The organism is Reichenbachiella sp. (assembly GCF_039944555.1).
GTDB lineage: Bacteria > Bacteroidota > Bacteroidia > Cytophagales > Cyclobacteriaceae > Reichenbachiella.
The window spans coordinates 1038086-1095756 of sequence record NZ_JBDUYN010000007.1 but is presented as its reverse complement, the minus strand read 5'-3'; the positions used below and the strand labels follow the sequence as shown (position 1 = coordinate 1095756).

General features: G+C 40.7%; 56 protein-coding genes and 1 riboswitch (2 of these 57 running past the window's edge). Of the genes, 20 read left to right on the top strand and 36 right to left on the bottom strand.

The window, feature by feature from the left end:
* From ABJD64_RS13260 to ABJD64_RS13230, 7 genes are all read left to right on the top strand, one after another.
* On the top strand, positions 1 to 1107 hold the end of the coding sequence (locus ABJD64_RS13260) for a polysaccharide lyase 6 family protein (RefSeq protein WP_348179371.1). It extends 1182 nt beyond the left edge of the window; the window shows 1107 of its 2289 coding nt (coding positions 1183-2289); the start codon falls outside the window, past its left edge; its stop codon occupies positions 1105 to 1107.
* Positions 1104 to 3386 (top strand): heparinase II/III family protein, encoded by a 2283-nt coding sequence (locus tag ABJD64_RS13255; RefSeq protein WP_348179370.1) that lies wholly within the window; start codon positions 1104 to 1106, stop codon positions 3384 to 3386. Before ABJD64_RS13260 ends, ABJD64_RS13255 begins: the two co-directional genes overlap by 4 nt.
* A complete protein-coding gene (locus ABJD64_RS13250; RefSeq protein ID WP_348179369.1) occupies positions 3383 to 3757 on the top strand; it encodes a cupin domain-containing protein in 375 nt (124 codons plus the stop codon). Before ABJD64_RS13255 ends, ABJD64_RS13250 begins: the two co-directional genes overlap by 4 nt.
* 7 nt (positions 3758 to 3764) lie before the next feature.
* The gene (locus ABJD64_RS13245) at positions 3765 to 5033 is read left to right on the top strand and encodes an MFS transporter (RefSeq protein ID WP_348179368.1); all 1269 of its coding nucleotides are present in this window, start codon (positions 3765 to 3767) and stop codon (positions 5031 to 5033) included.
* 273 nt (positions 5034 to 5306) lie between these two features.
* Entirely contained in the window at positions 5307 to 6056 is a 750-nt protein-coding gene (locus tag ABJD64_RS13240) for an SDR family oxidoreductase (RefSeq protein ID WP_348179367.1), read from the top strand.
* Positions 6034 to 6990, top strand: a complete 957-nt coding sequence (locus ABJD64_RS13235; protein ID WP_348179366.1) for a polysaccharide lyase family 7 protein — start codon at positions 6034 to 6036, stop codon at positions 6988 to 6990. The genes ABJD64_RS13240 and ABJD64_RS13235 overlap by 23 nt, the downstream gene beginning before the upstream one ends.
* A gap of 81 nt (positions 6991 to 7071) precedes the next feature.
* Complete coding sequence (locus tag ABJD64_RS13230; protein WP_348179365.1) at positions 7072 to 8013, top strand: polysaccharide lyase family 7 protein; 942 nt, start codon at positions 7072 to 7074, stop codon at positions 8011 to 8013.
* Here the strand turns inward: ABJD64_RS13230 and ABJD64_RS13225 are convergent.
* The 5 genes from ABJD64_RS13225 to ABJD64_RS13205 form a co-directional block, all read right to left on the bottom strand.
* A complete protein-coding gene (locus ABJD64_RS13225; protein ID WP_348179364.1) occupies positions 8010 to 8915 on the bottom strand; it encodes a flavin reductase family protein in 906 nt (301 codons plus the stop codon). The genes ABJD64_RS13230 and ABJD64_RS13225 overlap by 4 nt on opposite strands.
* A gap of 164 nt (positions 8916 to 9079) precedes the next feature.
* Positions 9080 to 10330, bottom strand: a complete 1251-nt coding sequence (gene fahA / locus ABJD64_RS13220; protein WP_348179363.1) for a fumarylacetoacetase — start codon at positions 10328 to 10330, stop codon at positions 9080 to 9082.
* Positions 10331 to 10449: 119 nt separating this feature from the next.
* Positions 10450 to 11595 carry a 4-hydroxyphenylpyruvate dioxygenase gene (hppD, locus tag ABJD64_RS13215; RefSeq protein WP_348179362.1) on the bottom strand — a complete coding sequence of 382 codons (1146 nt, stop codon included), beginning with the start codon at positions 11593 to 11595 and terminating at the stop codon, positions 10450 to 10452.
* Between the two features lie 98 nt (positions 11596 to 11693).
* Positions 11694 to 12851, bottom strand: a complete 1158-nt coding sequence (locus ABJD64_RS13210) for a homogentisate 1,2-dioxygenase (RefSeq protein ID WP_348179361.1) — start codon at positions 12849 to 12851, stop codon at positions 11694 to 11696.
* Positions 12852 to 12908: 57 nt separating this feature from the next.
* Entirely contained in the window at positions 12909 to 14138 is a 1230-nt protein-coding gene (locus ABJD64_RS13205; protein WP_348179360.1) for a Glu/Leu/Phe/Val dehydrogenase dimerization domain-containing protein, read from the bottom strand.
* 280 nt (positions 14139 to 14418) lie between these two features.
* On the opposite strand from ABJD64_RS13205, the gene ABJD64_RS13200 reads away from it, so the two are divergent.
* Together ABJD64_RS13200 and ABJD64_RS13195 are read left to right on the top strand one after the other, a co-directional pair.
* Positions 14419 to 14886, top strand: a complete 468-nt coding sequence (locus ABJD64_RS13200; protein WP_348179359.1) for an Lrp/AsnC family transcriptional regulator — start codon at positions 14419 to 14421, stop codon at positions 14884 to 14886.
* Positions 14886 to 15566 (top strand): nitroreductase family protein, encoded by a 681-nt coding sequence (locus ABJD64_RS13195; protein ID WP_348179358.1) that lies wholly within the window; start codon positions 14886 to 14888, stop codon positions 15564 to 15566. The genes ABJD64_RS13200 and ABJD64_RS13195 overlap by 1 nt, the downstream gene beginning before the upstream one ends.
* Before the next feature lie 281 nt (positions 15567 to 15847).
* On the opposite strand, the gene rlmF is transcribed toward ABJD64_RS13195, so the two are convergent.
* Positions 15848 to 16825, bottom strand: coding sequence for a 23S rRNA (adenine(1618)-N(6))-methyltransferase RlmF (gene rlmF / locus ABJD64_RS13190; protein WP_348179357.1), 978 nt, complete (start codon positions 16823 to 16825; stop codon positions 15848 to 15850).
* A gap of 10 nt (positions 16826 to 16835) precedes the next feature.
* The gene (locus tag ABJD64_RS13185; protein ID WP_348179356.1) at positions 16836 to 18137 is read right to left on the bottom strand and encodes a DEAD/DEAH box helicase; all 1302 of its coding nucleotides are present in this window, start codon (positions 18135 to 18137) and stop codon (positions 16836 to 16838) included.
* A gap of 199 nt (positions 18138 to 18336) precedes the next feature.
* Here ABJD64_RS13185 and ABJD64_RS13180 point away from each other — a divergent pair, with 199 nt between their 5' ends.
* Together ABJD64_RS13180 and ABJD64_RS13175 are read left to right on the top strand one after the other, a co-directional pair.
* Positions 18337 to 20682 carry a DUF2339 domain-containing protein gene (locus ABJD64_RS13180; protein ID WP_348179355.1) on the top strand — a complete coding sequence of 782 codons (2346 nt, stop codon included), beginning with the start codon at positions 18337 to 18339 and terminating at the stop codon, positions 20680 to 20682.
* Positions 20669 to 21898 carry a hypothetical protein gene (locus ABJD64_RS13175; RefSeq protein ID WP_348179354.1) on the top strand — a complete coding sequence of 410 codons (1230 nt, stop codon included), beginning with the start codon at positions 20669 to 20671 and terminating at the stop codon, positions 21896 to 21898. The genes ABJD64_RS13180 and ABJD64_RS13175 overlap by 14 nt, the downstream gene beginning before the upstream one ends.
* Positions 21899 to 21926: 28 nt before the next feature.
* Here ABJD64_RS13175 and ABJD64_RS13170 read toward each other — a convergent pair whose 3' ends face one another.
* The 13 genes from ABJD64_RS13170 to ABJD64_RS13110 form a co-directional block, all read right to left on the bottom strand.
* Positions 21927 to 22382 (bottom strand): SRPBCC domain-containing protein, encoded by a 456-nt coding sequence (locus ABJD64_RS13170; RefSeq protein WP_348179353.1) that lies wholly within the window; start codon positions 22380 to 22382, stop codon positions 21927 to 21929.
* Positions 22351 to 22692, bottom strand: a complete 342-nt coding sequence (locus ABJD64_RS13165; protein WP_348179352.1) for a metalloregulator ArsR/SmtB family transcription factor — start codon at positions 22690 to 22692, stop codon at positions 22351 to 22353. The genes ABJD64_RS13170 and ABJD64_RS13165 overlap by 32 nt, the downstream gene beginning before the upstream one ends.
* Positions 22693 to 22701: 9 nt before the next feature.
* Complete coding sequence (locus tag ABJD64_RS13160; protein ID WP_348179351.1) at positions 22702 to 23010, bottom strand: hypothetical protein; 309 nt, start codon at positions 23008 to 23010, stop codon at positions 22702 to 22704.
* Positions 23011 to 23119: 109 nt separating this feature from the next.
* Entirely contained in the window at positions 23120 to 23737 is a 618-nt protein-coding gene (locus tag ABJD64_RS13155) for a CPBP family intramembrane glutamic endopeptidase (protein ID WP_348179350.1), read from the bottom strand.
* Positions 23738 to 23861: 124 nt separating this feature from the next.
* The gene (locus ABJD64_RS13150) at positions 23862 to 24407 is read right to left on the bottom strand and encodes a GNAT family N-acetyltransferase (protein WP_348179349.1); all 546 of its coding nucleotides are present in this window, start codon (positions 24405 to 24407) and stop codon (positions 23862 to 23864) included.
* A gap of 42 nt (positions 24408 to 24449) precedes the next feature.
* A complete protein-coding gene (locus ABJD64_RS13145) occupies positions 24450 to 25262 on the bottom strand; it encodes a PhzF family phenazine biosynthesis protein (RefSeq protein ID WP_348179348.1) in 813 nt (270 codons plus the stop codon).
* A gap of 37 nt (positions 25263 to 25299) precedes the next feature.
* Positions 25300 to 26244, bottom strand: coding sequence for a hypothetical protein (locus tag ABJD64_RS13140; protein WP_348179347.1), 945 nt, complete (start codon positions 26242 to 26244; stop codon positions 25300 to 25302).
* Between the two features lie 63 nt (positions 26245 to 26307).
* The gene (metF, locus tag ABJD64_RS13135; protein ID WP_348179346.1) at positions 26308 to 27264 is read right to left on the bottom strand and encodes a methylenetetrahydrofolate reductase [NAD(P)H]; all 957 of its coding nucleotides are present in this window, start codon (positions 27262 to 27264) and stop codon (positions 26308 to 26310) included.
* Positions 27265 to 27306: 42 nt separating this feature from the next.
* A complete protein-coding gene (locus ABJD64_RS13130; protein WP_348179345.1) occupies positions 27307 to 27693 on the bottom strand; it encodes a four helix bundle protein in 387 nt (128 codons plus the stop codon).
* Positions 27694 to 27742: 49 nt separating this feature from the next.
* Positions 27743 to 30463, bottom strand: a complete 2721-nt coding sequence (metH, locus tag ABJD64_RS13125) for a methionine synthase (protein WP_348179344.1) — start codon at positions 30461 to 30463, stop codon at positions 27743 to 27745.
* Between the two features lie 48 nt (positions 30464 to 30511).
* A complete protein-coding gene (locus ABJD64_RS13120; protein WP_348179343.1) occupies positions 30512 to 30949 on the bottom strand; it encodes a hypothetical protein in 438 nt (145 codons plus the stop codon).
* A gap of 36 nt (positions 30950 to 30985) precedes the next feature.
* Entirely contained in the window at positions 30986 to 31990 is a 1005-nt protein-coding gene (locus ABJD64_RS13115) for a homocysteine S-methyltransferase family protein (RefSeq protein ID WP_348179342.1), read from the bottom strand.
* 56 nt (positions 31991 to 32046) lie between these two features.
* Positions 32047 to 32169, bottom strand: a riboswitch (SAM riboswitch).
* Positions 32170 to 32284: 115 nt separating this feature from the next.
* A complete protein-coding gene (locus ABJD64_RS13110; RefSeq protein WP_348179341.1) occupies positions 32285 to 32974 on the bottom strand; it encodes an SIMPL domain-containing protein in 690 nt (229 codons plus the stop codon).
* A 197-nt stretch (positions 32975 to 33171) separates the two neighbouring features.
* Here ABJD64_RS13110 and ABJD64_RS13105 point away from each other — a divergent pair, with 197 nt between their 5' ends.
* On the top strand, positions 33172 to 34200 hold the full coding sequence (locus ABJD64_RS13105; protein WP_348179340.1) for a fatty acid desaturase: 1029 nt from the start codon (positions 33172 to 33174) through the stop codon (positions 34198 to 34200).
* A 108-nt stretch (positions 34201 to 34308) separates the two neighbouring features.
* Positions 34309 to 34746, top strand: coding sequence for a hypothetical protein (locus ABJD64_RS13100; RefSeq protein ID WP_348179339.1), 438 nt, complete (start codon positions 34309 to 34311; stop codon positions 34744 to 34746).
* On the opposite strand, the gene ABJD64_RS13095 is transcribed toward ABJD64_RS13100, so the two are convergent.
* The 6 genes from ABJD64_RS13095 to ABJD64_RS13070 are packed head-to-tail and all read right to left on the bottom strand — an operon-like array spanning position 34747 to position 38568.
* Positions 34747 to 35568, bottom strand: a complete 822-nt coding sequence (locus ABJD64_RS13095; protein WP_348179338.1) for an ABC transporter permease subunit — start codon at positions 35566 to 35568, stop codon at positions 34747 to 34749.
* Positions 35561 to 36457, bottom strand: a complete 897-nt coding sequence (locus ABJD64_RS13090) for an ABC transporter ATP-binding protein (protein ID WP_348179337.1) — start codon at positions 36455 to 36457, stop codon at positions 35561 to 35563. The genes ABJD64_RS13095 and ABJD64_RS13090 overlap by 8 nt, the downstream gene beginning before the upstream one ends.
* Before the next feature lie 14 nt (positions 36458 to 36471).
* Complete coding sequence (locus ABJD64_RS13085) at positions 36472 to 37059, bottom strand: hypothetical protein (protein ID WP_348179336.1); 588 nt, start codon at positions 37057 to 37059, stop codon at positions 36472 to 36474.
* Entirely contained in the window at positions 37049 to 37576 is a 528-nt protein-coding gene (locus tag ABJD64_RS13080) for a DUF4252 domain-containing protein (RefSeq protein WP_348179335.1), read from the bottom strand. Before ABJD64_RS13080 ends, ABJD64_RS13085 begins: the two co-directional genes overlap by 11 nt.
* A gap of 4 nt (positions 37577 to 37580) precedes the next feature.
* Complete coding sequence (locus tag ABJD64_RS13075; protein ID WP_348179334.1) at positions 37581 to 38069, bottom strand: hypothetical protein; 489 nt, start codon at positions 38067 to 38069, stop codon at positions 37581 to 37583.
* The gene (locus ABJD64_RS13070; RefSeq protein ID WP_348179333.1) at positions 38038 to 38568 is read right to left on the bottom strand and encodes an RNA polymerase sigma factor; all 531 of its coding nucleotides are present in this window, start codon (positions 38566 to 38568) and stop codon (positions 38038 to 38040) included. Before ABJD64_RS13070 ends, ABJD64_RS13075 begins: the two co-directional genes overlap by 32 nt.
* Before the next feature lie 123 nt (positions 38569 to 38691).
* On the opposite strand from ABJD64_RS13070, the gene ABJD64_RS13065 reads away from it, so the two are divergent.
* Complete coding sequence (locus ABJD64_RS13065) at positions 38692 to 39426, top strand: DsbA family protein (protein WP_348179332.1); 735 nt, start codon at positions 38692 to 38694, stop codon at positions 39424 to 39426.
* Between the two features lie 151 nt (positions 39427 to 39577).
* Positions 39578 to 40228 carry a peptide-methionine (S)-S-oxide reductase MsrA gene (msrA, locus tag ABJD64_RS13060; protein WP_348179331.1) on the top strand — a complete coding sequence of 217 codons (651 nt, stop codon included), beginning with the start codon at positions 39578 to 39580 and terminating at the stop codon, positions 40226 to 40228.
* Here the strand turns inward: msrA and ABJD64_RS13055 are convergent.
* Positions 40225 to 41139 carry an MBL fold metallo-hydrolase gene (locus tag ABJD64_RS13055; RefSeq protein ID WP_348179330.1) on the bottom strand — a complete coding sequence of 305 codons (915 nt, stop codon included), beginning with the start codon at positions 41137 to 41139 and terminating at the stop codon, positions 40225 to 40227. The two genes, msrA and ABJD64_RS13055, sit on opposite strands and share 4 nt — an antisense overlap.
* 198 nt (positions 41140 to 41337) lie before the next feature.
* Between ABJD64_RS13055 and ABJD64_RS13050 the strand changes: the two genes are divergently transcribed.
* The gene (locus ABJD64_RS13050; RefSeq protein ID WP_348179329.1) at positions 41338 to 42270 is read left to right on the top strand and encodes a histidine kinase dimerization/phospho-acceptor domain-containing protein; all 933 of its coding nucleotides are present in this window, start codon (positions 41338 to 41340) and stop codon (positions 42268 to 42270) included.
* A gap of 94 nt (positions 42271 to 42364) precedes the next feature.
* Here the strand turns inward: ABJD64_RS13050 and ABJD64_RS13045 are convergent, their stop codons facing one another.
* The 4 genes from ABJD64_RS13045 to sppA all read right to left on the bottom strand — a co-directional run bounded on the left by ABJD64_RS13045 (position 42365) and on the right by sppA (position 49082).
* Positions 42365 to 45400: a two-component regulator propeller domain-containing protein gene (locus ABJD64_RS13045; protein ID WP_348179328.1), complete on the bottom strand. Its 3036-nt coding sequence runs from the start codon at positions 45398 to 45400 to the stop codon at positions 42365 to 42367.
* A gap of 147 nt (positions 45401 to 45547) precedes the next feature.
* Positions 45548 to 46270, bottom strand: coding sequence for a DJ-1/PfpI family protein (locus ABJD64_RS13040; RefSeq protein ID WP_348179327.1), 723 nt, complete (start codon positions 46268 to 46270; stop codon positions 45548 to 45550).
* Positions 46267 to 47265, bottom strand: a complete 999-nt coding sequence (bioB, locus tag ABJD64_RS13035) for a biotin synthase BioB (protein WP_348179326.1) — start codon at positions 47263 to 47265, stop codon at positions 46267 to 46269. The genes ABJD64_RS13040 and bioB overlap by 4 nt, the downstream gene beginning before the upstream one ends.
* A 59-nt stretch (positions 47266 to 47324) precedes the next feature.
* The gene (gene sppA, locus ABJD64_RS13030) at positions 47325 to 49082 is read right to left on the bottom strand and encodes a signal peptide peptidase SppA (RefSeq protein ID WP_348179325.1); all 1758 of its coding nucleotides are present in this window, start codon (positions 49080 to 49082) and stop codon (positions 47325 to 47327) included.
* Positions 49083 to 49162: 80 nt separating this feature from the next.
* Between sppA and folK the strand changes: the two genes are divergently transcribed.
* The gene (gene folK / locus ABJD64_RS13025) at positions 49163 to 49645 is read left to right on the top strand and encodes a 2-amino-4-hydroxy-6-hydroxymethyldihydropteridine diphosphokinase (protein ID WP_348179324.1); all 483 of its coding nucleotides are present in this window, start codon (positions 49163 to 49165) and stop codon (positions 49643 to 49645) included.
* Between the two features lie 2 nt (positions 49646 to 49647).
* Entirely contained in the window at positions 49648 to 50397 is a 750-nt protein-coding gene (locus tag ABJD64_RS13020; RefSeq protein WP_348179323.1) for a sulfite exporter TauE/SafE family protein, read from the top strand.
* Here the strand turns inward: ABJD64_RS13020 and ABJD64_RS13015 are convergent.
* The 4 genes from ABJD64_RS13015 to ABJD64_RS13000 form a co-directional block, all read right to left on the bottom strand.
* A complete protein-coding gene (locus ABJD64_RS13015) occupies positions 50394 to 50942 on the bottom strand; it encodes a hypothetical protein (protein ID WP_348179322.1) in 549 nt (182 codons plus the stop codon). The two genes, ABJD64_RS13020 and ABJD64_RS13015, sit on opposite strands and share 4 nt — an antisense overlap.
* Before the next feature lie 62 nt (positions 50943 to 51004).
* Positions 51005 to 51568 (bottom strand): nucleotidyltransferase family protein, encoded by a 564-nt coding sequence (locus tag ABJD64_RS13010; RefSeq protein ID WP_348179321.1) that lies wholly within the window; start codon positions 51566 to 51568, stop codon positions 51005 to 51007.
* Between the two features lie 16 nt (positions 51569 to 51584).
* Positions 51585 to 52772 carry an XdhC/CoxI family protein gene (locus tag ABJD64_RS13005; RefSeq protein ID WP_348179320.1) on the bottom strand — a complete coding sequence of 396 codons (1188 nt, stop codon included), beginning with the start codon at positions 52770 to 52772 and terminating at the stop codon, positions 51585 to 51587.
* Between the two features lie 23 nt (positions 52773 to 52795).
* Positions 52796 to 53215 carry a cytochrome c gene (locus ABJD64_RS13000; RefSeq protein WP_348179319.1) on the bottom strand — a complete coding sequence of 140 codons (420 nt, stop codon included), beginning with the start codon at positions 53213 to 53215 and terminating at the stop codon, positions 52796 to 52798.
* A 148-nt stretch (positions 53216 to 53363) separates the two neighbouring features.
* Between ABJD64_RS13000 and ABJD64_RS12995 the strand changes: the two genes are divergently transcribed.
* Together ABJD64_RS12995 and ABJD64_RS12990 are read left to right on the top strand one after the other, a co-directional pair.
* Positions 53364 to 54464 carry an aminotransferase class V-fold PLP-dependent enzyme gene (locus ABJD64_RS12995; RefSeq protein WP_348179318.1) on the top strand — a complete coding sequence of 367 codons (1101 nt, stop codon included), beginning with the start codon at positions 53364 to 53366 and terminating at the stop codon, positions 54462 to 54464.
* A 65-nt stretch (positions 54465 to 54529) separates the two neighbouring features.
* Positions 54530 to 56983 carry a YfhO family protein gene (locus ABJD64_RS12990; protein ID WP_348179317.1) on the top strand — a complete coding sequence of 818 codons (2454 nt, stop codon included), beginning with the start codon at positions 54530 to 54532 and terminating at the stop codon, positions 56981 to 56983.
* On the opposite strand, the gene ABJD64_RS12985 is transcribed toward ABJD64_RS12990, so the two are convergent.
* A protein-coding gene (locus ABJD64_RS12985; protein WP_348179316.1) for a glycosyltransferase family 4 protein crosses the window boundary here: on the bottom strand, positions 56969 to 57671 show its 3' portion. Its footprint extends 500 nt past the window's final position; the window shows 703 of its 1203 coding nt (coding positions 501-1203); its start codon lies beyond the right edge, outside the window; it ends in the stop codon at positions 56969 to 56971. The two genes, ABJD64_RS12990 and ABJD64_RS12985, sit on opposite strands and share 15 nt — an antisense overlap.

Genomic DNA, 57671 nt, shown 5'->3' with positions numbered 1-57671 from the left:
TCGGGAATCTCTTTTAACGGTAATGTTTTAAGTGCAAACATCCAATCTCTCGGTAGTGGTTTCAGAGCGATCAATGCTGAATTGGTACAAAACGAAAAAGGAATCTACGGTCTTAAAGATGGATCAATCACTGCAGGCATTACAGAAGACTTCGCAGTTGTGTCGAAAGATACTACCGGTCCATCTTGGTACGAAAAACCTAAAAATGGGAAGACTTTTGGATACGGAAGAGCCATAGCCGTTGAGGCAGGATCTGACCTATTTGATGTTTTGAAAAATGCTGAAGCTGGCGATGTATATACACTGGCTGGTGGGGAATACTTGCTAGAAAAGAAAGTTCCGGTATCAGTGCCAATTACAGTGCAATCTACTGAAGGTGCCGTGATTAAGTTCGAAAAATCAAACCTATTCGTAATAGAAAATGGAGGCGCACTCCAATTAGAAGGATTGACCATAGACGGTGCAGAATGCCCCGATTATGCTGGCAATGCTGTAGTCTCTACCAGTAGATATTCAATGAACAGAAACTACAAGTTGTTCATCAACAACTGTGAATTCAGAGATCTCGATGTCAATCATTCTTTCAACATATTGAAAGTTTATAAAAACACATTCGCTGATAGCGTAATGATAACAAACTCTCAATTCACGGATGTGAGTGGTACTATTCTAGAGTTGAATCAGGAATCTGACGACATAGGAATCTACAATGCGGAGTTTGTCATCTTGAGAAACAACTCATTCAAAAATATAGGCAAAGAAGTGGTAAACCTGCACAGAGGAGGAAGCGATGAAAGTACGTTTGGCCCGCTACTCTTTGTCGATCACTGTTCTTTCGAGAAAGTAGGTTATGGTCCAAAGAATAAAGGTGGCAATTCATTCACATTGCATGGAGTACAAAAAACTGAAATCACCAATTCGGTATTTGACAACATTAAGACATTTGATATCTACCATACAGTAGGTGAGCCGATTACCAAAATATCAGACTGTAGCATGGATCGGTCTAAACTGATCATCAGTGATAAAACAGCAAAATTGTCGAACCTCAAATTGGCGCAAAGCGCTAGTGGCAGAGATGGCAAAAAACTTGGGTTTACGCTATGAAGATAAAGTTTTGTTATATCAGATTAGGTTTTAGTTTAGCTGTTGCTCTGATACTTCTTTCCTGTGTCGGGGAAGGAGCATCCGTAGAGCAACAGCGCCTAACTGATGTGCACCCAAGTTTAGTGTTGACAACGGCTGGAGTAGATCAAATCCAATCAAACTTAGGTAGTGTACCACTCTTTGATCAAACGCTTGCAGCTGTAATCAAAGGGGTAGATGCAGAAATAACAAATGGCATCGAAGTACCAGTCCCAAAGGACCTTGCAGGTGGATACACGCATGAAAGACACAAGACGAACTTCTTCATGATGCAAAAGGCTGGTGTGCTGTTTCAAATCACAGGTGAAGAGAAGTATGCAGTTTATGTTCGAGATATGCTTTTGAAGTACGCCGAAATGTGGCCTACAATTAGTCAACATCCGGCCGAACGGTCATATGCCCGTGGCAAAATCTTTTGGCAATGCTTGAATGATGCCAATTGGTTGGTGTATACCAGTCAGGGATATGATTGTATTTATGAATGGTTGGATGTGCCAACTAGAGAAAAGCTAAACAAAGAGTTGTTCAGACCCTATGCGGAGTATGTTTCTATCGGAAATCCGCAGTTTTTTAATCGAATCCATAACCATAGCACTTGGGGAAATGCGGCTGTTGGTATGATCGGACTGGTCATGGGAGATGAAGAGTTAGTCAAGTGGTCGTTATACGGCCTGGACATCAAAGTTCCGGGTGATATAGTCAAAGACAATGATGGCGGTGATATTCAGCTTGAAGGCCAAGAAGAAGCAGGGTTTCTCGCACAGATAGATCATTCTTTTTCTCCAGACGGTTACTATACTGAGGGGCCTTATTATCAACGCTATGCCATGTACCCATTCCTAATTTTCGCACAAGCTTTGGCTAATAAGAAACCGGAATTAGAAATACTTGATTATCGAGATGGGCTTTTGATTAAAGCGGTTTACGCACTCATTAATCAGACCAATTCACAAGGTGAATTCTTCCCAATTAATGACGCTCAAAAGGGAATGTCCCTGGCTTCTCGCGAACTTGTGAATGCTGTGAGTATGGCGTATCATTTTGGCGGAAATGACCCTGAATTGTTGTCTATTATAGAGACCCAAGGCCGAGTTCCACTGAACGATTCCGGAATGGCTGCGGCGAAAGGAATTGCAAACGGAAAAGCTGAAAAATACCGTTACAAGAGCTTGGAGTTGACCGATGGAGCAGCAGGAGATGAGGGTGCTATTGGAATCATACGAGCTGATGATTTGACTTTACTTATGAAATATGCCAAGCATGGTATGGGGCATGGCCATTTTGATCGCCTTGGTTTTTTGCTTTACGACGAAACAGGTGAAGTCATCCAAGATTATGGTTCTGCCCGCTGGGTGAACATTGAACACAAGGACGGTGGAGGATACTTAAAGGAAAATCACAGTTGGGCCAAGGAGACTGTGGCTCACAATACGCTAGTCGTGAATAAAGACTCTCATTTTGATGGGAATGTCAAACAAGCTGATAAGACTTCTGGCAGGCCCTATTATTTCTTAAACAGTGGTACCATTCAGATTGTAAGTGCCAGGGAGCCGAATGCCTATGATAACGTAGAAATGCAAAGAACAATGGCGGTTGTAGATATTGAAGAATTAGAGAAGCCATTGGTGATAGACTTGTTTTCGGTGCAGGCGCCGGAAGCAACAAGATATGATTTGCCACTTTATTACATGGGTGAATTCATGTCTTCCAATCAGAATTTTCAAACGAATAATGTTCTCACTCCTCTGGGAGAAAATGACGGCTATCAGCACTTATGGGCGGAAGCGCAAACAGATATCCAAGGTGATCTATATAGGATGACATGGTTCAATAAGAAGAACTTTTACACCATTACTTCTGTGGCAGAGTCTGGTGATCAGATTATTTTGACCCGAATTGGCGCCAACGATCCCAATTTTAATCTTCGCCGGGATCCAGGGCTTATTCATCGCAGAACCGGAGGTAATACACTTTTTGCCAGTCTTTATGAAATGCATGGAAGCTATGATTACTCGTCAGAACGCCCATTAAACTCATTCACTTCTATTACAGATTTGAAAGTCTTGCATCATTCTGCGGCATATGTTGTCATTCAATTTCAATTGAAAACCGGTCAGAACTACCAGTTCGGATTCTCACTATTGGATGATAGCGAAACAAGTAACCATGCAGTAAAATCCTCTGAAGGACAATGGCATTGGAAAGGAATTTACGATTTGAAAAAAATAAATAGACAGTGAAAAGAAGTAGCGAAAAATACATTTTGACTAAGCAGATCGATTGGGAGGAGCTTGGAGGTGGTGTTTCCCGAAAAATGCTGGGATATGACAACCAGATTATGATGGTGCTTGTAAAGTTTGAAAAAGCAGCGTTAGGGTCTCCTCACAGTCATTTTCATACACAGACCACTTATTGTGTTGAAGGAAAATTTGAATTTGAAATTGATGGCGAGAAGCAGATATTAAGCGCAGGAGATGGGGTTTATATCGAACCTAACCTTTTGCACAGTGCGGTATGCCTTGAGGAGGGGATGTTGATTGACACGTTCAGCCCGGTTAGAGAGGACTTTCTTAACGGTGATGGTGTGTCGTATTTTGGAGATAAAGACTAAATAAAAGATGATGAAGATTAATGGACTGAGATGGTGGATTGTTGGGTTAGTTTGTCTGGCTACTGTGATCAATTATATTGACCGATCGGCTCTGTCGATCATGTGGCCGGATATTTCGAAAGACTTAGGCATGACCAAGGCAGACTATGCCATTATACTAAATGTATTCTTGGTGGCATATGCTGTAGGGCAATCCTTGTCCGGTAAGATGTTCGACAAAATAGGAACAAGACTTGGGTTTGTAGTGTCCATTACCGTTTGGGGCTTGGCTACTGCCATTCATGCCTTTGCCAGAGGGGTAATGACCTTCAGCTTTTTCCGAGTGTTATTGGGATTAGGAGAAGCTGGCAACTGGCCAGGTGCCGTAAAAAGTAATGCTGAATGGTTTCCCGTAAAAGAGCGGGCATTCGCGCAAGGAATATTCAATTCAGGCGCAGCTCTGGGTTCCATCGTAGCCCCTCCATTAATCGCCATCGTTTGGGTGATGATCGGTTGGAAAATGACTTTCGTGCTTCTTGGTTTGTTAGGGCTGCTTTGGATTATACCCTGGTGGATCATGAACAAAAATGTACCTGCCAAGCATCCATGGATTACAGATGAGGAAAAAGAGCACATCCTATCTGGGTTGAATGAAACTAAAGAGGCAGACAATAAACCAGGCCTGAGCATGATAGAGATATTGTCTAAACGAGAATCTTGGGCGGTGTTAGCATCCAGGTTTTTCGTAGAACCGATCTGGTGGTTGTTCGTAGGTTGGATGCCCATCTACCTGGCGGATGTTTATGGCTTCAATGTAAAAGAAATTGGATTTTTTGCCTGGGTTCCCTACGTAGGTGCGGCCTTAGGAAGTTTGTCAGGAGGCTATTATTCTGGCCGACTATTAATTAATGGTGCTAGCGTGGACCAGGCCAGAAAGAAAACGATCATGATCGGATGTGTGATTATGTTCCTTGGCTTGGTGGCAACCATTATGGCAGGAGATACTGCTGTGAAATTTGTCGCCATTGTGGCCTTTGTGTTATACGGGTTCCAGTTTGTGATCAGCAATATTCAAACGATTCCTAGTGATTTATTCAGCGGCAAGTCCGTAGGGTCGCTAGCCGGATTGGGAGGTACGGTAGGTATTTTCTCTGTCATCATTATGAACTTCTTAGTTCCTGTGATCACCGAGCGTTATTCCTACACGCCAATATTTGTAATGATTGCCTTGTTTGTGCCCTTGTGCATACTGTCAATCTACTTTTTTGCTAAAGAAATAAAGCCTGTAGATCAATAATCTGCAGCTATTAAATAGTCAGAGGTCTGAGATGCAGACCAGAAGTGTTAACGGCGAAACGAATTTTGTCACCATGCCTAAAGTCGAGACTATGGCCAATGTGTCTTGAGTAATACAGCTGGTGAGGGGATAAGTTTTTTATCACAGTACCTATATAAATGTGGTGCTTGTAAGGAGACGCTCTACTTGTAAATACCCTAGAGACTCAGGGTTCAGTCGATAACTGAAAAAGAGGTCTAGTTTAATAAAAATGGAATTTTAAATTAGAAAATCATGATGAAAGATAAAGTAGCTGTTGTAACCGGAGGAGCTAGAGATATTGGAAAAGCTGTATCAAAAAAATTAGCTTCGGAAGGTGCCAAGGTTGTCATCAATTACTTCGACAATAAAGATCAGGCAGTTGAAACACTGACTGAGATTAAAGCCGAAGGAGGAGAAGCAATTCTTGTTCAGGGCGATATGACAAAACAAGCAGACATCGATAAGATGGTACATGAGGCTAGAGAAGCCTATGGTGATGAAATTCACTGTTTAGTAAATATTGCAGGTGGTTTGGTCGGTCGTAAGACGATCGAAGAAATGGATGAAGATTTTTTCAGTTTTGTAATAAACTTAAACTTGACTAGTACATTTTTGGTAACTAAGGCGGTGGTACCCTTCATGCCAGCAGGGTCTTCCATAGTCAATTTTGCTTCTCAAGCAGGAAGAGATGGAGGTGGACCAGGCGCGGTCGCATACTCAACTGCCAAAGGAGCAGTAATGACATTTACCAGAGGTTTGGCGAAGGAGCTTGGACCTAAGAATATTAGAGTAAACGCATTGTGTCCTGGTATGATTTCTACCACTTTTCACGATACGTTCACTAAAGATGAAGTTCGTAAAAACGTTGCAGCCGGCACACCTTTGAGAAGAGAAGGAGAAGCAAGTGAAGTAGCTAATCTGGTGGCCTGTTTGGCATCAGCAGAGACTTCGTTTGTCACAGGAACCAATATTGATATCAATGGAGGCCTGTTTTTCTCATAATACCATGCATGGTAAAACGAAGCAAAATCACTCAGGACAAATTGTCCTGGGTGTTGCTTGCTTGTTGTTTATCGGGCTTTTTGCATGGAGCAACGTAATGGCCCAATCAAACAGTGATCACAAGCTTCCAAACATTGATCTGTCGAATTGGAAAGTTACCCTGCCGGTAGGTCAAGGCAAGCCAATAGAAGTGGAACCACCAGAGATCTTGAGTTATGCTTCAAATGAAACATTGGAGCCTTTCATGTATAATGATTCTACTGATGGAAGCTTGGTGTTTTACACCTATCCTGGTGCTGTTACCGGCAATACGAAGTACTCGCGCACTGAACTGAGGGAGCAAATGACTCCGGGGAGTAATAAAGAAAACTGGACTTTCGAGCAAGGTGCAAGAATGAAAGGCACACTGTCTGTTTCAGAAATTTCTAAAACGCCTGAAGGTAAATTTGATCGTACAATCGTGATGCAAATTCACGGCCGGTTGACCAATGAACAAAAGGATCAGATTGGTCAAAAAGACAACAATGCACCACCTATTTTGAAGATATACTGGCATAAGGGATATGTAAGGGTCAAGACTAAAGAACTTAAGGATATCAATGGATTCGGTATGGAGCTTTTGCCTAAAGAGGCATGGAAAGATGATAAGGGTTATAATTTTCCTGAATATGTAGGGAACAAGCCTTTCACCCTGGAAATTATTGCTACGAAAGGTAGATTGGAAGTTATCCTCAATGAAAAATATTCCAAAGTTTATCAAAGCATTCACATGCGTAAATGGGGAGCTTTTGAAAATTATTTTAAGGCCGGTAATTACCTGCAAACGAAAAATCCTAATGGTTTTGCCAAGGTGAAGTATTATGCACTAGAGATATCGCACAGTGATGTAGTAGCACCGGCGAGGAGGAAAAAGAAAAAAAGAGTAGCTAAATAATAGACTCTAAAATTAATAAATAGGAGTTTTCGAGGTCCAGAAAAAAACAGAAACTATACAGAGATGAAAAGAATCGAGCGGATGAAATATATAATATATGCGGCATTTTTTATGGTCATGGCTATGGGGAATGGTTGTGGTGGAGATGACATGGAGGAAGATATAATGGAGGAACAGGTCGATGAGGATAAGGATGAAGAAACTGAAACTCCGGATGATGAAACGGATGAAAATAACGAAAGTGAACTCGTCGAAGGAGTAGACTACTTTCTACCGAATATTGATTTGAACAATTGGAAAGTGACGCTACCTATAGGGAATCCAACTGAAGTAAAACCTCCTGAAATTCTGAATTATGCTACGAATGAGACCCTGTTGCCCTTTATGTACAATGATTCTACGGATGGAAGTTTAGTGTTTTATACCTACCCAGGTGCCACTACGGCCAATACAAGTTATTCGCGTACGGAACTGCGTGAGCAAATGGTAGCTGGCAGCAATAGTACCAATTGGACATTTGCTCAGGGAGCTAACATGAAAGGTACCTTGGCCATGGAGGAAATAAGCAAAGAATCTGACGGTGATTATCATCGAACCATCATCATGCAAATTCATGGTCGCTTAACAAATGATCAACGTGACCTAATCGGCGAAGACGACAACAATGCGCCGCCCATTCTGAAGATTTATTGGAACAACGGTTATGTACGTGTCCATCTCAAATATCTAAAAGACTTGAATGCTACCGATACAGAAGCGCTCGAAACAGATGCCTGGGGCGACGTGGGTGGTGTCAACTTTGATGAAAAAGTAGATTTTAACAAGTTTACACTCGAAGTGAGAGTCTCAGACGGCAAAATGGAAATCACCCTTAATGGGGATCAAACCATGACTTACGATGATATTCATATGCAGCGCTGGGGGATTTTTGAAAACTACTTCAAAGCAGGAAACTACTTGACTACCCTGGATGAAGGCGCTTTTGCGAAGGTCAAATACTATGCCTTGGAGGTAACTCATTAATTTGATTCCAATGTATTAACCATCAGGACTTGCCAGGCTTCATTTGTTTGGTCAGAAAGTAAATACTTCTGAGCCAACAAGTGTAGCTCTCGGTCGAGGCCCTCTTCATCATCGCCAAAATTTTCTAGAATGGCACTTACCTCCGGTTCGTTGGCTATCGCGAGTACTTCCTCTTTTGTAGGTAGCTGCTCTACATTGGCTAGACGACCCAGGTTGTTGCCTGTGAGGACAGTGCTGTTTCTAACATGATCAGGCAATTGATCGAATCCTATACCCATGGTGGTCAGGGGTTTTGGAATCTCAAACATGGTTTCACGATTAGTTTTTGTGTACCAGTTTCCACCCATTCGGGCAACTAAATCAAGTTTTGTAGGATCAAGTTTGCTGTCCTCATTAAGCAGATGATCTTGGACATGAGCCAGGATCACTTCACAAATGATCAAGTTGCCTGCGCCACCCTGATCACCCATGGGTTTGACTTCCAGCACTTTGCACTCAAAAGCTACTGGAGATTCTTTTGCTCTTGGAGGCCTGATCTTTTCTGAGGCTACTTCAGTAAATCCCGCCTTGACAAACTCATTGACACCGTCTGCGTATTCCGTACTAGCGAGTGACATTTGCTCAACGATAGGGTAGTCTACAATATTGATGACCACCTCAGGTACTTTCAATACATTTTCCAATGTGTGCTTGGTGGTGTTGTCTCGGACTCTTCGCGCTGGTGAGAAAACCAGAATTGGCGGGTTGGCACTAAAAGCATTAAAGAAACTGAATGGACTCAGATTCACATTTCCCTTTTCGTCTATGGTACTGGCAAAGGCGATTGGTCTCGGAGCTACGGCTGTAAGGAGGACAGAGTGAAAATGAGCAGTTGATACAGATTTTGGATCTATAGAAGCCATTGGTCAATTCAAGGTTTAAAATTCAAGATTAAAAATAACGTTTTTTGTTAGGCTGAGGTACTCGAATCCGACATACCTTAATTATGCCAAATAAAAAATCCCGGAGATGAGGCCGGGATTATAACACTTTAAATGATCAATTATTACTTTTGGGTAATGTTGCTCTACTTTGTCGGCAATACTTTGGCTCGCACTTCGCCAAAGCCGATGCGCAGTCCATCCTTTTTTCCAAATCCTTTCATGACAACGGTATCACTGTCCTGGATGAATTTTCTTTCTGTACCATCAGGCATCTGCACCGGTTTGGTACCTTGCCATGCGATTTCCAGCATAGATCCATATTGATGTGGTTCGGGACCACTGATCGTACCTGAGGCCATCATATCACCGGCCTTTACGTTACAGCCGTTTACTGTATGGTGAGCCAGCTGCTGGACCATATTCCAATACATGTACTTGAAGTTGGACTCACTGACCTTTTTGCTTTCTCCCTGGGCTGTTTCGATGGATACTTCCAGTTCAATGTCATAATGATTGTCACCCTGGTATTCCAAATAAGGAAGAACCTTAGGGTCCTGAACCGGTCCGGAAGTCCTGAATGGCTCAAGTGCTTCCAGTGTGACGATCCACGGGGAAAGGTGAGAAGCAAAATTCTTAGCCAAAAATGGCCCTAGAGGCACATACTCCCACTTCTGAAGATCTCTTGCAGACCAGTCATTGAAGACGCAAAGTCCAAAAATATGATCGGAAGCGTTAGCCGTACTAATAGATTCACCGAGCTCAGTTCCCTTGCCTACTATAAATCCCATCTCCAGTTCGAAGTCTAACAATTTGCATGGTCCAAAGACTGGAGGGTCATTAGGGCTGGGCTTTTGCTGTCCTTTCGGTCTGTGAAAATCCGTACCTGAAATCACAATTGAAGAAGATCTCCCATGATAACCTACCGGTAGGTGCTTCCAGTTTGGCATCAGTGCATTGTCAGGGTCCCTAAACATGCAACCCACATTGAAGGCATGCTGTTCGCTTGAGTAGAAATCGGTATAGTCCCCAATTTGTACAGGTAAGCTCATTTCAATGGCCCTGACATCTTTCATGATCTTATTTCGATGTACGGTGTTTTCACGCAATCCATTTTTCGAGTTTTCCTCGAAAATGCTTTGGATTCTCTCCCTCACTTTGTTGGTGACAGGCTTACCTAAAGCAATAAAATCATTGAGATATTGTTTTTCAAAAACTCCATCAGGAAGAGACAGGCCTTTCAAATATCCTTTTTCTTGAAGAACGGCCAGATTGACCACATAGTCACCGATACGTGATGCAGCAAACCAACTGTTACCATTTTTTACCATCCCAAAGGGGATATTTTGAATAGGGAAGTCCGATTCTGCAGATACCGCAATCCAGGATTTGTTCATTTACTTATATGTTTAATTTTGGGTTAAAACAATGTTGGCCTCGAGGGCCTCAGTCTGATAGTTGCAAGTCTAAATATTTAATATTTTAAATCTTGAATCTTTAATTTCAAATTTTGAATTTAAAGTGTTCCTCTCACTTCTTGCTCTCTTTCGATCGCTTCGAATAAGGCCTTGAAATTTCCTTTTCCAAATGACTGAGCCCCTTTTCTCTGGATAATCTCAAAGAACATAGTCGGTCTTGGTTCTACAGGCTTAGTGAAAATCTGAAGCAAATAACCTTCGTCATCTCTGTCGATCAAAATACCCAATTCTTTAAGCGGTTCAAGATCTTCATCGATTTCACCCACTCTATCCAATACAGTTTCGTAGTAAGTAGCCGGAACCCTCAAAAACTCAACACCTCTTGCATGCATAGCCGTCACCGTCTCAATGATGTTGTCTGTGGCCACAGCAATATGCTGAACACCTGAAGTACCATAAAAATCAAGGTACTCTTCTACCTGCGACTTTTTCTTGCCCTCAGCTGGTTCATTGATCGGGAATTTGATTCTGCCGTTGCCGTTGCTCATTACTTTGCTCATCAGCGCGGTGTACTCAGTAGAAATGTCCTTGTCATCAAATGAGATCAGTTGAGTGAATCCCATTACTTTGGCATAAAACTCTACCCATTTGTTCATTTCGCCCCAGCCTACATTGCCCACCATGTGATCGACAAACTTCAATCCGATAGGTTCAGGATTGTAAGTAGTTTCCCACTTCTTGAATCCAGGCATGAATACACCGTTGTAGTTCTTTCTTTCTACAAAAAGGTGAACAGTTTCTCCATAGGTATGAATTCCTGAGATTTTCACTTCGCCGGTGTCATCCTTTCTGGTTTCTGGCTCCATGTAAGGTTTGGCACCTCTTTTCACGGTTTCGTTGAATGAGTACTCAGCGTCATCTACCCAAAGCGCTACTACTTTCACGCCATCGCCATGCTCATCGATGTGTTTCCCTACAGGTGTACCGGGTTTAAGAGGTGACGTCAGTACCAATCTGATTTTGTCCTGAACTACCACATAAGATTCGTAGTCCTGATTTCCGGTTTCGAGGCCAGAGAAGGCATGAGATTGAAAGCCAAAGGCAGTTTTGTAAAAGTGGGCTGCTTGCTTGGCGTTACTTACATAAAGTTCTAAGTGATCTGTTCCAAGTAATGGAAGGAAGTCCTCTGCATCCTCAAAGATTTTTTCTAACCCGAAGTTTGTATTTTCTAGTCCTGTTGCCATTGTATTGTTTTTTTATATTTTGTTCTACAACGATATTCTTCCTACACAAAAGGTTAATCGCTGCTCATGTGTTTTTAATTTGCCCCGGTCATGCCGGCTTAGTCTAACCAGCTTTTGTGGTAGTCTTTAATTAATATTTTCATTGCTTCTTCAGTAACCTGAAGCGGTTTGAAGGTATCCACCATCACCGCCAATTCTTCTGTAACCTTCTGCCCAATACTGCGCTCAGTAGCACCAGGATGCGGCCCATGAGGAATCCCTGCCGGATGTAAGGTGATATTGCCCTTCTCAATGTTATTTCTACTCATAAAATCGCCATCTACGTAGTATAGTACCTCGTCAGAATCAATATTGCTGTGGTTATAAGGAGCAGGTATTGATTCGGGATGGTAGTCGTATAGTCTCGGTACAAACGAGCAGATCACAAACGCATCTGTCTCAAAGGTCTGGTGAATAGGAGGGGGCAAGTGTACTCTTCCGGTAATGGGTTCAAAATCATGGATAGAGAAAGCATAAGGATAGTTGTATCCGTCCCAGCCAACAATGTCAAATGGATGACTGGCATAGATATACTCGTGCATCATGTCTTCCTTCTTCACCTTTATGGTGAAATCACCCATCTCATCGAAGGTTTCAAGCTCGCTCGGTCGTCTGAAATCACGCTCACAATACGGTGAATGCTCCAGCAACTGACCGAACCAATTTCTATATCTTTTGGGCGTATAGATCGGACGCTTCGATTCAACGATAAACAAACGATTGTCCTCTGTATCGAAGTGCATTTGATAGATCATGCCTCTTGGTACCAGCAGATAGTCGCCATAGCCAAAAGTGATATTCCCAAGCTGTGTTTTGAGTGTACCTGTGCCACGGTGGATAAAAATCAATTCATCACAGTCGGCATTTTTGTAGAAATATCCGGTCTGACTCTGTTTTGGGGCTGCGAGCACAATATGGCAGTCAGCATTGACCAGCACTGTTTTTCTACTATCTAAATAATCGTCCGCTGCCGGCACCTTAAAGCCTTCCATGGCAAGCGAAAGCATGTTTTTCTCTTCTGCTATTTTGGGAGCAACACTATAAGACTTTGTTACCTCTTTGACCATGGTCGGTCGATGAAGATGATACATCAGCGAAGACATGCCATCGAACCCGATGGTGCCAAACAACTGCTCGTAGTGTATGCTGCCATCTTCTTTTTTGAAGGTGGTATGTCGCTTGTGCGGAATCTTACCTAATTGATGATATTGAGGCATAGTGGTTTATTTATTGATTCAAAAATGAAGTCTCTTATAAATTTACGAACTCTGACTTTAGTTCACTAACTGGCCCAGTGAATTCTCAAAGGCCGTGTTGGTCAATAATACTTTTTCTTTATTCCTGTCATGAATGGCTTCAAGTGCACTGCCAATAATTTTTGAAGTATCACTGAATATGCCATCATCGGTCATATCTGCTTCTCCGGACATGAGATAGGCAAACACTCTGGCCATTCCACAATTGGCAATGAAGTCAGGGATTACAGACACATATTTGTCGGCGTGTTCGCTAATAGGACCGTAGAATATGGTCTCGTCTGCAAATGGTACATTGGCTCCGCAAGAAATCACTTCGAGTCCTGACTTGACCATTCTATCAAGTTGGTCTTGTGTAATCAACCGTGATGCTGCGGCCGGAATAAAGATCTCAGCATTTAAGTCCCATACTTTGGCGTTTATTTCCTCAAATGGAATGACATTTGGGCTGTTCAGTTGATTGCCGTTTCTGCTAACAAATAAGGAAGTAATTTCTTCGAAAGTAAAACCTTCTTCATTGATCAAACCACCTGCTCGATCGATGATACCGACTACTTTTACGCCCATCTGGGCCAAATAATAAGCAGCGGCTGCTCCGACATTTCCCCAGCCTTGAATGATGGCTTTCTTGCTGGAAATATTACCACTCCATAGATTGTAGTAGTGCCTGACAGCCTCTGAAACTCCGTAGCCAGTAATCATATCGGCTACTGTATATTTTTTCGCCAAACTTGGCGTGTATTTTTCGTCTTCGATAATTTTGATCACTCCCTGTCTTAACTGGCCTATGCGATTTACCTTTTGTGCTTCAGTAGGGTGAAAGTGACCTGTGAATACACCTTCTTGCGGATGCCAGATGCCATTGTCTTCAGTGATTGGGATTACCTCGTGAATTTCGTCTACGTTCAAATCTCCTCCGGTTCCGTAGTAGTATTTCAACAGTGGTTTAACGGCCGCGTACCACCTTTGCAGAACACCCTCTTTGCGTGGGTCTGCCGGATCGAAATTGATACCCGATTTGGCCCCGCCAATCGGAGGTCCGGAAATACTAAACTTAATTTCCATGGTTTTGGCTAACGACTCCACCTCATGCTTGTTGAGCCCCTTTCTCATTCGGGTGCCACCACCAGCAGCCCCGCCACGAAGCGAATTAATGACGACCCAGCCTTCGGCCTCCGTTTCTGCATCTTTCCATTCGAATACAACCTCGGGTCTTTTCGTTTCAAATTTGTTTAGTAGTTCCTTCATTAAAAGTTGATATTGATATATTCTTATATTTTCTATTATTGGGTATTATAATTCTGCTATTTATGGATCAATTAGGAATTAATCTAACTTTAATAGATACTATTTAAATTAAAATTATTTCAAGTAATTCTTGTACGAAGTTAGATTTTAGCTATCTTGGATGTCTGATTATTCTATATTTTAATCATAATTTAGAATAATACAATGATTGGATTGTGAAATATGGAATTATATCCTTTTGTTGAAAGATAAAGAATGAGCAAAATAATAATATTCTAAAATGACGCAGTTAGACGCAACAGACATAAAGATTTTGAATGTGCTGCAAGAGGAAGGCAGGATTACTAATAAGGCACTATCCGAAAAATTAGGATTATCCACCACACCAATTTTCGAACGCATGAAACGTCTTGAAAAAGACGGTGTAATTGATAAATATGTGGCTTTGCTAAACCACAAAAAGATAGATCGAAAACTCACTGTATTTGTTTCTATTTCTTTGAAGAACCACACGCGATCATACCTTGAAAAATTTATCGACGAGATGAATCAATACAAGGAGGTGCAAGAAGTCTATCATATCGCAGGTGATTTTGACTACATGCTAAAGATTGTTACCCGGGACATTGAGGCTTTTCAGACATTCATACTGGCCAAACTTTCAGTTAATTCAAACATTGCACATGTGAAAAGTCAATTCGTGCTTTCAAGAGATAAATTTACTACCGCTTACAAATTAGACCAATAATGAAAACTAAAGACATCAAAGGTTTCATCCACGAAGAATATCATCCCGACAACTATCCTGAAGCAGAAATGATTAAACGGAGCAAAGACCACTTCGAATGGATAGACAGAAGACGTACGGTACGTGAAATTTCGGACCGGCCTGTGCCCATCGAAGTCATCAATGATATTATCAAAGCAGCTTCTACAGCACCTTCAGGAGCACACAAGCAGCCCTGGACGTTTTGTGTCGTATCCAATCCTGAAATCAAAAGAAAAATCAGAGCGGCAGCAGAAGAAGAGGAGCGTGAGAGTTATGCCAATCGAATGAGTGACAGATGGCTGGATGACCTCAAGCCAATTGGGACGGATGATGTGAAGCCTTTTCTGGAAAATGCACCTTATTTGATTATCGTCTTCAAGCGAGTATTCGAAAGGGATGAAGACGGCAAGAAACACAACAACTACTATGTGAATGAATCTGTAGGTATTGCTTGTGGTTTTCTGATTTCGGCCATTCACAATGCAGGGCTTGTGACTCTGACACATACGCCTAGTCCTATGAATTTTCTACAAGAAATCCTGGAGCGACCGGACAACGAAAGAGCTTATTTGCTACTTCCTGTCGGTCATGCGGAGGATGAAGTTTATGTGCCTCAGTTGACCAGAAAATCATTGGAGGAGATTGCGGTTTATTACTAACTAAAATCTGTCTACTTATCTCAGGACGCTTCAGAAAAATGACTGACCCGTATGGGAAAACTATTTCCTCGCGTGGAAAAGTCATATACACGCGCGGAATAATCACTCACCCGCATGGAAAAATGACTCACCCGCACGGAAAAATGATTGACACGCATGGAAAAACCATTGACCCGCATGGAAAAGTCATACACACGCATAGAAAAATGCGTAAGTACCACTAAGCGAACAGTACCGGTGAGCGCATCATAGAAAATTGTGCTTGTGTTGATGAAGACTACTTATTTCCTCTCCTTCCACTTCTCATTCTTCCAAACTTTCTGTTGCTCTTTGGTCAGAAAAGTCCAGGCGACGATGCGGCTGGATTTGTTGCCTTGCCCCATAGGGATGGTCTGGACAGCTGTGGCCTCTGCCGCTTTGAGATTTTCGTATATGCCTTTCAGGTTGGATTGCTTGGATACCAGGGTAGAATACCAAAAACAGGAAGTCGGAAATTTGCTGCTCTGGCGTACCATTTCACGAATGAATTTTTTCTCACCGCCTTCGCACCAGAGCTCATTGCTTTGGCCACCGAAATTGAGAACAGCTTTGTCGGTCTTCTCCTTGCCAAGATTATTCACTTTTCGTAGCGATCCCTTTTGGGCCTCTTCTGCCGAGGCATGAAAGGGCGGATTGCAAATGGAGAGATCTACACGTTCCTCTTTGGTGATTACTCCGTAAATGATGTCCTTAGGTACTGGTTGTAGCCTAAACTCAATCTTGCCCTTGAGCGCCGGATTATTATCCACGATTTGTTGGGAGGAGGCAATAGAGTTTTCGTCTATATCAGACGCAATAAACGACCAACCGTACTCTTTTTGTCCGATGATGGGGTAGATGCAACTCGCACCGACTCCAATATCGAGACATGTGATTTTGTCTCCAGTAGGGATATTGCCGTAGTTGTTGCTGCAAAGCAAATCCGCCATGTGGTGGATGTAATCAGCACGGCCAGGAATAGGCGGACAGAGATAACCCTCAGGGATATCCCATCCTCCGATTTGATAATGATGCTTGAGGAGTGCCTTGTTAAGGGCTTTTACACTTGCAGGGTCAGCAAAGTCAATGGAGTCGTCTCCATGGAGATTGGGTCGGACATATTGGGTGAGTTCAGGTTCGCTGGCAGTGAGTGCCGTGAAATCATAGCGACCCACGTGTTTATTCCGTGGATGTAATCTCGGCACCGATTTCTTCTCCTTCTTTTTCTTTTTGCCTCCCATACTTGATTTCTTAGCCTTGTTGTTCTCTTAGATAGGTGGCCAATAGTTTTTCCAGCAACTCCTCTTTCGATAGATGATTTAACTGATTCTTAAATTCCTGCCTGGTTTCCGGGTCTAATTTATCACCTACAGGCTTGGATTTGGCAATTTTCCGTCCCCAGAGAATGGCTTTGTTGACCAGCTGATCTTTAGCACTTGGCAAAGCCAGGATTTTGAAAGTAAGATCGAGCTCCTTTTGAATCACCGCCAGTTTTTCTTTTTCTTCTGGAAAGATAAAGGTCAAACTCACTCCAGTCTGGCCAGCTCTGGAAGTTCTTCCGCTTCTATGAGTATAAGATTCTTTGGTGTCTGGCATGTGGTATTGAAACACCACACCTACATTGTCAACGTCCACGCCTCTTGAAGCTACATCGGTGGCAATCAGGGTATTGATACTCCCGGCGCGAAACTGGTCCATCACCTTGTTGCGAAGGCCTTGAGGCAGGTCGCCATGAATGGCGCCACTGCTAAATTTATTTGCAGAAAGCTGCTTGTAGAGCTTTTGCACCCCAGACTTGGTACGACAAAAGATGATGCTCTTCTCGTTGCTGTATTTTTTGAGATAGTGGAGGAGTACATCCAACTTGGATTCGGCTGGTAGCTCTATAAGCTGGTGTTTGATGCCTTTATTGGGTGTTTCTGCTTTGCCGACCATTACCTTGACTAGATCTTTGTTGAGATACTTTTTGATGATGCTATTCACCTCATCTGGCATAGTAGCTGAAAACAACCAGGAAGAGTAACTCCGATTAGCTGTAGCTAATATTTTGTCGATATCGCTCTGGAAACCTTTGAATAGCATTTCATCGGCTTCATCGAACACCACAAACTTTAAGGTCTCCAAATGAACCACTTTGCGCTGCACGAGGTCCATCAACCTCCCGGGTGTGGCTACTACCACATGCGTGCCATTACTCAAATCATGAATCTGGGTTTTGAGCGATACTCCGCCGTAAATAGATTCGGTTTTGAGTTCCGGTATGTACTTGGCAAGGAAAACCAATTCTTTACCCACTTGCTCACAGAGTTCTCGGGTAGGTACGAGTACCACTGCCTGTACGGTGCCAACAGTAGAGTCGATTCTGGATAACAGTGGAGCACCATATGCATAAGTTTTGCCTGTGCCTGTAGCAGATCTGCCAATAAAATCCCCGTCGTGAGACATCAATACGGGAATGGTTTTGACTTGTATTTCACTGGGTATTTCTATGTTTTTTTCTGCCAGAGCCTTTTTGATGTCCAGATTGATATTACTCGATGAGAAGTTGTCCATGATGCTAGTTGCTATTCGAGGCGCAAAGTTAGCGATATATATGCTGGGAGTGATAGGTATTTCATAAAGCTTTGTGAATCACTCTATAGCCAAATACGGAGAAAAAGTTAACTTGTCGAATTTAAATTTCAAATAGCGCTTTGAAGCCTTATTATAACTGTCTGGCTTTCATAGGCATTAAAGTGAAACCAACTATACAATGGAAGGATTTATCATACTGTTGCTAATTATACTCTTGATCATGATAGTCAAGTTGATGGACAAAGTCGATCGAATTGATACCAAAGTCAAACACATGCACGAGGAAATTATCGGTGATTCCAAAACGGTCAGAAAATCACAACCCGAAATTCATGCTCGTACTATCGAAAAACCCGATAAACCTGCTCCGCCACCAATAGTCGAGAAAAAAGAGGTTGAGGATAAAACACCAGAACTAATAAAACAGGTGGTTGCTCAGTCACAGGCACCTAAAATTACTCCGGTACCGCCTAAGAAGGTTAAATCTAATGCTCCGCCAAAGCCTTCCTTCATGGAGCGAAATCCTGATCTGGAGAAGTTTATTGGTGAAAACCTATTGAGTAAAGTAGGTATCGTGATTTTCGTTATTGGCATGGGATTTCTGGTGAAGCTCGGGATCGACAATGAGGTGATCAATGAAAGTATGCGCGTGGCGATTGGTGTACTAATCGGAGGCGGCATGATTGGATTGGCACATTACATGCGGACTTCGTTTGCGAAATTTAGTTCTATCCTGATTGGTGGTGCCTTGGCCGTTTTATACTTCACTATTGCCTTGGCCTTTCACGAATATGCTTTGATTCCTCAGACTGCTGCGTTTATTATTATGGTGGTTATCACCGCTTTTGGCGTGTTGTTGTCTATTGCCTATGATCGCAAGGAATTGGCCGTACTGGCCATTATTGGTGGGTTTGGGACACCTTTTTTCGTAAGTACCGGATCGGGAAATTATGCCGTTCTTTTGACATACATCCTTATTCTTGATATTGGCATGCTCACACTGGTATACTACAAGAAATGGAATATCATCAATTACCTGGCATATGGGTTTACTTATCTGCTTTTTCTTGGAGTTTTCTCTACGAAGTTCATTGACAATGAGGAGGCAACGAGATTGCCATTATTTCTATTCCTTACCGGATTTTACTTGATTTTCTTTTTGATGACCATCATTTACAATGTCAAAAACACGCAGAAATTCAAGTTTCCTGAAATTGGCATGCTACTGACTAATTCAGGTTTGTACTTCGGACTTGGGCTGTCGCTGGTACACGGGTACAAAGAAGGACTCTATAGTGGGCTATTTACGGCTTTGGTCGCTATTTTTAATTTCGCTTTTGCATTCGTACTCTACAGACGCAAAGACATCGACAAAAACCTGCTTTTCCTTTTGATAGGCCTGGTATTGACTTTTGTTAGTCTGATTGCGCCTATTCAGTTGGAAGGAAATTACATTACCCTATTCTGGGCGATTGAGGCTGTACTGTTGTTGTGGCTTTCGCAAAAATCTGGCATCAAATTGATGACCATGACTTCGGTGATTGTCACCATCCTGATGCTGATTAGCTTGTTGATGGATTGGCAGCAAAATTATTACCCAAGGTATGAATATGTGGTTCTCAACATCTTTTTGAACAAGGCCTTTGTTACTTCATTCGTGGCTATGGCATCACTCATCGGATCGTCCTTATTGCTAAAAGCAGATGAAGAAATTGATGAAGTAGGAATAAAATTCACCTGGAAACCTGTTTATGTCAGGGCGATTTTTGCGATTGTTTTCTATCTGGGATTTCTACTGGAATTGAACTATCAATTCATCAGATTGGAGTTCGAAGATACCCTGCGTATCATACTGCTAGGTATCTACAACTATACGTATGTCGCTCTGGTTTTGATGGTTCATCGAATTAAGCCTAGTGAGTGGCTGCGCAAAACTGGTTTTGGATTATCCGTATTGGTCGTGTTTTCCTATCTCACTATTTACCTTCATCAGGTGACTTTGTCGAGAAGCTATTACTTATTAGAGGAGGGCGTAAATACCGGGTACTACTGGCATTATGTTTTGCTGCTATTGTTCATCGTGATTCTGATTAATTTGTATCAGGGTATTCACAAAAAATATACGTTTACGTCAAAGGAGGGTACTACAGCACTCTGGATACTGGCATTTATTGGTGTTTTTGTAAGTTCTGCAGAGGTGAGCCATTTGTCTATGTTGTACCAATTTGGATCTGGTAAGGCTGATTATGAAGCTTATAACGCAGCCGTCCGTTCCGTATTTCCGGTGGTTTGGGCCTTATCGGCATTGGTGCTGATGATAGTAGGAATGAAACTTAGATTAAAGACCTTGCGACTAGCATCCTTAGTCTTGTTTTCCGTGACTATTGTCAAATTGTTTTTCTATGATCTGGCAGGAAATTCAACAGGGAAAATTATCTCGTTCATCTTGCTTGGAGTGATATTGCTGTTGATATCATTCCTTTATCAGAAATTAAAATTTATTATCGAAGATGATGCAAAATAAGATCAGTTGGTTGATTTGTCTGTTGTTTGGCTTCAACCTTCAAGCACAAGAGTTTACCTATGAGGCAAGCGTAACTCCCGTTTCTGAGCAGGGATTTTATAGTATCGTGTTGTCTCCGGAATTGTTGGGAAAATTGAAATCGGATCACTCAGATCTGCGGATTTATGATGACGATGGACAGGAGCAACCTTATTTGCTCAAGGTAGAACCGGCAGTATCCTCCACTTCCTTATTTAAGGAGTATGAGGTCATTGATAAGGTGTATAAAAAAGATGCGGTTTCTCATTTGATCTTTAGCAATCCTGATAAACTGGCAATCAATAACGTGAGTTTTTTGGTGAAGAACACAGACGTGCAAAAACGGGCCAGACTGAGCGGAAGTGACGACAAGGAAAATTGGTATGTCATCAAAAACAACTATCTGCTTCACTCCATGAAAAGCTCGGATGAAACAACCGAATTGAAAATGCTGAACTTTCCTTTGAGTGACTATGCCTTTTTTAAACTGGAAATAGATGACAATTGGAAATTGCCAATCAATATCTTGAAAGTGGGCTACTATGACACTCAAAAAATTAAGGGTTTGATATCCACTTTTGAATGCCCAATTACTGAGCAAAAGGATAGCTTGAAAACTTCGTATCTAAAGTTGGAATTGCCTGAGTTGATGTTTGCAAAAAAACTGCGATTTGAAGTAAGTGGAGCTGATTACTATTCCAGATACACTACAGTGATGGTGAGAAAGGAGAGAGTGAATAAGAAAAAGAAGACCAAAGCATACTTTGAAACAATAGCCTCATTTGACCTCAACTCTAATAGCAATAATGAGGTTAATCTTGGGAAGATATCCACCAAAGAGCTTTACGTCAATATTGAGAATCGAGATAATCGGCCACTCAGAGTTGATCGAGTTGAGGCTTCCTATCTTAACCGGTACCTTGTGGTGAACTTGAAACCGCAGGTCGACTATGTTTTAAAATTTGGAGATCTAAAATTAAAACAACCTGACTACGATATTGTCAACTTTTCGAATCAAATACCGGAAGATACTCCCAGACTGAAACACGATCAAATTATTAGCCTACAGCCTGAGTTGATTGAAACAAAGGAAAAGGGGCTTTTGGATAGCGCTTATTTGATCTGGTTTGTAATTGGTGCAGTGGGAGTGGTTTTAGCCTTTGTATCTGTGAAAATGGTAAAGGAGATCGGGAAGTAAAGTAAGTGATTGTAGTTTATGCGCATGGCTAAATTTGGACGAGCTGTCCCAAAGTTTCCAACATATGTTGCCAGGCAGCAATTCTGGTCGCCATGTCCTGAGGCATAGATTCAAATTCCTGTGTGAGAAATAATTGAGATTCGTTGGGTGCCAATTGCTTGAACCTGATGGTAATCATACTGTCAGGTGGAGCAGGGGAGAGTCCAATATAATGAAAACTAAAAACCAGATTCGTTGGAGGCTTTATCTCAATATATTTTCCTTTCAAAAAGAATTTTCGCGAATCAGATCTTCTCAATTCAATAGAGAATTGTCCACCAACTTTTACGTCCGTTTGAATATTCTCAACCGACCAATCTTTAGGGCCAAACCATTGAGCAATCAATTCAGGCTTGATTAGCCAATCGAAAAGCTGAGTGGCAGAACAGTTAAACTTGCGATTGACATAGACCTTATTCGGGTGCTCCATCTGTTTTGCTTTCACCAATAATTACGTTCAGTTTGTCGAAGGATTCATTCCAGAAATTCGAATAGTAAGAAATCCACTCCAATGACGTTTGAAGTGCTTTCTGGTTTAAAGATAGTACTCGGTATTTGCCCTTTTTTTCCTTGTTGAGAATCTGGGCAGATTCCAAAATATTGACATGTTTGCTTAATGCCTGAAAGGAAATTGGGAAAAATTCCGCCAATTCGATGATCGATGCTTCCTTGTTATGGAGCAGTTCAATGATTTTACGTCTGTTGCCATCGGACAAGGCAGAAAAGACTTTATCTGTATCAACAGGCTGTGACATCCTTCAAAGTTACAATTCAAATGCCGCTCCTACCAGTGATAGATTGGTAGATTTTGGTGGAGCCACAGGCTCGCTTGCTTTCAGTGCCGTTCTGAATGTTGTAAACTCAGGTACATCAGTAAGTTTTGCCATGGTGTCACCATCTTTAGCCATGTTGATGTGAATAAAAGTGCCAGGATTATCTTCATCGGTATAGGAAGAATATTGCATGCCGTCGATAGGGTTGGACTTCAACGCGTCCATTACCTTTCTGATGTTCTCTTTGTTTTCTTCCACATATTCTGGTTTGACCGTGTATTGTACTTTTACTGCCTTCATGGTTATTCAATCATTTGGTTTAATAAGAAACAAACGTACAGTTAATTTCACATTCAACCAAATGGTTTAATGATTTTAATTAAATAGAAAATTTAGGTTGTAGTTTTTACTAGATTATAAATCCGACAATACTATAGGCAAGTACGTTTGCCAATCCGTGAGAGATCCATCCGGGAACAATGCTGCCGCTTGCCAGTTTTTCATTTAAATACACCGACACGTAGGCGCCAATAGATGGTACTATAAATATAACTAGCAAGAAGAAAGCATTACTCGTGATGGAGGCAAACAATGCGGTATGAATGATTCCGAACAGGGTGGCCTGAAGCATGTTACCTTTTTGATAGCCCATTACACTAATGAGTCTTTTTGCTACGAACCCACGGAATAGTATTTCCTCGGCGAAAGAGGTCTTAAATAAGGCAACGATCAAGAGCGTTGATACGGAGTACATGCCAAAACCCATTTGCCTGAACTTTCCGGTAATACTTGCAGGGTCAAACATGATTTCCTTAAAATCGACACTTGTAAGAGTCAGAAGGAGTACGGGAGTTGCGAATATCAGGCAGGCAAATACAGCGAGGTAATTTGCCTTTTTTGTCGATCTTTTTAATCCTATATATTCAAAGAAACCAGTGGTGGATTTGTTCTTGATGGTATAAACCAAAAATGGGATTAGTGTAAAAACTAATATTTGCAGTGTTGCTCCAATTAACTCATTGACCATAATCAGCGCCTTTAATTATCAACTTCTTAAGTACAATAACCTGTTAGGTCAAATATAAAGACTAAATAACGGTAATGATAATCTTCTGTTCAATTGGTATTTAGTCCCGCTATTCTATACATCATTAATAGGACTCATTTGCAATTTCATAACAGACGCAGGACTTTAGCCTTTTATCATGAGCAACTGCAAGATGATTAAATTCAAGCTGTTTTTTCATACCTATCTTTTCCATCACTTTAATTGATTTCACATTGATCTTTGAGGCTATAGCTTTAATGTTCTTTAGTCCGATTTTATTGAATGCGTATTCCAGGCACGCTTGGGCTCCTTCTGTGGCATATCCCTTGTTCCAGTAGGACGGACTCAACCGCCAACCAATGTCCACACAAGGCGTAAATTCGGCTTTATAACTTTGATAGCACAATCCGATAAATCCAATAAAATTGCCACTAGAAAGTTCATCGACAGGGAAATAGCAGAAACCTTTTTCATCAAACATGATTTTCATTCTACCTACAAACTCTGTCGTCTGCTTTGCCGAAGCAATAGCAGGAAAGAACTCCATAACGTTTGGATCAGAGCTGATCTTGATCATTTTGGCAATGTCTGTATCCTGCCAGACCCTGAAGCCAAGTCTTTGGGACTTAAAAAGGTATTTATCATTCATGACAACTGTAGATTATGCTCTGGCTAAACGATTAGTTTTTGACTAAACGTCTAAAGTTCCTTCAAATACAATTTTAGCACAACTTCTAACCTCTAATTCGGTTTCGCTTTTGATACTAAGATTTAAAAACCCACCACGCTTTGAGAGCTGAAATGCTGACATATCTTTTTTGCTTAGTTTCTCGCTCCAATATTTCGCTAGCACGGAGTGAGATGCCCCTGTCACCGGATCTTCGTTGATGCCAATCCAGGGGCAAAAACATCTGGAATAGAAGTCATAACCCTCATCTTCTGATTTAGCTGTTACGACGAGTTCTTTAATTGTTTTAGAACTTTCAATAGCCTTTTGAAAGTCAGGGTTTACATCTTGAAGTGCTTGCTTGTCAACAACCTCAATGATCAACATATCTAAGTCCTCAGAAAACCTCGTCGAAACGGGATTTTCTATTCCAAAAGCTTCATATAGTTTCTGATTTGGCAGGTATGATGTGGTATCATAGAGAGGGAAGATCATTTTTATGAATGGGTACTCGTGACTCGCCTCTAACCGCAATCCGGAATGCGTTGTAAAATCGACTTTGTTAAGGTCTAGCTTGTCTAATACAATTTTCGAAGACGCCAAAGTCGCATGACCGCAAAAATCAACCTCAACGGTCGGGGTAAAATATCTGATGTTATAATGATTACTACTCGCTTTTGTTTTCAACAAAAAAGCAGTCTCTGACAGATTCAGTTCACTGGCTATTGATTGCATTTTCATGGGGTCTATTGCTTGATCCAATAAGCAGACCCCAGCAGGATTTCCTTGAAAAGGTTTATTGGTAAAAGCATCAACAATAAAAGTCCGTATTTTCATTAATAATCTGAAAGAAGTTTAGATGGTAAATATGGTATCAATGATGAAATGTTAGGGGTAGTATTACTTGAGTTTTAACCTTTTTTCCTCTGAAGGTACCTGCTCTCCATTCTGGACCATCTTTTAGTACGCTGCTAACTTCATCCTTTAAGTCAAAATTTGAATTGCCGATAAAATCAAAATTCATTATTTTTTCATCTTCAGTGACAATAAAACTGATATAAACTTTGCCTTCAAAGTTACTTTTCTTGTATGCTTTATCAATTTTTCTAAGAATATAGAAGCTGAAATTTTCCTCACCTCCTTTAACGGTAGGCTTAGTTCTTATCTCAGAATATTTGTATTGATTATTCATTTCGTCTGTACTAGCTCCTTTAACAAATACTCCCTTTTTATATAGGTCGTTGAAATTTATATTATTTTCTTTATCAAGGCCATTCCAAACCCCTTCCTTTAAACCACTTTTTAGAGTTCCATCTTGGCAAATATTTTGCACATCATCACATTCAAAATATTCACCAGATCCATGAAGTACAGTTTGAACCCTATTCTCATTCCAATAAGACATGATCTTCAAAATATTTTCTCTTCGTGGTTCTTTAGGATTGGCTTCATATACCCCAAGCAATTTCAAATCACCGTTTTTATACCATTCTTTAAAATTTCCAATGGCTTTGCTTTTGGAGAACTTAACTTCCTTTTTTACCTCTCCCGATTTGTAAAAGTATCTGATAGTTCCATGCGCAAAACCAGTTTCAGGCCAGTCATAGGTTCCTTCTGAATATTTTTCCCCGGAAATAAAATAATCTACAGCATTATAAACGTTGAGTTCTGGAATATAGTCACCTACAATTCTGAAGAACTTTGCTTCATTTTTGTCAATCTTTTTCCAATTTTCGTTGAAGTAGTAAACTTGACCCTTTGAAGGTTGGGCCTCAACTTCACAAGCTGAGAAGAGTAGAAGCATTAAAAGAATTCTCATGTCTTGCAATGAATTTTGAAATACGCTAATCTAGTGCATCCGAATTCAAATCTTCAAAAACTCTTAAAAAACCGCTTCCGCTATCTTCTGAACACTTGATGACTTACCCATAGAGTAGTAGTGTAGTACTGGTACGCCGTGTTCTTTGAGCTCACGTGATTGCTGAATGCCCCATTCGATACCTACTTGCTGCACTTCCTTGTTGTCTTTGCAATTTTCTACCGCTTCTACAAGATCGTCAGGCAAATCAATTTTGAAAAAGCTAGGGAGTACACTTAGCTGCGCTTTAGTCTTGAAAGGTTTCAATCCGGGAATAATAGGGACATTGATTCCCAAATCACGACATTTCTTTTCAAATTCAAAAAACTTCTGATTGTCAAAAAACATCTGAGTGACAATATATTCTGCCCCTGCATCCACTTTTTGTTTTAGGAATTTCAAGTCAGACTTTAGACTTGGTGCTTCAAAGTGTTTTTCAGGATAACCAGCCACTCCGATACAAAAATCTGTAGGATTGGCATTTTCCATTTCATCATCCAAATAGTGGCCATCATTCATGCCTTTCACCTGATGTAGAAGATCCAGTGCATAGTCATTGCCTTCTGGCTCCGGGGTAAATTTAGATTCTGACTTGATTGCATCGCCACGCAGCACCAGCACATTGTCAATACCCAAAAAGTTGAGGTCGATCAGTGCGTTTTCTGTTTCTTCCTTAGTAAATCCACCACAGATGATATGAGGTACAGGGTCCACGATGTATCTATGTTTTAAGGCCGCACAAATTCCAACAGTTCCAGGGCGCTTCCTTGTTGTTTTCTTTTCTAGGAGACCGTTGGGATGCTTCTTATACACATATTCCTCCCTGTGATAAGTGACGTCTATAAATGGCGGTTTGAATTCCATCAAAGGATCAAGGTGATCAAATATGTTTTGAATATTTTCTCCTTTGCGTGGAGGAATGATCTCAAGTGAAAAAAGTGCGCTGCCATTTGCTTTGGCAATATGTTCGGTTACTTTCATTTTTTTACTGTGTTGTGGTCGATTAGTGTTTGAGAGTTATGGTTATAGGTGATGAAGTACTTTGACTTGTTTGTTTTTTAGATATCTAATCAATCCAAGAGTCAGTTTTCTTGTTTTGTCAACTTGTTCATGAAGTATATCTAAATGATTTTGATTCAAATATTGTAAATCTTCAAATACATATAACATACTTTTAACTTCCGCTGCTGAACTGCTAGAGTATTCGAGAAAACGAATGAATTCCTTGTCGCTATACCTTCCAAATCCTTCAGCAATATTATTCATCATAGACAGTGTTGCTTTCCTCATTTGACTTTTGGTGTCATGGTCAATCGATTTGTTCTGATTTAGGCTTGAATAGATATTTTTAACCAAGACCCTTGCTTCCTTCCAACAATCTAAATCTTCGAATTTTAAAACTTTGGACATTTAATTCACTGTTTTAACCTGCTCAAATACATTAACACTTTAACACTTTCTATCCATAAGCGAGGTTAGGAGAGAGCCATTTTTCTGCTTCTTCCAATGTCATACCCTTCCTTTTGGCGTAGTTTTCGACCTGATCTTTTTCGATTTTCCCAAGTCCAAAATATTTTGATTCTTCATTGGCAAAATAGAAGCCACTTACCGAGGCTGCAGGATACATGGCATTGGACTCTGTGAGTTTTATTCCAGTTTCCTTTTCAACATCCAGGAGTTCAAAAAGAATTGGTTTTTCGGTATGATCGGGACAAGCCGGATAGCCTGGAGCAGGCCTGATACCCGCATATTTTTCGGCAATTAAATGCTCGTTGTCAAGAGATTCTTCAACTGCATATCCCCATAGTTCTTTTCTCACTCTTTCATGCATCAATTCGGCAAATGCCTCAGCCAAACGATCGGCAATGGCCTTAATCATAATACCGTGATAATCGTCATGCTCTTTTTCGTATTTCTCTATCAGCTTTTCGATTCCGATGCCTGTTGTTACTGCAAACCCACCCAAGTAGTCCTGTTTCCCACTTGCCTCTGGGGCCACGAAGTCAGCCAACGACATATTTGCGATATTGGCTCCTTTTTTGCCTTGTTGTCTTAGGAAATGGAATGTAGTCAGCTCTTTGCCCGACCGATCGGAAACGTTGATATCATCGCCATTGGTATTATTAGCTGGATAAATGCCTATTACCCCGTTGGCCTGCAGACTGCGTTTAGCGATTACATCGTCTAGCATTTTATTGGCGTCATTGTATAGGTCGGTGGCCTGCTGGCCGATGACCTCATCCTCCATAATTTTTGGAAACTTACCTTTCAGCATCCAGGTTTGGAAAAATGGAGTCCAGTCAATGTATTTTCTGATCTTTTCGAGCGGAAAGTTGTTAAAGGTTTTATTTCCTATGAAATTCGGCTTTTTGATATTTGACTCTTCCCAGTCAATCTTAAAAGCATTGGCTTTTGCCTCTTCAAATTTAATATAGTTTTTAGCCTTACTTCTTCCTGCATGGTTTTCTCTTGCCTCTAGGTACTCTTTCTTAGTTTTCTCAATAAACGCCCCCTTTTTATCGCTTAACAGATCACCAGCGACCGGAACGCTACGAGAGGCATCCAATACATGAACTACTGGCCCGCTGTAGCAGGGGTCAATTTTTACTGCTGTATGAATCCGGGAAGTAGTGGCTCCGCCTATGAGCAGGGGATATATGGCATTTTCTTTTTCGAGTAATTTGGCAAAGTCAACCATTTCGTCCAGAGATGGTGTAATCAGACCGCTTAGACCAATGATATTAGCATTTACTTCCTTGGCTTTTTCGAGAATCTTTTCATTCGGCACCATGACACCCATGTCGATGATCTCATAATTGTTGCATGCCATGACCACACCAACAATATTTTTACCAATATCATGTACGTCGCCTTTGACTGTCGCTAATAGTACCGTACCTGCATTACGTGCTTCACCATCAGCTTTTTCAGCTTCCAGAAACGGCGTGAGGTAAGCCACGGCTTTTTTCATTACTCGGGCACTTTTTACCACCTGCGGTAAAAACATTTTTCCTTCGCCAAAAAGGTCACCCACCACGTTCATTCCATCCATGAGAGGACCTTCAATCACATGAAGTGGGCGCTTGACTGATTGCCTGGCTTCTTCGGTGTCTTCATCTATGAATTCTACAATTCCTTTGACTAGTGCATGTTCAATTCTCTTTCCAACCGGAAGTTGTCTCCATTCATCATTTTTCTTCTCCACTTTACCACTACCCTTGAAGGTTTCTGCGAAGTCAAGTAGCCGTTCAGTAGCGTCATCCTTTCGATCCAGAAGTACATCTTCTACGTGTTCTAATAGATCTTTAGGAATGTCGTCATACACTTCAAGCATGGCTGGGTTGACAATTCCCATATCCATTCCCTGACCAATGGCATGATACAAGAATGCCGAATGCATAGCTTCTCTTACTGCATTGTTGCCACGAAAAGAAAAGGAGACATTGCTTACTCCGCCGCTTACATGAGCTGAGGGCAGGTTTTCTCTAACCCAACGTGTGGCTTGGAAAAAGTCAAGTGCATTTTTTCTATGCTCCTCCATACCGGTAGCTACCGGAAATATGTTTAGATCGAAGATTATATCCTCAGGTCTAAATTTAATTTTAGGGCCAACCATAAGTTCATAGGACCTTTTTACAATTCCGACCCTTCTTTCGTAGTTGTCCGCCTGACCATCTTCGTCAAACGCCATTACTATCACCGCTGCACCATATTGTTTAATCAGCTTAGCTTGTCGAATAAACTCTTCTTCACCTACTTTTAAGCTAATTGAGTTAACAACAGATTTACCCTGTGTGCATTTTAATCCCGCCTCGATGATTTCCCATTTGGAGGAGTCGATCATTACCGGAATCCTGGCTATGTCAGGTTCTGCAGCCATGAGATTAAGGAAGTTTGTCATGGTTTCTACACCATCTAGCATCCCTTCATCCATGTTCACATCAATAATTTGCGCGCCTCCTTCAACTTGATTTCGAGCTACCTCCAGCGCTTCCTCAAATTTTTCCTCCTTGACCAACCTCAAGAATTTTCTGGATCCCGTCACATTAGTTCTTTCACCAACATTGATGAAATTCATATCTGGTGTGACAATCAATGGCTCTAATCCACTCAATTTCATGGGTGCAAGATCATGCCATTTGTATTCGTACTTACCAGGGTATTCGGGATGGATATTCATTTGCCTACTGTATTTTACTTTTTCCTGTTGAATGACGATAATTAGTTTTTACATTAAGACATTCCAATTGTCTTCACCATTGGAATGCATCCAATCCTTATATTTTTCATCTCCACCGCGGGCTTTCCAATCTGAGTCAATGGTACACTTGGAACTAATGCCACCTCGGGGATTACAAATCATGACTATTCTTAACCTGTCGGGTTCATAAACTTTCATGAGGTGCTCGTAAAAGATATTGATCAAACGCTCGTAGGATACAGTTATATCCCTAAGTTCATAGACATATTGCTTGAGAGATTTAAGTTCTATGATTTTTTTCTTGGGATAAAAAGTCAAAAAGACTGTAGCAAAATCTGGTTGTTGCTTGACCCCCAAAAATGTAAACTCTGGAATTTTGATTTTAATCTCATATGCCTCTTTAGAGGGGTTTGGTATTGCAACTAGTGTATTATGATTAATCTCTTTATATAGTTTTGCACTCATGTCTTTGATTGTTTTTACTTATTGAATTCAAGTATGTCAAACCGCTACCTCTTTACTCTTTGACCTTGGCGGGTAATTTGAAGCCAGATCAGCAATAGCCTTAATATGATCTGGTGTGGTACCACAGCATCCGCCGATGATGTTGATGAGCCCATCATCTAAAAATTCTTTAATTTGAGATACCATATCTTCAGGAGTTTCGTCGTATTCACCGAATTCGTTGGGCAAACCGGCATTTGGGTGAGCACTGATATTGAAATCTGATTTGCTCGAAAGCGTATTCAAGTATGGCTTAAGCTCTCTTGCTCCAAGTGCACAATTCAATCCAATGCTAAGCAGATCTAAATGCGATACGGAAATTAAAAATGCTTCCGTGTTTTGCCCTGACAATATTCTACCACTGGCATCAGTAATTGTACCGGAGACCATGATCGGTATTCTAATGCCTCTTTCTTCGGCTATTTGATCTATGGCCATCAATGCAGCCTTGGAGTTGAGGGTATCTGTGATTGTTTCGACCAACAAAATATCTGCTCCACCATCTAACAAAGCCTTGGCTTGATTCCCAAAGGCCTCCAACAACTGATCAAAAGTAATGGCGCGATATCCAGGATCATTGACGTTAGGTGACATGGAGGCCAGTCTGTTAGTAGGACCCATGGACCCTGCCACAAACCTTGGTTTATCCGGATTATTGGAAGTAAATTCTACTGCAACTTCTTTAGCAATTTTAGCGGATTCGTAATTGATGCGGTAGACCCAATCTTCCAATTCATAATCTGCCTGAGCGACCCAAGTACTACCAAAGGTGTTGGTCTCGATAATGTCTGCTCCGGCTTCAAAGTATGCCGCATGTATTTCTTTGATTACATCGGGGCGTGTCACCGACAGCAGGTCATTATTGCCCTTGAGAGGGATTTTATGATCTTTCAGTTCATCGTTACGAAAATCATCTTCGCTGAGGTCATACCGCTGTATCATGGTGCCCATGGCCCCATCTAATACTAAGATTCGTTCTTTTAGAATATCTAAAATATCCATATCTATCAGAGTTTTAATTAAAAACTACCTACCAAAAAAGAAATCTGTTTAGAGATAACCTATCTTTTTCCAAATGATGATTCACTCAGAATGGGAGTTGGCACAACATCCAAATTGCGGCTATGGATATGTTGCCAAGACGTCTTAGGGCCCAATCCCTCGGTCTTTCTTGATAAGTAAGGCAAAGATATGCTAATCTACTTTGTGAACAAGATTTTGGTGAATATTTAGAAAATTCATATTGTTTGAGTCCTTGCATTGAAAGACTCGAAAATAGTGGTGGTTACTCGATCATCATTTCGATATTTCATAGGATATGAAGACCTGATCCCTGATGGTTAAGTCTTTGGCCTCAAAATTTGACATATCATTTTCAGCAAAGCTTTTCATCATACCCATATTGCCTCTATAGGGCTGAGGACTGTTATAAGTATTGCCATAATTGATTTCTTTGATACCCTGGATGCTGTATCCGGTTTCTTTGGCTAGTAGATCAGCTTTCCTTTTGGCGTCGGCAACGGCCATTTGTATCAGTAGTTCTTTTGCAGATTTCTCTTGCTCTTCTGACATGCCAAAGGCTATAGATACAGTTGGGGCCGATTCATCGGAAGCAGTTTTGTTCAGAACCTCCAGCAGTCTTTTGGTTGAATGATCGAATCTTATCTCCAGGCTTTGAGTAGCAATATACTCTTCACCTTTGGGTTCTCCCTGTCTATACTTTCGGTTTTGTCGAATATTGAAGTTGGATGTTTTAATCTCTTCTTTTTTGAAACCGATCTTTGCTAAAGAAAGCGTTAAGGCATCTATTCTGTTAGTCATTGAAGCTATGGCTTCGTCATAGCTGTCTTTCGTTGACCCTATAGAATAACTTATAATAGTTCGTTTTGGCTGTAAGGTAAGAGTTGCCTGGCCGGTTACATTAAGTTGAGCCCTGGCCGAAAGGATTATTAGTAGGCAAAATGGAATCAGGATTAATTTTTTCATTCTTTTAAAATTTGGCTGACGGATCGATTGCAAATATCATCCCAGGATTTGCAAAGGTTCAAATATCTTTACTTTTATGGTGAACGGTTACTTAGAATGATAAAAATTAAATAAGCCTAAAAAAAATGGCGATCTTTGTCACAAATTTCGGACAGTCTTGTCCTTGATATTAACTGATTACAATTGGAATTTTTAATATGAGTGATATTGAAATTAAGGCATTTGCTAAGGAGATGATGGCCACCTTGCAGAAATACAAGCAGATGTCATATAAGAAGGCCATTTGGCAAATGTGCAATTCGATGATTCCGTTTGTGGGCATATGGATTGCAATGTATTGGGCATTTTCGTACAATATTTTTTTGTTTTTTGGATTAGGAATAATTAATTCTTTCTTTCTCGTACGGATATTCATTATCCAGCATGATTGTGGGCATCATTCATTTGTCAAGTCAAAAAAATGGAGGGACGCGATTGGTTTTCTCTGTAGTATATTTAGCGCGATGCCCTATGAATATTGGGCAGATGCGCATGCATTTCACCATAATCACAATGGTAAACTAGAAACACGAGCCATAGGTGACATCAATACCCTTACGGTAAAAGAATATCAGGAGATGGGAACTTGGGATCGAGTAAAATATCAAATTTTCAGATTTCCGATTGTTACCTTTTTTATAGGTCCGATAATCTACTTTATCAGAAATATGCGGTTGCCTTTGGTAATTTTAGATTCAAATAAAAGTAGAGCTTACAAGAGTGTCATTATCAATAATATTGTGGTAATCGGAGGGATAGTTGCCCTTTGCTTACTCTTTGATTGGAAAGCAATTTTAGCCACATACGTGACCGTACTTTATCTATTTTCTATCATCGCTATATGGTTTTTCTATGTGCAGCATCAGCATGAGGATGGATATAAAAGATGGGAGAACGACTGGGATCATTTTGTGTCTGCTGTAAAGGGAAGTACGTATTACAAATTGCCTGCCTTGGTCAACTGGCTGACTGGAAACATTGGTGTGCATCATATTCACCACCTATATTCGGCTATTCCTAACTATAATCTGATCAAATGCATCAAAGAGAATCCTCAATTTAGTAAGTATACAACTGTGATCGGTTTCTGGGAGAGTCTTAAGTATATGAATCATAAACTCTGGGACGAAGAATCGCAACGAATGATCACATTTAGAGAATACAGTAAACTTCATAAAGCGGCTTAGAATGGGCTGATGTTTGCTGGGCAAGTTCTTGTTTTTTTGTAGTTTTGCGTGTTTCGTATAAGCGTCATGCATACGGTCATTACTTTAATTATCAACTCTTTATACTCTATGAAATTATTTTTTACATGCGTTGCCCTGGTATTTTTTAGCCACGTGGGACATTGTCTTACTAATCCAAACCAGCAGTCAAAGTCAACAACGACCTATGCGCACTACAATGCCAATCTGAGAATGATGAATTTGCATTATGCAAAGTATCAACACGAATTGACTAACAGAGAATTAGAGATACAACTGTCAAGGAAGGAAAAGTATAACAAGGCAGGTAATACCCTACTTGCTGTTGGAGCTGTTGCTACTGTGGTAGGTGTAATAATGATGGCTACCGCTGACGACATATTTTATACGACTACCACATCCACCTATGGAGGCACTGAGTCTGATGGAGATCCTCAAGGAGCTGTGGGATTGTTGCTCACTACCACTGGCGTTGCCGGAATTGTTACGGGGGCCATTTTTAAAAGTAAGGCCAAACGATCTCGTTAATTACAAATCTCTCTTTTTTAGAATCCAGTAGCTCAAACTCACGTTGAGAGCTAACCAACCTCCTACAATTAAGAGTTCCTTCCAGGAAATATAATCTTGTATTTCCTGGAATGCATACTTTAAAAAGGGTACGTGAATCAGATTATTCAAAGCTGCTATCGGAAGGTAATCTTTCAAAAACCTGATTTCATCCCAGATGTATGGGAAATGCTCAAGGAATTTAGCCATTAGAGGATCAAAGATTATGGTATACATGAGCAGTCCTACGATAACCAACCCTGCCTTTCTTACGAATAAGGCAATCATTAAAGCAAAGGTTAGAAAGACAAATACTTCGAATCCATAGGTTAGAAGAAACTCCATATTCGAGAATATGTATTTCCAGCCCAAAACGTGGGAGTAGATACTGCCTGTGATCAAACCAATCAAAAACAACAATAATGTGGCTCCTAATGATAAAATTCCTATGATGAGCAATTTGGTTTGTAGAAATTCCCTTTTGCTGAGTCCATCAATAATGTTTTGACGCATGGTGCGATAGGTAGCTTCATTGGCAATTGAGATGACCATGATAAAGCCTAAAAGGACCTTAAAGAAGGTGGCGATGTAAGCAATGTTGTGCCAAACATCTGGAAAATCATACAGAGGAAGAATGGTAGGGTCGATCCCATTAAAATCGGCCCCCTTGCTTTTCAGGAATTCCAAAAACAGCATTCCTCCGGAGCAGACGATTATCACACCTATGGCATACATGGATACCAGAATCCAAAAAGATCTGTTGTACTTTAGTTTGAGCCATTCTATTTGTAAGAGTCTAGTCATTTTCGTTGAGTATTTTGAGGAATTGTTTTTCAAGGCTTCCTCCTTTTCTTGAGAGGTGAGTGGCGGTCAATCCTTTTTCGAATAGAAAAGAGTTGATTTTTTCAGTGGTCAATCCGTTTTCCGTTGTAAGCGAGAGAACATCCGGCTGCTTTTCTATGTTCTTGATACCACTCAGATTATTAAGTGCTTCTTCAAGTTGGTTCAAATCTGCTGTAGCTACCTCAATTGTTTTTTGATCTGACAGCGCCTCTTCAACGCTGCCCTGATATAGTTTTTCTCCCTTCCTCAATACACAAAAATCAGAACATACCTTTTGCACTTCATCGAGCAAATGACTTGCTAGCACGATGGTCTTTCCTGAAGACGCAATCTGTTGAATGATCTCTCTGATTTCCACTATTCCCTGGGGATCCAATCCATTGGTTGGTTCGTCCAGGATCATTACTGGCGGATCAGCTAACAAGGCAGAGGCAATCGCAAGTCTTTGCTTCATGCCAAGGGAATAAGTTTTAAAGGGATCGTTTTTTCGTTCGATCAGACCAACTTCTGTCAATACCTCATCAATTCTTGAAGTCGGGCATTCTTTGATCTTCGCAACGATATGAAGGTTTCTTGCCGCTGACAGGTAAGGATAGAAGCAAGGCGTTTCCAATATGGCGCCTATTTTCTTCCGGCTATCTGCGTGTGGTGCTTTTCCAAACCATTCGTAGCCACCAGCGGTAGGTCTGGTTACGTCCAGTATCATGCCCAATGTAGTAGTTTTGCCACTTCCGTTTGGTCCAAGTAGGCCAAAGACCATACCTTTTTCTATAGTAAGGTCAAGGTTGTTTAGTGCGGTGAGTCTACCGTACTTTTTGGTGAGTCCTTTGGTTTCGAGTATGTATTCCAATGTAGTTGAGTTAATCAGTGATTGCTGTTGGCTATGTCTTGACCGACTTCTACTATATCAATCAATTGCGAAAATTTGCTCTGAAAGGTAGAATCGTTGTTTGCTATGTACTCATATAATTTAGGAATTTCTTTGAGCTCTAAACTTCCAGCGATGTCGAACACATAGTGTTCATTATTCATAAGCGCAACGCCCACGGTCTCGGTCGGCTTTTCCCGACCCAACAGATAGAATTTTTTGTTTGGGCCATCTAAAATCACATATTCTTCAAAATCATTCTCCGACTGCAGTTCTCCAACGAGGTTGTACAAATCGATGGTTTCAAATTTTCGATTCATCTTATAAAAGATGAGCTTATCGATATCCTGAATGAGCCTATTGAACTCCTCATTGTTCTCTAAATTGGCCATGCGTAATGTGCTTGGATAAAAATACAAGCTCATACTAGTGAGATTGTTTTTCTTGAGATCCGTGACAGCATCACACTGCGCCCAACTAACATGAGACAACATGACCAGAGCCAATGAGAGTAGGTAAACTCTGCACCCATTGGTGAGTGCAGAGCTAGTGAGTAATTGACCTTGAAATTTCTTATTCATCATCGTTGTCCAGCACTTTTAGATGGTCCATGCCACGCATTTTCATTATTTTGGAAAGTTTGGCGATTTGCTTCAAATCAATTTCTCCAAATAAACTCATGATCAGAAATTCTTCATTACCACCAACTATCATGAGTAACTCATTGATGATGCTGCCTTTGTCGCGAATCAAAAACTTAACGTTCTCCTTACCATCTTCGACAGACATCAGTTCTTCATATGCCTTGTCTTTGTCAATGGTACTGATTGCGCCGCCATAGAGCGTCTTAGGATCTTTTGGGTCTTCGTTGATGATTACCTTTATCCCTTTGAGCTTGCTCAATGCTTCAAGTACTTCTTTTTCAGCTTCATCTTCACTGTCAATTTCTGTAAATAGTGAGAACATTTTGCTCGTCACGGTCACTTTTGTGAATGCTGTATCAGCGACAAAGTTTGAAAAATATTTACTTATGGCATTGTCCTGTGCCATCGAAGAAATACTCCATATCATGGCTATAGTTACTATTGCTAATTTTTTCATTTTATTAATTATTATAATTCTGAATCTTTATTTTTTGATGCGTTTCTTCAAACTTGCTGAGGCCGTCCAATGTGTATTGGCTTCCTCGGTTCATTTTTTCCGAAACCATAAAGAGGGCACTTTTTGCAATTTCGAAAGCTTCCCGAGCTTCTTGCTGGCGAGCCAACTGTTTCTCTTTGTAAGAATGAAATCCCATGCCGCCTACAACTCCTATGACTAAAAGCACGGAGGCTGCAAGTTGAAGCCATTTCTTCTCAAAGAGTTTTTTGACCGGTAACTCATCATTGATCTTTGCAAAAAACTGATCGTCAAAATCATCACTTAGTTTGATTGAAGAGAACTGTTCCAATGCCTTGAAGTACTCGACCTCCTGCGGATCCGTTGACAGATCGTCAGAGGATATCATTTGTTTTTTCAGTTCAATCTCTTCTTCTACAGTAGTGTCAGCTTTCCAATACTTTTCAGCCAACTGCTTGATTTGTTTCCACTCCATAGTCCAATATTTTACTCAATGATGCCCTTACTTTTTGCCTTGCCCTGAACAAGTATACTTTTACCTGAGTGTCGTCCAAGTCTAAGATTTCTTCAATCTCTTGATTGGAATACCCCAGTAGTTCCCGCAGCCGAAAAATCTCTCTTTGTTTTTCGGGTAGCAGTTCCAACGTGGATTCGATTTTTTCCATCAAATCATTGTTTATGCTGAGATGGTCCGATACCTGATGCCCTGAAATCTGGTATTTTGCTTCTGATAGGTCCACTACATGCATTTTCTTTTTTCTCAGCTTGTCCAATGATTGATTGCGAGTAATCGTCATACTCCATGCTTCAATATTTTGGATTTCCTTGAGTTTTTCACGCTGGTTCCAAAGCTTCATGAACACTTCCTGAACGATGTCCTCAGCCAGTTCCACATTGCACACAATACTCAGGGCGTATTGATACAATTTGTTTTTGACTGGTAAAACCTCTTTTTTAAATTGTTCTGTGGTCATGTTGCTTAGAAGACGCCGAAGGTGAGGCGCGGTTACAATGAGTTTAAAAATATTTTCTGATAGGTTACATATTGTTTTGATTTCTTACAGAAATGAACTTTTGTTTGTCCAAGTGGGTATTACTTGTACGAACGTATAATGCGAAATGGAACTATGGTGAACAAAGACTTGAATTGCGAAGATGGCGCATGTGAAGTGCCTGAAGTGGATATGAAGAATGAACCCATGGGTAGTCAGGATAATATTGACAAGCTCATCTACATCGGTGATCCGATGTGCTCCTGGTGCTGGGGAATTACCAATCATTTGGAAAGACTGAAGGATGAATATGCAGATCAATTTGATTTTGAATTGCTTTTGGGAGGACTTCGTCCCGGAGGGGGAGAGGAATGGACGGAGGATTTTAGAAACATGATCCGAACACACTGGGAACATGTGCAAGAGGCGAGTGGTCAGCCCTTCGATTTTGACTTTTTTGAGCGTGATCAGTTTAACTATGATACAGAGCCCTCAGCGCGTGCCGTAAGGGTAGTTCGGGATTTAGATTCATCTAAGGAATGGGACTTTTACAAGCGTTTACAAAAGGCATTTTATGCAGAGAACATGGATGTGCATGATCTCAAAACATATGAAAAACTGTGCGAAGAGTTAGACCTTAATTACACCGCTTTTGAAGCACTTTTTCTTTCATCAGGTTACAAACAACTGGTTTATCAGGACTTTGCGAAGGCGCAGCAAATGGGTGTTCGTGGATTTCCAGCAGTTGTTCTGAAAAGAGGTGAACAATACTATGCCGTGAGTATGGGCTATTCGGATTATGACAAGATGAAGACGACACTGGAGAGCATAATTACCTAACATTGAATTCTTTGGATACTTCATTAGGCATTTGGTGGCTGGATTATATTGGCTGTCATTCCATGTTTATTCAAAAAATCTGATTGTTTGAATCATTTGATGAAAACCATTGTTGAAATCCAGTAAATTAGTATCACGTAAACCTCTATAAATGAAAGTCAATACACTATCTCTGTTATTATTTTTCACTCTAAGTTGTAGCCAGGCGCAGGTTTCTAATCAGGCTACCAGTCAAGTTGTCAAAGATCTAAGGGCTGATAGTAGCCTGGCAAAAGCCTATTTCGCTTCCGGTTGTTTTTGGTGCGTAGAGGCTGTTTTTGAGAGTGTAAGGGGAGTTAAGGAATCCATTTCGGGTTATTCAGGAGGACATACTAAGAATCCTACTTATGAAGATTCTAATACAGGCAGGACAGGACATGCCGAAGCAGTAGAGATCTACTACGATCCGAAAGTAGTGAGTTTTAGCACCCTGGTAGATGTTTATTTTGGTTCTCAAAATGTAACGCAGGTGAACGGCCAAGGTCCCGATAGAGGATCTCAATATCGATCAATTATATTTTACCAGACTGAGGAAGAAAAAAGAATTATTGACATGAAAATTGCTGAGCTGAATGATCTTTTAAGCTCTGATGTGGTGGCTTCAGAAGTTATGCAATTTGAAAAATTCTGGATAGGAGAGGACTACCATCAGAACTATGAAAGGCTTCATCCAAATCAGGGCTATATACGCGCAGTGTCCATACCACGTTTAAATAGATTCAAGGAGAAATTCCCTGACCTACTGAAGAGCGATGCTCATTAGAGGCCAATAATCATACCTTCTTTTACAATATTAAATCCATTGCCAAATACTCGATTTCGCTCTTCTGATTCAAACATGGCAGGATTGGTATGATTGAAGTGTATGAAGTGCACTTTTGATTTTTCATCGTCGGGCAGATCTTTCAGCAATTCCATAGTTTCTGTGGTAAAGGGGTGAGGGATTTTGCTCATGTCTCGACCTGGCAGCTCACCGTCTGCAAAGAAGGCCGCATCAAGTAGTGCATAGTCGACTTTTTTGATTTCATCAGCCAGGTTCTTATTCCAGGTTTTCCATTTATTGATATCCGGGATAAACAATATAGAGGCATTTGAGCTACTGATCGTGTATCCCACAGTTTCGGAGTATTCGTCTCTGTGTGGAACCAAAAATGGAGTGATTTTTAGGTCTTCGCCTAAAGAAATTGATTGTTCATTTTGTAATTCATTTATCAAGATGTTGTTTAAAGTTACCAGTTGGCTCCAGGGGCCATTGTTTTCCAAAAAGAACTTCATTTTGGGCATTGCATAGATGGGTATTTCTTTTGTACCCATCACTTCGCGTCCGAGGTGAATGAGCCCTGCATAGTGTCCAATATGTGCATGAGTCAGGAAAATTCCTGCCAAATTGTATTTCATAGAGTCTAGGACATGCAGTTGATCTTTGATGTCCGGAGTAGCTTCGAAAAGCCAAGCCTTTTTTGATGAAGTATTGAGGAGCCCCAAGCAAGTTGCATGCTGTTTTTCATTACGTCCTTGCCAGAAGGCTTCACAGCAAGATTTTTTGCAACCTGCCTGTGGATAACCCGCATCCTGCGCCATCCCAAGTATGATCAATTGCCAGTTGCTTTCCTGTGCTATAGCAGGGTATGTGGTAAACCATACACCTATAAGTAGAATGATTAAATGCTTCATTTTTGAGTATACATGATTTTTAATGCAAAATACGCATTCCATTTTAAGCTTATTATAGAATTCATAATTGATACCACATGGTATGATTAGTTATTAAGTGATAATTGTTAATACAAAAAATATGATTGTATTTTTCTAAAATGATTAGATTTATGATCTTGAAGTCGAGTTTTTAACCAACCACCACATCCTCAATATATGATTGAATCAGCACGCGAGATATTAGGCCAGCGTCCGAATCTGGCCGATTTTGTTAATGCCTTGTTCTTTGGGTTGCTGTCTATTCTTTTTGGTTATGTAAAAATCAACGTTCCTGGTTTTGAAGGAATATCTGCCGATTTCAGAGAAATACCACTGCTCATTTCAATTTTTTACCTTCGGTCACTATGGCCAGTAATAGTCATGTGTGGAGTGACGTTGCTTACTCCGTCGTCCGTGCATATTGTGACTGTCTTTTTTATGCATTTAGCCGGATTGGTTTTTGTTTGGACCACCTACAATAAGTTATTAACTAAAATCAGTTTGGATTGGCGTGGTGCATTATTATGGATAGTTAATTGTACTGTTTACTATTTGGTCTTCATTATTCCACTATTGATCCTGATTGGGCAATGGCTTGAACCTCAATATGAACTTGAATTCATTGAGTATTATGTGCGAGTATTTGGTCTGGTGAAATACGAATTTGTAGTTACAACCCTCGTTACGACCATGTATCTCATTCAATTTGACGTAAGAAATAAACTGATCAAACATGAAAGAACTTTAGAAACTCAAGTAGAAGACAGAACCAATAAACTTGCTACTGCTAATCATCAACTTAAGATGATGAATGAAAATTTAGACGAGATGGTAATAAAACGATCTCAGAAAATAAAGGAACAGCTCAATACGATGGAGAAGTATGTAAATATGAATTCTCATCAGCTGAGAGTACCACTGTCAAATATATTGGGACTTGTCAACTTATTGAAGGAGAAAAAGAGGGCAGATACAGAGCTGAGCTCACTTGTTGAGAATTTGGACGGTGAGGCACAGGCCTTGGATGGAATTATTAAGGAAATGAATACTTTGCTGGAAAATGAGATGAAATTTCATTCCAATGGTGATGAAATTGAAGCAAGCCATTAGGATTAATAACAATCCAAAACGATTACTCTTCATTTTGTAATCCGGACTTTTTAGATCACGAACGACCTTTGGCCAGTTTAGATAGCGTGGTATGCTAGTTATTTTTTTTAGGCTTCGGAATTGAAATTGTAAATGTGGAACCTTTTCCTTCTTCAGAGACTACTTCTATTTCGGCATTGAGTTTTTGGGCGGTTTCCTGGACAACGTACAATCCCAGGCCTGAACCTATACTGTTGTCATTTGCCCTAAAAAACATATCAAAAATTCGGTCGATGGCAGGTTTGGGAATCCCCAGGCCATTATCTGAAACGGAAAGTTCTACATGCCTTCCACTTTGCTGCAGTAGGATTTTGACCAGTGGTGTGGATTTATTTAGATCTGCAAAGATTACAGCATTGTGCATCAGGTTGCGCAAAATGACTCTAATCCTAGTCTCGTCTCCAGTCAGTCTGTCCTCTTCATTTATGTCATATTCCAAAGAAATGTTTTTTGAAGAGTCACGTTCTTTTAACCCTTCCCAAATACTATCAATAAGTGTTTTCAACTCAAATTCTCTATATTCAATTGCATCATTTTTGTTTTTGGAATAGTTGATCAACTCATTAATAAAGTGATTCATTTTATCTGTGCACTGCTTGATCAGGCCAAAGTATTCTCTGTTTTGGTGAGGGTCATTCTCATTTAGTGCTAGATTGACCAAGCCCATAGTTGATGTAAGCGGACCACGAAGATCATGCGAAGCACTATAGACAAACCGGTCTAGCTCGCTATTCATTTTCCTTAAGATGCGATTGGTTTTTTTGATGTCATAAACCCGCCAGGTATATAGTCCCCAAAACAACAGTACGAAAAAAATCACTGCGCTTGCTCGAAACCATACCGCTTCAAAAAAGTGCGGTAGTACAGTAAATGATAACTGAGCACCGGATTCGTTCCAAACGTTGTCATTGTTTGAAGCCTGCACTTGAAGCGTATAATCTCCATAGGGTAGATTAGTATATTCGATACGCCTGTCTTTGGTTGGTCCATTCCAATCACTGTCTATTCCTTGCAATTTGTACTTAAATTGAACCTTAGAGGGCGCGAGAAAGCTCAGTGCAGTGACGTCAAAAAGATATCGAAAAGTTCCAGGCTTTATTTCCACTCCATCTTCAATCGGGAAAATGGAATTGTTATCGATTTGCACTTTAGTGATGTAGACCTTTGGGACCTTTGTGTTTATGATTTTTTGACTGGGGTCAATAATAGCGACTCCTTCGAAGGTGGGTATCCATATTTTATTGGCTTCCTTATCATAGAAGCTCTTGGTTGCTCCTGTACATTCTTGACTTTCCATACCCTCTTCCTCGCCTAATAAGTCATAACTGACGTGTTGCAGGTTTTGGGTAAAGTATTGGTTGAGATTATTTTGTCCGATTTTGATCACACCAATCGGAGAACTCAGCCAGAAATTACCTGCTTTGTCGTCTACAATGTCGAAAAACTTTTCCATTTTTAGTTCCGGATGAAACTGAACCTTTTCTATTTCACCTTCGGAAAACCGAAAAAGTCCAAGATTGGTACACAACCAGGTGTTGTTGAATCCGTCGACCAGCATGTTGAAGATCAGAGTACCGGAATTATCTTTTTGTATTGAGAAATGATTCCATTCTCCGGATGCCGATAGCCGACTGAGTCCACCTGCATTCGTTCCCAATAGTAAGTTTCCGTTTTTGTCTTCCTCTATGCAAAGCACATAATTGGTCAGAAGACCAGAGTTTTTATCATATGAGATATGATTGCCTGCCTCATCAAAACGAATTAATCCTCCCGTTCTGGTACCTATCCACATGGTGCCTTTTGAATCTTTGAATAGCGTCCTGATGTTCTGGTTAGGTAAGCCGGTACTTTCGTTGTAGTAAGATTGTTTGCCATTCTTTAGTTTGACAAGACCTTTGTAGTTGGCAATCCAGGCAATATCGTCTTCAAATAAGAAGTCCCTAATTACATCCTTTTTAAAATTATCCCGCAGATGCAAGTGACTAACCCCATTTCCGTCATAAATATTGACTATACCGTCCTGGGTGCCGATATAATGCTTACCGTTATATCTGCCGATGATATGAACCTTATTGGTGGAGAGCCCTTTTTTAATAGTTAAATTGGTAATTATTCCGGCTTTAAATCGTGCTAATCCACCTTCATAAGTACAAACCCACAGACTACCTTCGTTATCAAAAAATAAGTCAACAACTCTTTTTCCGGGTAGTCCCTCTTTTTGTGAAAATAGCTCATAGGTTCCATCATCCGGCCGATAACGAATTAGACCACGCTCACTGCCCACCCATAAAACACCAAAATCATCAACCACCAAGTCGTTAATGATTTCACCCTTAAACGCTTTGAGATATTGAATTTTGTCATCTTTAATAACATTTATTCCATTAAGCGTGCCCACGTATAGGGTATTGCCCTTAGGGTAAACGGTGCTGATATGATCACCGAGCAGACCATTTTTTTGGGTGAATTCAACGATTCTTTGCTTCGAAATTTTGAATACGCCTTTGTTGTCGGTAGCGACCCAAATATTCTGATCTGAATCTTCTGAAATATTGTGGATGGTTACATTTGGAATTTCACTTGTTCTTGCTGCTTTTCCATTAGCATCAATTTTGTAAAGACCATTGTTTTTTGAGCCTAACCAGAGATTGTTTTGACTGTCTGAAAGAATTGACACCACCGAACTGGGAATAAAATTAGGTAGCGGCATACTTGTGAATTGTCTGCCGTCATATCCAATAACACCGCTTGAACTGGTACAGAACAAAACATTACCCCGCTTGTCTTGGGTGCCTTCATATATTGTGTTTGAAGAGAGGTAGGGGATATTGGTCTGATCATAAATTTCAAATTTGTTTCCGTCAAATTTTTGGAGCCCATTGTACGACGATATCCATAGATAATCGTCAGCAGCCTGAAAAACTGAAATGACGTTGTTTGAAACTAGGCCACTCTTATTGGTCCATGTGTCCATGGCCAAATCCCTGATACTAGATTTTGGGTCAAACCCCTTAAGATTGTTTTTATTTTGACAATGTGCATTTTGTGCAAGCACTATTGCAAGGAAAAACAGGAGTTTAAATATCTTCATAGCTGGCAGCAAATACTATTTGACAAGTACTATCAACAGAATTAAGGTACAGAAATTTGATTACTATGGAAAGCGTATGATTGGATAATGCCTTTTTTTTCGACGGCTGATCACTCGATACCGTCTGGTATTCTTTTTAAATAGATTCTATTCTACTTGCAGATAGGGGACTTTCGATAAATCCCAATCGATAACTAACCCGTTTGCCAGTTGATCAGCTACTTTTTTTCCGTACATAATCTCGCACAAGTAAAGAGCAGCTTCAAAGGACTTGGCTCCTCCGGCTGAAGTGATAAACTTGTCGTGATGCACAAAGAGAATGGAATCATGGATGACTTGGTCAGGATATTTGTTTCGGTATGTATCAATATCTCCCGGGAAGGTTGTGGACTCAATGTCCTTCAGCAGCCCTGCTTCGGCTAACACAAATGCCCCGTCGCAATGTGAGGTAACATAGGTAGCTTTTTGGGCAGCCTCCTTTACAAATGACAACATGACGGAGTCTTCCAAATCTTTGTCCAAGTGCCCTTCCGCACTCGGTACTACTAAGATATCGATGGCAGGCAAGCAGTCTGTAACGTAATTAAAATCAGGAATCAATCGAATGCCTTCAAAGCTGGTAATGGGTTCATTGGTATTGGCTACCATAAAGACATTCATCGGCTTGATACCTTCTCTGAATATGGTATGATGAAATATGTCAAACGGAGCAGTCAATTCAGTATTGAACGTGCCATCCATAATCAAAAAGGCCACGTTGTAGCGGCCCTTCTTAATATTTTTGTACTTATCAATCGAATTTTTGGAATCAACTTTTACTGTGCATGCGGCACAAATGGTTAAAACCCAAAAAAAGATGAGGTTGTTCAATGTTGTGGAATAGTCTGGAATTCGAGGGGCTCCTCATTTTCTTTGAAAGAGGCCCTGGGCTTCAGGTTTAACGTCTGAAACATTTGCTTGTCCATATCCTCTTCAGGATTTGGTGTAGTCAAAAGCTTTTCACCGGCAAATATTGAGTTAGCACCGGCAAGGAAGCACATCGCTTGTTCTTCTACACTCATTCTGACGCGGCCTGCAGATAATCTTACCATCGAATTTGGCATGATGATTCTGGCCGTTGCTATCATCCTGATCATTTCCCAAATGGATACTCTTGGCTGATCTTCCAGGGGAGTGCCTTCTACGGGTACCAAGGCATTGACAGGTACGGATTCAGGATGTTCTTCCAAGGTGGCCAACGTATGAAGCATGCCAACTCTATCTTGATGACTTTCTCCCATGCCGATGATTCCTCCTGAGCAGACAGATATTTTCGCTTTTCTTACATTGTTCAATGTATCCAAACGATCATCATAGGTTCTGGTAGATATGATTTCGTCATAGTGCTCTTCACTGGTATCCAGGTTGTGGTTGTAGGCGTACAATCCGGCATCTTTTAATTTCTCAGCTTGCTCTTCTGTGAGCATACCCAACGTACAGCAGACCTCCATACCCATGCCGTTCACACCCTTCACCATTTCTAATACCTTGTCAAAATCGCGATTGTCTCGCACTTCTCTCCAGGCGGCACCCATACAGAATCTTGTGCTGCCGTTATCCTTAGCAGCCTTAGCAGAATCCAGAACCTCATCCACTTCCATCAGTTTGTGAACTTTCACATCAGTATGATACCTGGCCGCTTGAGGGCAATACGCACAATCTTCAGGACATCCACCAGTTTTCACAGAAAGTAAAGTACACACCTGCACTTCATTAGGGTCGTGATAGGCACGGTGTACGGTAGCAGCCCGATACACGAGGTCCATGATCGATGTGTTATATATCTCTGTTATCTCTTCTCTGGTCCAGTCGTTTCGAATGATCATGCTCAAAAATCTTTTATTAGGGATTAATATTATGGAAGCGCTAAATTAGAATATTTTATTTATTTCAACTCCAACTCATAAGGCATTCTGGCTTGAATTCCCTGGTATTTTTCTAATTGTTTGATGGCATCAACGAACTTAGCCATTTGACCATAATTTTTGTTGAAGATTCTGGTTTCTGTTTCTTCTAGTACTGTACTAAAGATTTCTTCCCATTTCGATTTCAATTGAGGATAATACTTTACTGCGTAGTCGTCTGATATCCCTGCTTTGGCGGCGGCCAATTCTACGGCGTCATTGTAGGTGCCTAAGATATCGACCAGTCCTCTTTCTTTGGCCTGGCTTCCTGTCCAGACTCTGCCTGAGGCTACAGCTTTGATGGCGTCTTGTGTCATATTTCGACCTTCGGCGGCCTTCTTGGTGAACATCTCATATCCACGTTCAACGGAGGTCTGGATGATATTTCTTTCATGGTCGTTTAAGGCACTTGATACCCGGTATAGATCAGAGAATTCTCCGGTGCTGACTCCATCATTGGTAATGCCTAGTTTGTTCTCCAGAAAGTCACCCAGGTTAGGAATCATTCCGTAGATTCCAATCGATCCTGTAATAGTCATTGGCTGTGCCACTATGGTATCACAAGGCATCGCCATGTAGTATCCTCCTGATGCAGCTACTGCGGACATAGACGCAATAACTGGTTTTTCTTTTTTTGTCAGCATAATTTCATTCCACATCACGTCTGAGGCCAACATGGACCCTCCCGGAGAATTCACTCGAATCACTACTGCTTTCACTCTTTTACTTTCCCGTGCCTTTTTGATGGCTTTTACGAACTTTTCCGAACCTACGGTCTCAAGATCACCTGAGCCTGAGATGATTTCTCCATCAGCAACAATTACAGCCACTTTGTTGGATGAGTAGTCTGATTCGACTGTTTGCATATAATTGGACAGATTTACAAAGTTGATTTTTTCATCGTTCTTTAGATCCAATTCGGTTCTGATCATCTCTTTCACCTCGTTTTCATAGGCTACTTTCGTTACCAAACCGAACTCAGCTGCATCATCGGCCTTTCGAACAAGCATCTGATTGGATATTTCTCGTAAGCGATTGAGTTCAATGTTTCTAGACTCACTCACATTTTTCAAAAAGTGATCATAGATATCGTTTACAAAAGATCCAACCTGCTCTTTATTGGCATCGCTCATGTCTTTTCTGAAATAAGGCTCGACCGCGCTCTTGTAAGTACCCACTCTGAAAATCTGAGCTTCAATATCTAGTTTGTCAAATAGCCCTTTGTAAAAGGTGATGCTGGCATTCAATCCATTAAATTCTAATGTGCCAATGGGATTCAATACAATTTCGTCGGCTACGGACGCGACATAATAGTTGGCTTCGGAAATATATTCTCCATAGCTGTACACGAATTTTCCACTCTCTTTAAAATCAAGTATGGCTAGCCTTATTTCATCGAGTGCTGCATAGCCACCGCTTACATAGCCGTGTTCAAGATAAATGCCCTCAATATTGTCGTCATATTTTGCAGCTTCGATAGATTCCAACGTTTTCAATAGCGCTAATTTGGCATCGCCAGAATCAGGAAACAATTCTGCGAATGGATCCTCTGGAACCCGTTCTGAAATCATACCGCTCAGGTTGATATACAAGACAGAATTACTTTCAACGGACGGTACTTCATCTGAGCCTGAAGCAACGATAATTCCTACGATGGCAGGAACAAAGATGAAAAGGAAAATAACGCAGAAAATGATCAGCGCTGTGATTGTCGATAAGACAGATTTAAAGAAGGACATGGACTTTGAATTCTTTTATTTTCTATTATTGCAAAACTATTAATTTCAGCTATACGCTGACCCCAATTCAATTTTATTTTATGAGTCATTGTTTCTTGCTGTTAGGTACCAATATTGGTGACAAAAGACATAATTTATTACAAGCAAGGGAATTAATAAGTGCACGGGCAGGAGTAATATTGACTTCCTCTTTTGTTTATCAAACTTCAGCTTGGGGCAAGGAAGATCAGGATGATTTTCTAAATCAGGTTTTATATTTGAAAACTTCTTTCGAGCCCAAAGAGTTACTGAATTTGTGTCTGGAGATTGAAAAAAAATTAGGGAGAGTAAGGTTTGAACATTGGGGAGAAAGACTAATTGATATCGATATATTGTATTTTGAAAATCTTGTAATCGAGGATGACGAACTGATCATCCCTCATCCGGAAATTCAAAACAGAAAATTCACTTTAGTACCGTTGGTAGAAATAGCTGCCGATTATCTTCATCCAAAATTAAAACAAACCAACAAGGACTTGTTGGGACTTTGTACAGATCCGCTAGATGTGGTTAAAATAGATTAATAATGGCGTACTATGAATATCTTCTGATCTTTGGTTCCGGACTGATCGCCGGGTTTATTAATGTAGTTGCTGGCGGAGGTTCTCTCTTGACGTTGCCCATTCTGATATTTTTAGGGCTACCGCCTGCTATGGCCAATGGCACCAATCGGGTTGGGATATTCTTACAAAACGTATTTGCTGTAGGGGGCTTCAAAAGTAAAGGAGTGTCTGCTTTTCCATTTTCTATCTGGCTCTCCATATCAGCCTTAATTGGGGCGATAATTGGAGCGAAGATCGCAGTCGATATCAGCGGAGAACTATTCAATAGAATCTTAGCTATTGTTATGATTCTGGTGATTGGTATTACAGTCTTTAATCCACTGAAGAAAAAGGGTAACCAGGAGGAACTGATGAGTCCTGGACGTCAAACTGTCAGTGTGATTGCCTTCTTTTTTGTTGGAATTTATGGCGGATTTATTCAGGCTGGCGTCGGCTTTATTATCATATCAGCTTTGACGCTGATCAATCAATTGTCACTGGTGAAAACCAACAGCATCAAAGTATTTGTTGCACTGATCTATACCATTTTTGCCTTAGGTGTATTTGCCTGGGAGGGACAGGTCGATTGGGTCTTAGGACTAACTTTGGCTGCCGGAACCTCTATCGGTGGCTGGACAGCCAGCAGATGGTCTGTCGATAAAGGTGATAAATGGATTCGCTATTTCTTGATAGTGACCGTGTTGGTGATGGCTGTTAAACTTTGGTTTTTTTAGTCTCCTAATAACTGTTTAATAACAATGGGTTCTTCGTCCACCAATGTGGGAGCAGTGCCTGTGCCTCTAATTTCCCACTGATGTTGGTAGACTGACGAATAGCGGATAACAACACTGGCACCTTCTCTTCTAAACAAATTGGCAATTGGGTGTTTTCGGATCGAATCAGAATTGATATTGATTGGCCAGACTCTAACGCCAGGTTCTATCACTCTTCCTTTTCTTAATGACGATGTACCTAAGGGAAGCCGTGCATTTAGGGAGTCTTTGTACAAATGAGCAAAACTGGCTGGGTCCATGTCATAAATGGAGTCATTGAAAATCACCTTGATATCTTCCAGAATAGCAGGTCCTAAACCAGTGTTTTTGAGTTCCAACTGATAATTCTTGCCGTTATTGTTATTCCATAATTCCAATTTTGGAAAGGATGTCTTCTCTTGATGCTCACGCATGATTTGAGATTGATAGACAAGTGTAGCTAAGGTGGCTACACTGATCACAAAAGCGGATACGCTAAAGATTTTGTCACTGTCCCATTTCGACATTACTGGCTAAATTTAGTTCAACGTGAAAATAAACAATTCTGCCAAAAAAATCTTAGTAGCTCTTATTTCAACAAGGCCAAATCTTTAGGTTTGTCGATATCAATTTGTGCTTCTGGATAAGCGATTATCTGGGTATTTTTGAAATGCTTTTGTATTACTTTTTTGGCTCCATGCTCATCACTCAGATTGAGTAGGTCGAGAAAAACTTTTCTGTCGAAAAGTGCAGGTGCGCCATAGGATTTGTCATAGCCACAGGCGGTGATGATATGATCAGATTGATTATGAAAATAGATTAGCTCGGACAGCATTTGAGATGAAACATGCAACTGGTCGCATAAGAGAATTAGCACTTCCTTTGTATAGCGATCCTTATTGAGAATTTGCTGAATGCCAAAGGAAATAGTACTACCCATGCCTAGTTCCCAATCCTGGAAATAACAGAGATGAGCAGCGGAATCAGATATTTTTTGAGCGATCTTCTTGTGGTTACTTCCGAGAATTACAAATATGTCATCGGACAACTCGGCACCCATAGCCACCACATTTTCGATCAAAGTTCTTCCCTTGAAATGTAAAAGTTGTTTGGGTTGTCCCAATCTGCTCGAGCTCCCTGCAGCTAAAATCAATATGGTAGGAGAGGGTTTAATTGGCCTTTTGATTTGGGAAGAAATTTTTTAGATATACCTGTCTGAAAACCTGGTCCTCTTTGCCATCTCTATGATGAATAGGACCCGTGCGATACTTGATAAAGCCGCCAGAGCGATTACTGAATTTCGCCTGAATTTCGCTTATGATCGACACGGCGATTTCGTCAGGAGTTTCTGCACCAATGTCAAGTCCAATGGGTGCGTGAATTCTTTCCATTTGCTCAGCAGTGGGCTCAATATGGTACTTTTCTTTAAGTGCATCAAATAACTTAGTTGCTCTCTTTTTAGGTCCCAAAATGCCTATATACGGCGCCTTGCTTCCTATGATTTGACTCAAAACTTCTTCGTCATATTTAAGGTTATGAGACATCAACACAATTGCGGTGAATGGTGTGATCTTAATTTCCTTTTGGACAAACTCTCTTTTGCATGACTGCATCTGATCAGCCTTTGGGAAATTGATTGGCACGAGATGGGCTACACACTCGTCGGTCACTCGCACGTTCCATCCCAGGATATGGGCCAGTTCCGTCACTGGTTTGGCGTCAAATCCGCCGCCGAAAATTAGTAAGTCAATGTTTGGTTGAATTAATTCCAAAAAGACCTTGATCCGGCCTTGGGTTGTGAAATATTCCTTGATTTCTGGTTTCTGATTTGTGACTACCTCGGCCAGATCTTCATGCAATAATTCAATCAATTGTTCAGAAGACCCAGTCGTTTTTTCCAGATCGTTGTATCCTACTTTAGAACCAACGGGTATATTGGCTGCTTCAGATTCGAATACAGAAGCACTTGCCCCGATATTCCCATAAGTAATGTAAGATTCCAATAGTGTGATTGGATGATTGGCATGTTCAGGAGCGATTGGCTCAATCAGGATGTCGATGATGCCATTGCAGCCTAGTCCTATTCCCAACTGATTATCATCATCGTTTGAAGTATCATAGGTGACTGTACGCGGGGTTTTGTTCATAATTACCTGCCTGGCCTTTCGCAGCGCATCTCCTTCCAGACACCCACCGCTTATAGATCCAACCCATCGACCATTGTCAAGCATCAACATTCTAGCTCCGGGACTTCTGTAGGAAGAACCTTTGACCTGAACCACGGTGGCTAGAGCAGCCTTTCTTTTAGTAAAATCTACTTGTTTGTAAGCTTCAATAATCGTCTTAAATTCTTTCATTTTTTAATTTCAAATACTATCGCCTATTGGCCTACTCCGGAATTCTTCATTTTGGTAACATCCTCTGGTGTTAAGAGCTCGGCTTCACCATTCCAGCTATTCCTGATATAATTAAGCACATCAGTTATTTCTTCATCGGAAAGAGCGACCGGATCCATTACACCATAATAGGTATTTCCATTGACAATCAATTCTCCCTCTAGTCCATTGATAATCGCATCCACAGCCTTCCATATATCATTTTCAAAATAGTCAGACTGGGCTAGCGGAGGAAAGGCACCAGTTATACCTTCGCCATTTTCCATATGACATGCAATACATTCGCTGATGTAGATTTCCTTACCACGTGCCGCGCTTTTGTCAAGTGAAGACTGTGCCAGAGAATGGGATTGAAGAATATGGCACCATACTATCGCAAAAAGCACTTTCAATCCATTATTCATATTGGCAATGATCTTCGACGGTCTGGTAAAAAGAAAATTATCCTTATAAATATAAGTAAAAGAGGCCTTAAATTTATTTCTTCGTGATGGACTACCGTATGCGACTTATCAACTGCAATAACTATCCTTCAAATAACATAACAATTAAATGCAACAAACTATTGATTGGGATTTAATCAGAAAAAATTATCAACTGCCAAATCAAAAGGTATACTTCAATTCATCATCTTTTGGTGCTTTATCCAATCGAACCGTAAAGGTCCAATTGGAGTGTTTGGCGAGTTGGCAACTCAATGGTAATACGATTTTGGGAGAGGCACATGATGCCGCCAAATATCTAAGGAAGGAGTTTCTAAACTTATTAAATGCCCAAGACCATCAGAGTGCGGTTTTATCTGATGTGAGTACAGGCATGAACCTTCTGGCTGAGGTATTTGGACGAGATAAAAGGATTGCACTCCTTGAAAAGGATTTTCCTGCAGTGAACATGCCATTTATTGGTAGGGGGTTTAATATTCAATGGGTGAAAAGGGCAAATTATTATCATGATTTATCACGTCTGGAAGATGTTTTAGAGCAAGGGGTTGATGTGTTGGTAATGAGCTGGGTGATGTATAATACCGGTCAGAAAATGGATATTCATGCGATTGGAGAACTATGCAAAAAATATGGGACCGTATTTGCGTTGGATGCTACACAAGGATTAGGTGCTCATTCCCTGGATTTAAGTCAAGTTAATGTCGACGTTCTTTTGTGTTCCTGTTTTAAGTGGTTTTTGGCGGGTTATGGTACTTGCATGATGGTTTGTAAAAACTCTTTTGTTAGGGATTTTCCTATTCAAGCAGCAGGTCAGTATACAATCATCAGTGCGGAGGCGGATCTTCTTGATCCGGATAATCACCGGCAAGGCATTGAACGGTTAGAACTGGGTCATATTAAAATATTGCCTGTCTTGGCATTGAAAGAATCCTTCTCTGAGCTGGTTGATATTGGATTTACTTCTGTTCAAGAGCGGACGCATCAGTTAATGAAACAGTTGCATTTGAGTCTTGAGCAATCAAACATAGAAGTCCTGACGCCTGTTCAAAGAAGTAATAACATTGTAATGATAGAAGGGACTCCCGAACGAGTTAAAAAACTGGAACAAGCAAACATAGGCTGTACTTATCGAAATGGTCTTATCAGATTTGGTATCTATTTTTATAATAATGAAGATGATATCTTGGCATTAATTCGAGCCTTGAATTAAGATTTTCAATCATTTGAGCTAATATTACCACAGGAATATTTCGAACCCAGCACTTCTATTGACTTATGCTAAACCTTAATTTCAAGAAAGATCTACTACCACATTTGGTAGCCATTGCTATTTTTTGCTTTACGACTGTCTTATTTTTTGCACCAGTTTTTTTTGAAGGCAAAAGCCTGCCGCAGCATGATATTACGCAATGGGAAGGTGGGGCTCACGAGCTGATTGAATACAGAGAAAAAACTGGAGAGGAGGGGCTATGGACCAATTCAATGTTTAGCGGCATGCCTGGCTATATGATAAATGTCAAATTCTCCGGTGATCTGCTTAAACATGTTCACAGGGCGTATGGTCTCTTTTTGACATACCCAATGATGACGATTTTTATCGGCTGTTTGTCCTTTTACATTTTGCTTCTCTCAATGAGTGTGCGGTCATGGTTGGCCATAGCTGGCGGTATCGCGTATGGTTTCACTGCCTTCTCGATTATAGGATTAATGGCTGGTCATAATGCTAAAATATCTGCAGTTTCAACGATGCCCTTGGTTTTGGCTGGGATTCATCTGGTGTTTAAAGGCAACAAGATTTGGGGATTTGTAATTACAGCAATTGGCTTAGCCATTCACTTAAGACCCAATCATTTGCAAATCACATACTACTTGGTGTTGATTGTGGCTGCATATGGAATTATGCAGTTGATTATGGCCATTAAAGAAAAGGAGATGTCTGGTTTTTCTAAAAACAGTGCCATACTGATCCTGGCTGCACTACTAGCGGTAGGTGCTAATTTTGGCGGACTCATAACCACATTAGAATATAGCAAGTACTCAACAAGAGGCAAATCGGAGCTTTCGCAGACCGGTGAGTCTAAGTCAGGATTAGATAAGGATTATGCGTTTCAATACAGCAATGGCATTTTCGAGCCACTTTTTTTGTTTATTCCTAATTTTTACGGTGGGACGGCTAGAGAAAACCTGGGTGCTAATTCAAACCTTGAGAATGCCCTCAGAAAAAACGGAGCTAACAGACAGCAAATCAAGCAGCAGGTAGAGTCGGCTCCAGCCTACTGGGGGAATCAGCCACTGACAGCACCGTATTATGCAGGAGCAATCGTGGTCATGCTATTCGTTTTGAGTTTGTTTTTGCTGGAAAATAAATACAAAATTTGGCTTGCCGGCTTAGTTCTCTTTGCACTTATACTTAGCTGGGGGAGTAATTTTGGTTTTAATTATTTCATTTTTGATTACCTGCCAGGTTACAACAAATTCCGATCTGTGACATTTGCTATCATCATAGTTGTGTTTGCCATGATACTTGTTGGGTTTTTGGGATTAGAAAAATTACTGGCCTCAGATTTTAACAAAAGAATTCAAAGAAAGTTCTTGATGGCTATTGCAGTCGTAGGAGGATTTGCGTTTCTATGTGCGGTGTTTGCCGGATTAGGAGGATACAAAGGCGCCATAGATGCACAGTTGGCCAGCTATCCTGATTGGTATCTAAAAGCACTTCGTGCAGACAGAGCCTCACTGCTTAGAATGGATGCACTCAGAAGCTTAATTTTTGTTTTACTCTTTGCCGGAATAGTATGGGCACTGATCAGAGAAAAACTGTCAAAGACTATTGCCTACACACTGCTGATTATTTTGGTATTCGTGGATATGTTTGGCGTGGCCAAACGGTTTATCAATAGCGATACTTTTGTGCGAAAATCCCGCCAATCAGAATTTCAAATGTCAGCGGCTGATCAGGTTATTTTGAAGGATAAAGATATCAATTACCGTGTGATGAATTTGCTCAATCCCTTCAATGATGCCAAGACTTCTTATCATCATAAATCGATCGGAGGGTATCACGGCGCAAAACTTGGCCGTTATCAGGAGTTGATTGAACGATGCATTGCACCCGAGCAATCCAGGGTTATTTCTGCCTTGCAAGGTGGCTCATTTGACTTTGAGAATATTGGCGTATTGAACATGTTGAATACCAAGTATTTTCTGGCAGGTAGTGCCGCGAATGCGGTACTGCCAAATCTGACCGCCAATGGGAATGCTTGGTTCATAAGCGAAGTAGTAGAAGTAGAAAGTGCCGACGAAGAAATTAATGAAGTAAGCCAAATCGATACGAAAACAACAGTTGTAATTGATCAATCTAAGTTTGACATTTCGGACCAGGTCTCCTCTGCCAACGGTGAAATTCGATTAGTGGAATATAAACCCAATTATCTCAAGTACCAATCAACAAATGATGGCTATGGCCTGGCTGTATTCTCAGAAATCTACTATCCTGAGGGTTGGGTGGCTACTATAGATGGTGAGGAGGTGCCAATCCTAAGAACTAATTATGTTCTGCGTGCACTAGAAATACCAAAGGGTGAACACGTAGTTGAATTTGAGTTTAAGCCAAGGTCTTATACGCTGGGTAACTTGGTGACTTTGATATCTAATATTGTATTGATTTTGCTATTGCTGGGTTCGGTCGTCTACTCACTGAAGCAAAAAACAGTACTAGCCGTTAAGTAGTTTTGTGTAAAACTTATTATTGAAGCCGGAAGAGCCATAGTTGTATTTATTTTCTATGGACTTTGCTGCATTTTGTCCCGTTTTCTTTCTCAGCTCAGGATTGTGATACAATGTTTTTAATTGCTTCGCGAAGTCGACGGCATCATCTGCGGAATGAATAAGTCCCCATTCTTCATTTTCGATTAGTGATTTTTGTGCTATACAATCACTAGCCAGAATAGATTTTCCGTGCAGCGCATACTGAAAGAGCTTGTTGGCGTAGGTCGTGTCATGATGAATGTTTCTTAAAATGGGACAGATGCCTACGTCAGCAACATGAACATAGTCCGGGAGTAAATTTTCCGTTTGCCACCCTTCAGCCGAAACATACTTTGTTGCACCCTCTTTATTGGCTAGTTCCTTCAATGACGCATCGTTACTACTAGAGCCAACAATGATCAAATTGAAATTAGGAATATCATGTATGAGTAGCGGAATGGATCGGATTATAGATTCTAAGCCCCTTCGAGTGCCAGTATCTCCTATGTAGAGCACATTGAATCGATCGGCAAATCGATTTGCAATGTTTTGATCATACGATTTTTTGATAAACGAAGAGTCAGTGAAATTAGGAAGGACTAGTGTTTTGTCTGAATCGATTTTTGTTCGAGACTCTATGTCAATTTTGGCCTCATTGGTAACTACAATT

What these genes read in the sequence shown, in the direction of transcription:
- ABJD64_RS13255 (WP_348179370.1), top strand. Translation starts at nt 1,104, where the DNA reads ATGAAGATAAAGTTTTGTTATATCAGATTAGGTTTTAGTTTAGCTGTT.
- ABJD64_RS13245 (WP_348179368.1), top strand. Translation starts at nt 3,765, where the DNA reads ATGATGAAGATTAATGGACTGAGATGGTGGATTGTTGGGTTAGTTTGT.
- ABJD64_RS13240 (WP_348179367.1), top strand. Translation starts at nt 5,307, where the DNA reads ATGATGAAAGATAAAGTAGCTGTTGTAACCGGAGGAGCTAGAGATATT.
- ABJD64_RS13235 (WP_348179366.1), top strand. Translation starts at nt 6,034, where the DNA reads ATGGAGGCCTGTTTTTCTCATAATACCATGCATGGTAAAACGAAGCAA.
- ABJD64_RS13230 (WP_348179365.1), top strand. Translation starts at nt 7,072, where the DNA reads ATGAAATATATAATATATGCGGCATTTTTTATGGTCATGGCTATGGGG.
- ABJD64_RS13225 (WP_348179364.1), bottom strand. Translation starts at nt 8,915, where the DNA reads ATGGCTTCTATAGATCCAAAATCTGTATCAACTGCTCATTTTCACTCT.
- fahA (WP_348179363.1), bottom strand. Translation starts at nt 10,330, where the DNA reads ATGAACAAATCCTGGATTGCGGTATCTGCAGAATCGGACTTCCCTATT.
- hppD (WP_348179362.1), bottom strand. Translation starts at nt 11,595, where the DNA reads ATGGCAACAGGACTAGAAAATACAAACTTCGGGTTAGAAAAAATCTTT.
- ABJD64_RS13210 (WP_348179361.1), bottom strand. Translation starts at nt 12,851, where the DNA reads ATGCCTCAATATCATCAATTAGGTAAGATTCCGCACAAGCGACATACC.
- ABJD64_RS13205 (WP_348179360.1), bottom strand. Translation starts at nt 14,138, where the DNA reads ATGAAGGAACTACTAAACAAATTTGAAACGAAAAGACCCGAGGTTGTA.
- ABJD64_RS13200 (WP_348179359.1), top strand. Translation starts at nt 14,419, where the DNA reads ATGACGCAGTTAGACGCAACAGACATAAAGATTTTGAATGTGCTGCAA.
- ABJD64_RS13195 (WP_348179358.1), top strand. Translation starts at nt 14,886, where the DNA reads ATGAAAACTAAAGACATCAAAGGTTTCATCCACGAAGAATATCATCCC.
- rlmF (WP_348179357.1), bottom strand. Translation starts at nt 16,825, where the DNA reads ATGGGAGGCAAAAAGAAAAAGAAGGAGAAGAAATCGGTGCCGAGATTA.
- ABJD64_RS13185 (WP_348179356.1), bottom strand. Translation starts at nt 18,137, where the DNA reads ATGGACAACTTCTCATCGAGTAATATCAATCTGGACATCAAAAAGGCT.
- ABJD64_RS13180 (WP_348179355.1), top strand. Translation starts at nt 18,337, where the DNA reads ATGGAAGGATTTATCATACTGTTGCTAATTATACTCTTGATCATGATA.
- ABJD64_RS13175 (WP_348179354.1), top strand. Translation starts at nt 20,669, where the DNA reads ATGATGCAAAATAAGATCAGTTGGTTGATTTGTCTGTTGTTTGGCTTC.
- ABJD64_RS13165 (WP_348179352.1), bottom strand. Translation starts at nt 22,692, where the DNA reads ATGTCACAGCCTGTTGATACAGATAAAGTCTTTTCTGCCTTGTCCGAT.
- ABJD64_RS13160 (WP_348179351.1), bottom strand. Translation starts at nt 23,010, where the DNA reads ATGAAGGCAGTAAAAGTACAATACACGGTCAAACCAGAATATGTGGAA.
- ABJD64_RS13155 (WP_348179350.1), bottom strand. Translation starts at nt 23,737, where the DNA reads ATGGTCAATGAGTTAATTGGAGCAACACTGCAAATATTAGTTTTTACA.
- ABJD64_RS13150 (WP_348179349.1), bottom strand. Translation starts at nt 24,407, where the DNA reads ATGAATGATAAATACCTTTTTAAGTCCCAAAGACTTGGCTTCAGGGTC.
- ABJD64_RS13145 (WP_348179348.1), bottom strand. Translation starts at nt 25,262, where the DNA reads ATGAAAATACGGACTTTTATTGTTGATGCTTTTACCAATAAACCTTTT.
- ABJD64_RS13140 (WP_348179347.1), bottom strand. Translation starts at nt 26,244, where the DNA reads ATGAGAATTCTTTTAATGCTTCTACTCTTCTCAGCTTGTGAAGTTGAG.
- metF (WP_348179346.1), bottom strand. Translation starts at nt 27,264, where the DNA reads ATGAAAGTAACCGAACATATTGCCAAAGCAAATGGCAGCGCACTTTTT.
- ABJD64_RS13130 (WP_348179345.1), bottom strand. Translation starts at nt 27,693, where the DNA reads ATGTCCAAAGTTTTAAAATTCGAAGATTTAGATTGTTGGAAGGAAGCA.
- metH (WP_348179344.1), bottom strand. Translation starts at nt 30,463, where the DNA reads ATGAATATCCATCCCGAATACCCTGGTAAGTACGAATACAAATGGCAT.
- ABJD64_RS13120 (WP_348179343.1), bottom strand. Translation starts at nt 30,949, where the DNA reads ATGAGTGCAAAACTATATAAAGAGATTAATCATAATACACTAGTTGCA.
- ABJD64_RS13115 (WP_348179342.1), bottom strand. Translation starts at nt 31,990, where the DNA reads ATGGATATTTTAGATATTCTAAAAGAACGAATCTTAGTATTAGATGGG.
- ABJD64_RS13110 (WP_348179341.1), bottom strand. Translation starts at nt 32,974, where the DNA reads ATGAAAAAATTAATCCTGATTCCATTTTGCCTACTAATAATCCTTTCG.
- ABJD64_RS13105 (WP_348179340.1), top strand. Translation starts at nt 33,172, where the DNA reads ATGAGTGATATTGAAATTAAGGCATTTGCTAAGGAGATGATGGCCACC.
- ABJD64_RS13100 (WP_348179339.1), top strand. Translation starts at nt 34,309, where the DNA reads ATGAAATTATTTTTTACATGCGTTGCCCTGGTATTTTTTAGCCACGTG.
- ABJD64_RS13095 (WP_348179338.1), bottom strand. Translation starts at nt 35,568, where the DNA reads ATGACTAGACTCTTACAAATAGAATGGCTCAAACTAAAGTACAACAGA.
- ABJD64_RS13085 (WP_348179336.1), bottom strand. Translation starts at nt 37,059, where the DNA reads ATGATGAATAAGAAATTTCAAGGTCAATTACTCACTAGCTCTGCACTC.
- ABJD64_RS13080 (WP_348179335.1), bottom strand. Translation starts at nt 37,576, where the DNA reads ATGAAAAAATTAGCAATAGTAACTATAGCCATGATATGGAGTATTTCT.
- ABJD64_RS13075 (WP_348179334.1), bottom strand. Translation starts at nt 38,069, where the DNA reads ATGGAGTGGAAACAAATCAAGCAGTTGGCTGAAAAGTATTGGAAAGCT.
- ABJD64_RS13070 (WP_348179333.1), bottom strand. Translation starts at nt 38,568, where the DNA reads ATGACCACAGAACAATTTAAAAAAGAGGTTTTACCAGTCAAAAACAAA.
- msrA (WP_348179331.1), top strand. Translation starts at nt 39,578, where the DNA reads ATGAAAGTCAATACACTATCTCTGTTATTATTTTTCACTCTAAGTTGT.
- ABJD64_RS13055 (WP_348179330.1), bottom strand. Translation starts at nt 41,139, where the DNA reads ATGAAGCATTTAATCATTCTACTTATAGGTGTATGGTTTACCACATAC.
- ABJD64_RS13050 (WP_348179329.1), top strand. Translation starts at nt 41,338, where the DNA reads ATGATTGAATCAGCACGCGAGATATTAGGCCAGCGTCCGAATCTGGCC.
- ABJD64_RS13045 (WP_348179328.1), bottom strand. Translation starts at nt 45,400, where the DNA reads ATGAAGATATTTAAACTCCTGTTTTTCCTTGCAATAGTGCTTGCACAA.
- bioB (WP_348179326.1), bottom strand. Translation starts at nt 47,265, where the DNA reads ATGATCATTCGAAACGACTGGACCAGAGAAGAGATAACAGAGATATAT.
- sppA (WP_348179325.1), bottom strand. Translation starts at nt 49,082, where the DNA reads ATGTCCTTCTTTAAATCTGTCTTATCGACAATCACAGCGCTGATCATT.
- folK (WP_348179324.1), top strand. Translation starts at nt 49,163, where the DNA reads ATGAGTCATTGTTTCTTGCTGTTAGGTACCAATATTGGTGACAAAAGA.
- ABJD64_RS13020 (WP_348179323.1), top strand. Translation starts at nt 49,648, where the DNA reads ATGGCGTACTATGAATATCTTCTGATCTTTGGTTCCGGACTGATCGCC.
- ABJD64_RS13015 (WP_348179322.1), bottom strand. Translation starts at nt 50,942, where the DNA reads ATGTCGAAATGGGACAGTGACAAAATCTTTAGCGTATCCGCTTTTGTG.
- ABJD64_RS13005 (WP_348179320.1), bottom strand. Translation starts at nt 52,772, where the DNA reads ATGAAAGAATTTAAGACGATTATTGAAGCTTACAAACAAGTAGATTTT.
- ABJD64_RS13000 (WP_348179319.1), bottom strand. Translation starts at nt 53,215, where the DNA reads ATGAATAATGGATTGAAAGTGCTTTTTGCGATAGTATGGTGCCATATT.
- ABJD64_RS12995 (WP_348179318.1), top strand. Translation starts at nt 53,364, where the DNA reads ATGCAACAAACTATTGATTGGGATTTAATCAGAAAAAATTATCAACTG.
- ABJD64_RS12990 (WP_348179317.1), top strand. Translation starts at nt 54,530, where the DNA reads ATGCTAAACCTTAATTTCAAGAAAGATCTACTACCACATTTGGTAGCC.